The 41,855-nt window shown below is 61.0% G+C and carries 39 protein-coding genes and 1 pseudogene; 18 read left to right on the top strand and 22 right to left on the bottom strand.

Features of this window, described 5'->3' with window-relative positions:
• The coding region (locus AD659_RS29730) for a calcium-binding protein (RefSeq protein ID WP_167352858.1) at positions 1-867 on the bottom strand (867 nt) is incomplete at its 3' end.
• A gap of 482 nt (positions 868-1,349) precedes the next feature.
• A complete protein-coding gene (locus tag AD659_RS06080) occupies positions 1,350-1,823 on the bottom strand; it encodes an Lrp/AsnC family transcriptional regulator (protein ID WP_053119293.1) in 474 nt (157 codons plus the stop codon).
• 145 nt (positions 1,824-1,968) lie between these two features.
• On the opposite strand from AD659_RS06080, the gene AD659_RS06075 reads away from it, so the two are divergent.
• From AD659_RS06075 to AD659_RS06065, 3 genes and pseudogenes are all read left to right on the top strand, one after another.
• On the top strand, positions 1,969-2,598 hold the full coding sequence (locus AD659_RS06075) for a LysE family translocator (RefSeq protein ID WP_053119291.1): 630 nt from the start codon (positions 1,969-1,971) through the stop codon (positions 2,596-2,598).
• Positions 2,599-2,877: 279 nt separating this feature from the next.
• Positions 2,878-3,054 (top strand): annotated as a pseudogene (locus AD659_RS06070) (type II toxin-antitoxin system HicA family toxin); the annotation flags it as partial.
• Positions 3,055-3,094: 40 nt separating this feature from the next.
• Positions 3,095-3,505: a type II toxin-antitoxin system HicB family antitoxin gene (locus AD659_RS06065; RefSeq protein WP_053119286.1), complete on the top strand. Its 411-nt coding sequence runs from the start codon at positions 3,095-3,097 to the stop codon at positions 3,503-3,505.
• A gap of 136 nt (positions 3,506-3,641) precedes the next feature.
• Here the strand turns inward: AD659_RS06065 and AD659_RS29935 are convergent, their stop codons facing one another.
• Positions 3,642-3,788 (bottom strand): hypothetical protein, encoded by a 147-nt coding sequence (locus AD659_RS29935; protein WP_167352857.1) that lies wholly within the window; start codon positions 3,786-3,788, stop codon positions 3,642-3,644.
• A 175-nt stretch (positions 3,789-3,963) separates the two neighbouring features.
• Here AD659_RS29935 and AD659_RS06060 point away from each other — a divergent pair, with 175 nt between their 5' ends.
• Positions 3,964-4,368 (top strand): low affinity iron permease family protein, encoded by a 405-nt coding sequence (locus tag AD659_RS06060; protein WP_053119284.1) that lies wholly within the window; start codon positions 3,964-3,966, stop codon positions 4,366-4,368.
• Between the two features lie 45 nt (positions 4,369-4,413).
• Here the strand turns inward: AD659_RS06060 and AD659_RS06055 are convergent, their stop codons facing one another.
• From AD659_RS06055 to fos, 4 genes are all read right to left on the bottom strand, one after another.
• Positions 4,414-5,322, bottom strand: coding sequence for an SDR family oxidoreductase (locus AD659_RS06055; RefSeq protein ID WP_053119282.1), 909 nt, complete (start codon positions 5,320-5,322; stop codon positions 4,414-4,416).
• 79 nt (positions 5,323-5,401) lie between these two features.
• Positions 5,402-5,905 carry a DUF4142 domain-containing protein gene (locus tag AD659_RS06050; RefSeq protein WP_053119280.1) on the bottom strand — a complete coding sequence of 168 codons (504 nt, stop codon included), beginning with the start codon at positions 5,903-5,905 and terminating at the stop codon, positions 5,402-5,404.
• Between the two features lie 346 nt (positions 5,906-6,251).
• Complete coding sequence (locus AD659_RS06045; protein ID WP_053119278.1) at positions 6,252-7,601, bottom strand: sensor domain-containing protein; 1,350 nt, start codon at positions 7,599-7,601, stop codon at positions 6,252-6,254.
• A 176-nt stretch (positions 7,602-7,777) separates the two neighbouring features.
• A complete protein-coding gene (gene fos / locus AD659_RS06040) occupies positions 7,778-8,194 on the bottom strand; it encodes a fosfomycin resistance glutathione transferase (protein ID WP_053119276.1) in 417 nt (138 codons plus the stop codon).
• Between the two features lie 257 nt (positions 8,195-8,451).
• On the opposite strand from fos, the gene AD659_RS06035 reads away from it, so the two are divergent.
• On the top strand, positions 8,452-9,687 hold the full coding sequence (locus AD659_RS06035; protein WP_053119274.1) for an aminotransferase class I/II-fold pyridoxal phosphate-dependent enzyme: 1,236 nt from the start codon (positions 8,452-8,454) through the stop codon (positions 9,685-9,687).
• 13 nt (positions 9,688-9,700) lie between these two features.
• The gene (locus AD659_RS06030; RefSeq protein WP_053119272.1) at positions 9,701-10,864 is read left to right on the top strand and encodes an MFS transporter; all 1,164 of its coding nucleotides are present in this window, start codon (positions 9,701-9,703) and stop codon (positions 10,862-10,864) included.
• Between the two features lie 153 nt (positions 10,865-11,017).
• Here AD659_RS06030 and yiaY read toward each other — a convergent pair whose 3' ends face one another.
• Positions 11,018-12,166, bottom strand: coding sequence for an L-threonine dehydrogenase (yiaY, locus tag AD659_RS06025; protein WP_053119270.1), 1,149 nt, complete (start codon positions 12,164-12,166; stop codon positions 11,018-11,020).
• A gap of 142 nt (positions 12,167-12,308) precedes the next feature.
• On the opposite strand from yiaY, the gene AD659_RS06020 reads away from it, so the two are divergent.
• Positions 12,309-13,328 carry a DUF4917 family protein gene (locus tag AD659_RS06020; protein ID WP_053119267.1) on the top strand — a complete coding sequence of 340 codons (1,020 nt, stop codon included), beginning with the start codon at positions 12,309-12,311 and terminating at the stop codon, positions 13,326-13,328.
• A 213-nt stretch (positions 13,329-13,541) separates the two neighbouring features.
• On the opposite strand, the gene AD659_RS06015 is transcribed toward AD659_RS06020, so the two are convergent.
• The 6 genes from AD659_RS06015 to AD659_RS05990 all read right to left on the bottom strand — a co-directional run bounded on the left by AD659_RS06015 (position 13,542) and on the right by AD659_RS05990 (position 18,542).
• Positions 13,542-13,886 carry a YegP family protein gene (locus AD659_RS06015; protein WP_053119266.1) on the bottom strand — a complete coding sequence of 115 codons (345 nt, stop codon included), beginning with the start codon at positions 13,884-13,886 and terminating at the stop codon, positions 13,542-13,544.
• A gap of 71 nt (positions 13,887-13,957) precedes the next feature.
• Positions 13,958-14,539 carry a DJ-1/PfpI family protein gene (locus AD659_RS06010; RefSeq protein ID WP_053119264.1) on the bottom strand — a complete coding sequence of 194 codons (582 nt, stop codon included), beginning with the start codon at positions 14,537-14,539 and terminating at the stop codon, positions 13,958-13,960.
• Between the two features lie 240 nt (positions 14,540-14,779).
• Entirely contained in the window at positions 14,780-15,997 is a 1,218-nt protein-coding gene (locus AD659_RS06005) for a class I SAM-dependent methyltransferase (RefSeq protein ID WP_053119262.1), read from the bottom strand.
• A 413-nt stretch (positions 15,998-16,410) separates the two neighbouring features.
• Positions 16,411-17,028 carry a TPM domain-containing protein gene (locus tag AD659_RS06000; protein WP_053119260.1) on the bottom strand — a complete coding sequence of 206 codons (618 nt, stop codon included), beginning with the start codon at positions 17,026-17,028 and terminating at the stop codon, positions 16,411-16,413.
• Between the two features lie 25 nt (positions 17,029-17,053).
• Complete coding sequence (locus AD659_RS30335) at positions 17,054-17,797, bottom strand: TPM domain-containing protein (RefSeq protein WP_053119258.1); 744 nt, start codon at positions 17,795-17,797, stop codon at positions 17,054-17,056.
• A 136-nt stretch (positions 17,798-17,933) separates the two neighbouring features.
• The gene (locus AD659_RS05990; protein WP_053119256.1) at positions 17,934-18,542 is read right to left on the bottom strand and encodes a LemA family protein; all 609 of its coding nucleotides are present in this window, start codon (positions 18,540-18,542) and stop codon (positions 17,934-17,936) included.
• Between the two features lie 251 nt (positions 18,543-18,793).
• Here AD659_RS05990 and bglX point away from each other — a divergent pair, with 251 nt between their 5' ends.
• On the top strand, positions 18,794-21,085 hold the full coding sequence (bglX, locus tag AD659_RS05985) for a beta-glucosidase BglX (RefSeq protein ID WP_053119254.1): 2,292 nt from the start codon (positions 18,794-18,796) through the stop codon (positions 21,083-21,085).
• Positions 21,086-21,214: 129 nt separating this feature from the next.
• On the opposite strand, the gene AD659_RS05980 is transcribed toward bglX, so the two are convergent.
• From AD659_RS05980 to AD659_RS05960, 5 genes are all read right to left on the bottom strand, one after another.
• Positions 21,215-22,372, bottom strand: coding sequence for a phospholipase D-like domain-containing protein (locus AD659_RS05980; protein WP_053119252.1), 1,158 nt, complete (start codon positions 22,370-22,372; stop codon positions 21,215-21,217).
• A gap of 1 nt (position 22,373) precedes the next feature.
• Positions 22,374-22,964 carry a YceI family protein gene (locus AD659_RS05975; protein WP_053119250.1) on the bottom strand — a complete coding sequence of 197 codons (591 nt, stop codon included), beginning with the start codon at positions 22,962-22,964 and terminating at the stop codon, positions 22,374-22,376.
• A gap of 276 nt (positions 22,965-23,240) precedes the next feature.
• Entirely contained in the window at positions 23,241-23,552 is a 312-nt protein-coding gene (locus AD659_RS05970; protein ID WP_053119248.1) for a hypothetical protein, read from the bottom strand.
• On the bottom strand, positions 23,549-24,643 hold the full coding sequence (locus tag AD659_RS05965) for a serine hydrolase domain-containing protein (protein WP_053119246.1): 1,095 nt from the start codon (positions 24,641-24,643) through the stop codon (positions 23,549-23,551). Before AD659_RS05965 ends, AD659_RS05970 begins: the two co-directional genes overlap by 4 nt.
• 177 nt (positions 24,644-24,820) lie before the next feature.
• Complete coding sequence (locus tag AD659_RS05960; RefSeq protein WP_053119244.1) at positions 24,821-25,693, bottom strand: acyl-CoA dehydrogenase family protein; 873 nt, start codon at positions 25,691-25,693, stop codon at positions 24,821-24,823.
• A 147-nt stretch (positions 25,694-25,840) separates the two neighbouring features.
• Here AD659_RS05960 and olsB point away from each other — a divergent pair, with 147 nt between their 5' ends.
• On the top strand, positions 25,841-26,596 hold the full coding sequence (olsB, locus tag AD659_RS05955; protein WP_053119242.1) for an L-ornithine N(alpha)-acyltransferase: 756 nt from the start codon (positions 25,841-25,843) through the stop codon (positions 26,594-26,596).
• The gene (locus AD659_RS05950; protein WP_053119240.1) at positions 26,596-27,390 is read left to right on the top strand and encodes a lysophospholipid acyltransferase family protein; all 795 of its coding nucleotides are present in this window, start codon (positions 26,596-26,598) and stop codon (positions 27,388-27,390) included. The genes olsB and AD659_RS05950 overlap by 1 nt, the downstream gene beginning before the upstream one ends.
• Before the next feature lie 115 nt (positions 27,391-27,505).
• Here the strand turns inward: AD659_RS05950 and AD659_RS05945 are convergent, their stop codons facing one another.
• The gene (locus AD659_RS05945) at positions 27,506-28,090 is read right to left on the bottom strand and encodes an acyl carrier protein phosphodiesterase (protein ID WP_053119238.1); all 585 of its coding nucleotides are present in this window, start codon (positions 28,088-28,090) and stop codon (positions 27,506-27,508) included.
• A gap of 158 nt (positions 28,091-28,248) precedes the next feature.
• Between AD659_RS05945 and AD659_RS05940 the strand changes: the two genes are divergently transcribed.
• The 4 genes from AD659_RS05940 to AD659_RS05925 all read left to right on the top strand — a co-directional run bounded on the left by AD659_RS05940 (position 28,249) and on the right by AD659_RS05925 (position 31,617).
• On the top strand, positions 28,249-28,551 hold the full coding sequence (locus AD659_RS05940) for an ArsR/SmtB family transcription factor (protein ID WP_053119236.1): 303 nt from the start codon (positions 28,249-28,251) through the stop codon (positions 28,549-28,551).
• Between the two features lie 17 nt (positions 28,552-28,568).
• Positions 28,569-29,735, top strand: a complete 1,167-nt coding sequence (locus tag AD659_RS05935; RefSeq protein WP_053119234.1) for an MFS transporter — start codon at positions 28,569-28,571, stop codon at positions 29,733-29,735.
• 34 nt (positions 29,736-29,769) lie between these two features.
• Positions 29,770-30,819 (top strand): alkene reductase, encoded by a 1,050-nt coding sequence (locus AD659_RS05930; RefSeq protein WP_053119232.1) that lies wholly within the window; start codon positions 29,770-29,772, stop codon positions 30,817-30,819.
• A 171-nt stretch (positions 30,820-30,990) separates the two neighbouring features.
• A complete protein-coding gene (locus tag AD659_RS05925) occupies positions 30,991-31,617 on the top strand; it encodes a hypothetical protein (RefSeq protein ID WP_053119230.1) in 627 nt (208 codons plus the stop codon).
• Positions 31,618-32,221: 604 nt separating this feature from the next.
• Here the strand turns inward: AD659_RS05925 and AD659_RS05920 are convergent.
• Positions 32,222-32,854 (bottom strand): TetR family transcriptional regulator, encoded by a 633-nt coding sequence (locus AD659_RS05920; RefSeq protein ID WP_053119228.1) that lies wholly within the window; start codon positions 32,852-32,854, stop codon positions 32,222-32,224.
• Positions 32,855-33,143: 289 nt separating this feature from the next.
• Here AD659_RS05920 and AD659_RS05915 point away from each other — a divergent pair, with 289 nt between their 5' ends.
• From AD659_RS05915 to adeC, 3 genes are read left to right on the top strand one after another with little or no spacing between them, the layout of a single operon-like run.
• Positions 33,144-34,301 carry an efflux RND transporter periplasmic adaptor subunit gene (locus tag AD659_RS05915; RefSeq protein WP_053119226.1) on the top strand — a complete coding sequence of 386 codons (1,158 nt, stop codon included), beginning with the start codon at positions 33,144-33,146 and terminating at the stop codon, positions 34,299-34,301.
• 3 nt (positions 34,302-34,304) lie between these two features.
• On the top strand, positions 34,305-37,469 hold the full coding sequence (gene emhB, locus AD659_RS05910; protein ID WP_053119224.1) for an efflux RND transporter permease subunit EmhB: 3,165 nt from the start codon (positions 34,305-34,307) through the stop codon (positions 37,467-37,469).
• Positions 37,466-38,923 carry an AdeC/AdeK/OprM family multidrug efflux complex outer membrane factor gene (gene adeC / locus AD659_RS05905; RefSeq protein ID WP_053119222.1) on the top strand — a complete coding sequence of 486 codons (1,458 nt, stop codon included), beginning with the start codon at positions 37,466-37,468 and terminating at the stop codon, positions 38,921-38,923. Before emhB ends, adeC begins: the two co-directional genes overlap by 4 nt.
• Before the next feature lie 76 nt (positions 38,924-38,999).
• Here the strand turns inward: adeC and AD659_RS05900 are convergent, their stop codons facing one another.
• Positions 39,000-39,350: a DUF6124 family protein gene (locus AD659_RS05900; protein WP_053119220.1), complete on the bottom strand. Its 351-nt coding sequence runs from the start codon at positions 39,348-39,350 to the stop codon at positions 39,000-39,002.
• 1,390 nt (positions 39,351-40,740) lie between these two features.
• Here AD659_RS05900 and AD659_RS05895 point away from each other — a divergent pair.
• The coding region (locus AD659_RS05895) for an OprD family porin (RefSeq protein ID WP_053119218.1) at positions 40,741-41,855 on the top strand (1,115 nt) is incomplete at its 3' end.

Below are 41,855 nucleotides of genomic sequence, written 5' to 3'. Positions count from 1 at the left end.
GGCATCTCCGCCCGTTCCTGCGGTTCCCGTCCCGAGACGGACATTGACGTTTACCCCGGCAGTCGAGCCCGAGTAGTCGACCGTGTCGACCCCGGCACCGCCGTCGAAATCGATACCGCTACCATCGCCAATAAAGGTGTCGTTGAAATTCGATCCTCTGATCGCCTCGATGTCGGTGTAGGTGTCACCTGCAGCGATCCCGGAATGCACGCCCGTCTTGAGGTTGATGGTCACCGCTTCTTTGCTGTCGGTATAACCCGCGATGTCAGAGCCGGCACCGCCGATGAACTGATCCGCGCCCGCGCCACCGAACAGTGTGTCGTTACCCGAACCGCCGGTAATGACGTTGTCGCTGTCGTTGCCGTAACCGGTGAATGCGCCAGTGCCGACGTAGGTCAGGCGCTCGACGTTGGTCGCCAGGACCGTGCCGCTGGCATTGATCACCGACACGCGGACTTCATCGTTGCCGCCATCGGCCTGTTCGATGATGGTGGGGGTCTGCCCCATATTGATGTTGTAGATGTCGTCGCCGGCGCCCCCTTCCAGCCGTATCGCTGTGGCTATGGTGTATGGGCCAGCGGAGAGCACGTCGTTGAAGGCAGAGCCTATGACGGTTTCGATCCCAATGAGAGTATCCCCCTCTGCGTCGCCACCCCGTCCAACAAGTCCAGTTACCTGGCGCAAATCTATACTGATACCTTCAGTAGATGCCGAGTAGTCAACAATATCTGAACCAGCACCGCCATCAATTTTGTCTGCGCCAGCAGTGCCCTTGATGACATCGTTCCCACCCAGAGCGTTGATCTCATCATCGCCTGCGGTGCCAATTAGTGCATCTGCGCCAGCTGTTCCATTAATAACTGCCATTTTTCTTCCTTGCTTTAAGGATGGTAGAGGAGGTCTCGTAAAATCATGTTTGTTTAGAAGTCTGCAGCATGAATTTCGGCTGTGGCCAGTAAAGCTTGAGCGGAGATTTCGTCTAGAAAATGGGCATTTTAAGTATCATTTATTAAATTTCAGGCACGACAAAACCGCCCGATGTGACAAGACGGGACATGTTTGATTTTTTACGATCAATTGCGTGTAGGCGCAGCCGATCCATGCTGAGCTCCATCCAAAGCCCGTCCCCCTATTGGGAAGTTAACTGGGCACTGAGCGTCTCTGCGTGATAGCACGACAACATCCCTTCGCACAAGAGATCTGCCTAAGGAAGGGTAGCGTGCTGACCGCTATCGCGAGACGCTACGCAAACCCGACAATAGGATCTTTACAGGGAAGATAGATAATACGACCGGAGAATAAATGAGCCCTGTGGCGAGGGAGCTTGCTCCCGCTTGAGTGCGAAGCGCTCAACCTGGCAAATGCCCCAACGGCAACGCCCCCGGCGTTTTCACCGTATTAATCGCAAAGTTACTCCGGATATCGCTGATCCCGGGCAATTTCAACAACTGCCCCGTGACAAAACGGTCATAAGCCCGCAGGTCCGGCACTACGACTTGCAGTAGAAAATCCGACTCACCCGATACCAGGAATGCCGAGATCACTTCGGGCAATGCCGTCACGGCTTGGCGAAACGCTTCGGCTCGCTCGTCATTGTGCCGTTCGACCTTGACGCCGACGAAGATCGTCAGCCCGAGGCCCACTTCGTCGCGGTCCAGGACGGCCTGGTAACCACGAATCACCCCCGCCTCTTCGAGCATCCGCACGCGGCGCAGGCAGGGTGAGGGGGACAGGCCGATTTCTTCGGCCAGTTGCACGTTGCTCAGGCGACCGTCGCGTTGCAGCGCGACGAGAATTTTGCGGTCGAAGGCGTCCAGTTTCATGAGTTGGCATTTTCCGATTGGATGACGCAGATGTTTGGCAGGTTATGCCAATTCCCGATGCTTTAGAAGCTGTCTTCGCAACCACCTGCCCTGCCCGCCAGCCATAGACTTGGCACTTGCGAATCGTTGATCCAAGGGGTGTGGCATGGCAGGGCTCGGGTTGTTTTTGATGGCGTTGACGGTGGCGTATCTGTTGCCCGGGCCGGACATGATCCTGCTGCTGCAAACCGGTGCCCGTCAGGGCAAGGGGGCGGCGCTGGCGACGGCGGTAGGGTTGGGGGTTGCTCGCGGGTGTCATGTGGCATTGGCGGCGCTAGGGCTTTCGGCCTTGTTCAAGACCGCGCCGTGGACCTTCGATGTCGTGCGCCTGGCCGGTGCTGCCTACCTGTTATGGATTGGCTTTCAATGCCTGCGGACCACATTGCTACCGAGTTTTGAAGGCGCCACTGTCGAGGTTGGAAGACGGCATTATCACGAGGCCATTCGGCGTGGGCTGCTGACGAACCTGCTCAACCCCAAGGCCTTGCTGTTTTGCTCGGTGTTATTACCGCAGTTCATCGATCCACAGATCGGGCCGGTGCTGGGGCAGTTCGCGATCCTGGGCGTGGTGCTGGTGGGCGTCGGCCTGCTGTTCGACTGCGCCTACGCGTTGGTCGGCGTCGCACTCGGTCGCTGGCTTCAGCGCTCGCCTTCGGCCCAGCGCGTACAGCAGTGGTTGTTTGGGAGTCTTTTGATTGGGTTTGCGGTGCGGCTGACGTTTGTGCAGCAGTCATAGCGACCGCAATTTCGCAAAGCGGCTTGTTATTTTAAGCTGTAAATCCAGGGCCGCTTCGCGCCCCAGCGGGAGCAAGCTTCCTCGCCACACAAGCATTTTCGCCCGGTTTCACATCCCGAAATAAACCCACCCTCGCCTCTGCCACCCTTGCGCTCCGCCGCTTCTAGACTTCATTGCAGCGACTGCGCATGCCTGTCGAAGTCACCTTCGGTGGTTATAGTGTTGATCATTCTTTTCCAGTAGGTATAGTACCCACCAAGCACACCACACGGAGGTGTTGTGAATAGCCGATTTTTGATAAGCCAGATCATTGCAGACGGTTGGTATCTGGTGCGGGTTCGGGGCAGTCACCATCACTTCAAGCACCCGACCAAACCGGGGTTGGTCACGGTTCCTCATCCGAAGAAGGACCTGCTCAAGAAAACGGCCATCAGTATTTTGCAACAGGCGCTGCTTCAGCCGGCCCGTTGCGCGACGTTCCCGGAGGACGATGAATATGCTTTACCCGATTGCGATTTCCATGGGCGATGACAAGCATGCCTGGGGTGTTGAAGTACCAGATATTCCCGGTTGTTTTTCCGCAGGCGACGACTTGGACGAGGCCATGGCGATGGCGCGGGAGGCCATTGAAGGGCATTTCGAGATTCTGGCGGAAGACGGCTCGCCGATTCCACCGGCCAACACCGTCACCTTGCATGCCGCCAATCCGCAATACGCCGGTTGCACCTGGGCACTGGTGGACATCGATGTGACCAAGTACCTGGGCAAGGCGCAGAAACTCAATATCACGTTGCCTGGCTACCTGCTCAATCGTATTGATGAATATGTGTTGCACCATCCTGAGGAGAAGAGCCGTTCGGGCTTCCTCGCTTCGGCAGCGCTGAAGGTGTTGCAACAAGGCCGATAAAAAACAGCCACACCTGTGGGAGCGAGCTTGCTCGCGATTGCGGTGTGTCAGGCGCCCGTAATATCGCTGACCCGACGTCATCGCGAGCAAGCTCGCTCCCACAGGTTTTTTACATAGCCATGCCTGGCTATGTCGTCTATTTATTTTCAGCCTTGGACTCCTGCATCTGCACCGAAGACTTGGTGCCGTCAGTGTTGTCCTTGGTCTCGTTATCCGAGTTGTCGAAGCAGCCTTGCAAGGCGAACAGGCAGCAGGCGAGGCAAAAAGTGCGGGCGAAATTCATGGTGTACTCCGATGCTGAGGGCTTTCAGGAGTGACCTGCAAGAGCGGCAATGGTTGCGACTTTCCTCGTGCCGGACGATGAACGTCGACGGATGTTCGCGACTGCAATGCAAGTAGAATTTTCACCGCCTCGTTGCTGTCACACCAGACAGGTGCATCCCATAAGGAACACGGCAATGACGTTCGCAAAAATCGCGCAAAAACTATCCCTTTGGGCGGGGAGCCCCAAAACCTTTCTAGGCGCCATCGTGTTGTTGGCGATCTGGGCTGCCAGCGGACCTTTGTTCGGCTTCAACGACACTTGGCAATTGATCATCAACACCTCGACCACCATCATCACCTTCCTGATGGTATTCCTGATCCAGAACACGCAGAACCGCGATACGGACATCCTGCATTTGAAAGTGGACGAATTGCTGCGGGCGACCAAGGACGCACAAAATGCGATGCTCGGCCTCGAGTCGCTGGACCTCAAGCAACTTGAAGCGCTGCGCAAGCGCTACCAGGACATGGGCAAAGACGAGGCCAAGAGCCTTGACGGCGTGGAGCAAAAGAACAAGATCGACCTGAATCAGTGCTGATGCCTATGCGCGAGTGGCATCAGCCACTCGCGCATCTGTCGAGCCTCAAGGCAACGGGTTGCCTCCCGTCACGCCAAATACTTCCCCGGTGATATAACTCGATTCCTGCGAGGCCAGCAGGACGTAGAGCGGCGCGCACTCGGCCGGTTGGCCCGGACGTTTCATCGGTACCTGGGAGCCAAAGGTGGGAATTTTTTCCCGGGGCTGACCGCCGCTCGGTTGCAGCACGGTCCAGATCGGTCCTGGTGCTACGGCATTGACCCGGATCCCCTTGCCGACCACCTGCCCGGCCAGCGCCTTGGTAAATGCCACGATCGCCGCTTTGGTGGTGGCGTAATCCAGCAGGGTCGCGGACGGGTCATAGGATTGGATCGAGGCGGTATTGATGATGGTCGCCCCGGCCGGCATCAGCGGCACCGCGGCCTTGCAGATCCAGAACATCGCATAGATGTTGGTCTTCATGGTGTCGTCAAATTGCGCGGTGGTGATGTCGGCGATATCTTTCTGCGCCTCCTGCTTACCGGCAACATTCACCAGGATATCCAGCCCGTCCAATTGCTGCTGCGCCATCTTGACCATTTGCACGCAGAACGCCTCGTCCTTGAGGTCGCCAGGAATCGCAATGGCCTTGCGGCCCTCGGCTTCGATCAGTTCGATGACTTGCCGGGCGTCGCGTTCTTCGCTGGGTAGATAATTGATCGCCACATCGGCGCCTTCCCGGGCGTAGGCGATGGCCGCGGCGCGACCAATCCCCGAGTCACCACCAGTGACCAATGCCTTGCGTCCCTCCAGGCGGCCGAAACCTTGGTAAGTTTTTTCGCCATGATCCGGTTGCGGCAGCATGTCCTGGTCGATGCCCGGCGGGGATTGCGGTTGGTCGGGAAATTCCGGGCGCGGATATTGCGTCAGTGGGTTCTGCATCGCGTATTGGTTGGGTTCTCGGCGTGTGGACATCGAGGTTCTCCTTTTCGGCGGGCAAAATCGGCCGGGACGCTGACGCCCCGGGCCTGAATGTAAAACCAGATGCAGCAGATCAACGGCTGGCCTGCAGCGCCCTGGCCATTTCGAGATGGGTCTGCAATTTGGGCAGGGTTTCGTCGGCGAACGCCTTGATTTCCGGCACTTCGGTGGTCTGGGCTTCCTCCTGGATCTGCGCGATGGCCTCCTCGGTCGCCTTGACCTGGCTGGCGGCATACGCGGCTTCGAACGACTCGCCTTCCTTGACCTGCGGCATCAAGGCCTTGGCCTTGTCGGCCACTTCCTCCCGAGGAGCGACAGGCAAGTCGAGCTTCTTGGCAATCTTCGCCAGGTGTTGATTGGCGGTGGTGCGGTCGTTGATCACCATGATGGTGTAGTCCTTGACCTCCCTAGATTCGGCTTTTCCGTGGGCCATACGACTGGTCTCGATGTCGGCCATGCCTTTGGCAGAAGCATCGTTGATGAATTCGGCAGGCGATTGGGCCCAGGCACTGTTGGCACCCAGGCCCATCAGCACGACGACACTGGTGGTGCGAAATAAACTGGCCATACGGCTCATGGTCGCGCCCTCCTCTGATAAAAGTTCTGGCGGTTTATCCACCGTTGAATCAGAACCAGCCATGAGTATTCAGCGAGACGTCCGACCCGGCTTCCGGCCAATTTCGGCTTTCGACGGGTTTCTATCGACGGTCGTGATGGTGGTTCTCCCACTTTTGCGACCTGCTTCGGACACCTTCGTTCGATCATGGGCAATGTTTGTCGGATAAATACTGCTTGAACCAGGCATGGTTCAACCCTCCTTATTCGTGGATGCCGGGCGCGTCGGCCCTCTTCTCATATTCGAATTGGATACGGGCTGAAGGTTTGAGAAAGGTGCGGGCGCCACGACGAACGGTGACGCGCGATCAGATGCCGAACGCCCGGTGATTGTGGCGTTTGGCGGCGTACATCGCCTCGTCCGCGTGGCGGAACAGGGCGATGTCTTCAGTGCCATGGTCAGGAAAGCAGGCCACGCCGATGCTCGGTTCGATGCTCAGGCAGTGCCCGTCCAGACGCAGCGGCTGGGCCAGTGCGTGGTGGATTTTTTCCTGCACGCGATGGGCATCCTCCAAGGCCTGGATGCTGTGCAGCAGGACCACGAACTCGTCGCCACCAATACGCGCCACGGTGTCGGTGTCGCGGATACACCCTTTCAGACGACTGGCCACCGCTTGCAGCAGCATGTCGCCCACTCCATGGCCATAGGTGTCGTTGACCTGCTTGAAACGGTCCAGGTCGATATACAGCAAGGCCATGCGCCCGGATGCAGCGCGAGCAGCCGCCACTGCGCACTTGAACCGTTCACGGAGCAACTCGCGGTTGGGCACCTGGGTCAACTGATCGTACTGAGCCATGTGCTGCAACCGGGCGTGCAACTGCTTGCGCTCGATGGCAAGGGTGATCTGTGCGCAGACGTATTGCAGCAGTTCCTTGTCCTGCTCGGTGTAGCGCTCGTTGTCGGGGGCACTCTTGACGATCAACGCGCCAATCGTGCCGCTCTGCGAGTTCAGCGGCACGCCCAGCCAGCACGGTGCGTCCGGCTGCGCCACCAAGTCGTCGAACCCCGGCGGCAACTGGCTGCAACCGGGCGTCAGGAGGATCGGCTGGCCGCTGCGAATCACTTCGGCGCACAAGCGCCCAGTGACTGTTCCCGGCAATTCGGGCTGCCCTTCCCGATCGTCGACGTGATAGGCGAAATTCAGCTGCGAACACTGTTCGTCGTACAGCGCCACCGAGAAATTCAGCGCCGGCAGCCACTCGCCGATAATCAGGTGGATGCGCTTGAACAGCGCCAGCAAGTCAGCCGCGGCATGGGCCGCTTCGGAAATCGCATACAACGCCGCCTGCCGGGACTCGGCCTGCTTGCGTTCAGTAATGTCCCGGGCCACGGCAATGCGCAGTTGGTCCACCGGCGACCAGCGCGCCGACCACAGGATGTGCACCACCCGCCCGTCCTTGCGCAGGTAGCGGTTCTCGAAATTGAGCTTGGGCTCGCCCCCCATGATCTCCCGCGCCGCCTCAAGGGTCCGCTGGCGGTCGGCGGGGTGCACCAGGTCGATCATTGGCCGGCCGATCAGCTCCTGCGGGGTGTAGCCGAAAATGCGCTCGCAGGCGGCACTGACAAACACGAAACGCCCTTGACCGTCGACGGCACACACGGCGTCCAGCAGAAGGTCGATGTAGCTGGCCAGCGGCGCGGAACTTGAAGTGTCCATGGGGGCTGGAGGTCATCCGGGTAATACAGCGGTGAGCGAAGCGGGTGATGGTCAGTTCGTGACGCCGATACAACGAGCGAGGCCGACGCGCCCAATACCGATGAGGATAGCGCAGGCAGTCAACCGTAGTGGATGAAACGCCCAGTAGGTCGGCCACGCGATTCGACACAGCCCCGTCAGGACCCCGTAAAAAACACCATGCCGGCATACGGTGCCTGCCGACAGGCCTGCAACCGCGACGCCAGGTCGCCCACATGGACTTCCAGCTTGTGCCCGTCCGGGTCGAGAAAGTAGAACGAATCCCCCTCGCTGCGATTGTCTCGCCACGATGACACCTGGGCCGCGTTCAGCCGCGTCACTAGCACAGGAAAATGTTCGGCATTGATGCTGAATGCGTAATGGGTGTAGTCCGCCGCTGGCTCAGGCCTGCGCAACGGGTCGTACGACAGACACAACCACAAACCCGGCAGCGACAAATACGCACCGTTGTTCCATTTGGCTTCAAGGCGCAGCTGCAACAGCTCGCCATAAAAAACCACGCTGCGATCCAGATCGGCGACCGCAAGGGTCAGATGATTGAGGCCTGAGAGCATCGGCAAGCAACCTTCAGAAAAAAGTGATGACCCAGCGGGCTTGGGGCAAATCCGTGGTGCTCCCAAGCTCCGACAGCGCCAACGGATTCCCCGGCCAGAGTCCTAGGCAAAGTCCTACGCAGAAATCTCCAGTGACACTCAAACACGCCGGAAACAGCCGATTCAAAGCCCTGCACAACAATCTGTAAAGTCTGGAAACACACCGCTACCGAAACACCCCACGGACAGCACCATCAACCAAGGAATGTCATCGCACCATGAACCAGACTGCTCAATCGCCCCATCATTTCACCAACTACCGCAAGGTCATTTCCCTCGCTGACACGGATTGGCAAAGCACCGAGGCCGGAAAAATCTCAGGGCTGAATGTCGAGGTCAAGACCCCCAATGTGCTGGTCGACCAATACGGTCGGACGTTTCATCACTTCTGTACCACGTCCTACCTCGGCTTGGATTATCACCCCGCACTGCTGGACGGCGCCATGACCGCCCTGTGGGAAACCGGAACCCTACGGGTCGCCAACTCAAAGAATCGCTGCAAGCTGGCGATCCTGGACCAGTACGAGACCCAATTGTCGGAGCTGTTTGGCGCCAGTTGCCTCAGTGCCCTGTCTTGCAGTGCGGCAAGCGCCGGAATCCTGCCATTGCTGGCCAGCGGCGCGTTCACCCAGAATCGCTCGCCGGTCATGGTGTTCGACAAACATGCCCACTATTCAATGAACCACAGCAAGGCCGCCTGCGCCGATGAAACCCAGGTCATCACCTGCCCGCACAACGACATGGATTTCATCGAGGACTTGTGCAAACGCCAGCGCGACGTGGCGTATGTGGCCGACGGCGCCTACAGCATGGGTGGGATGGCGGACCTGGATAGCCTGATGTATCTCAAGCAACGCTATGGCCTGTTTCTTTATCTGGACGATTCCCACGCACTGTCTGCGGTCGGCGAATCCGGCGCCGGCCTGGTCCGTTCGCGTATCCCGGCCGTGGACGAGCGCACCCTGATCGTGGCCTCGCTGGCCAAGTCGTTCGGTGCCAGTGGCGGGCTGGTCATGTTTGGCTGTGAACGGCACAAGGCGCTGGTGCAGCGCTACGGTGGCCCGAGCAATTGGTCCCAAAGCCTGAATGCTGCGGCCATCGGTGCCGGCATGGCCTCTATCCGCCTGCACCGCAGCCATGAATTCACCGCCTTGCAGGAGCGTTTGCAGGTTAATATCCGCTTCTTCGACAGCCTCGTGCGTACCGAACAGCACGGCACTCCCATGGCGATCCGCATGGTGCCCTGCGGCGAAGCAGCGCTGGCCAACAGCCTGGCAGTTGAACTGGCCGAACTGGGGTATTTCACCTCGGCGGTGTTTTTCCCCGTGGTGCCGCAAGGCAAGGCTGCCATTCGCATTACCCTGCGCGCCGACATGGAGCCGGACGTGATTCGCTCGTTTTGCGAAAAAATCACCGAACTGCTACTGACCCACGGGCGTGACATCCGCCCCTGAGACAGGTCGCTCGATGAATAACCGTACAACCCTGGTCGTCACCTGTACCACCGTTTTCCTGGCACAACTGGGCATGAGCATCTATTTGCCGGCGCTGCCCGCTATCGCCCGGGATCTCGGCGCCGATGCGTCCCGGGTTTCCTGGGGCCTGTCGGTGTACCTGATCGGCATGGCGCTGCCCATGTTGCTGTGGGGCAGCCTGAGCCAGCGCCTGGGGCGCAAGCCGGTCCTGCTGGCGGCATTGGGGTTGTACGGCCTGGCAAACCTGGCCCTGCCGCTGGGCACAACCATCGAGGCGTTCCTGGCGCTCCGGTTGATCCAGGGCATCGGCGCCAGCGGCATCTCGGTGATGGCGCGGGTCTTGATTCGTGACAGTTTCAGCGGCGACCTGCTGGCCAAGGCGCTGTCCTGGATCTCGATCGCCTTTGTGATTGCCCTCGGTATCGGCCAGTACCTGGGCTCATTGATCCAGGCCGCTTTCGGCTGGGAGGCGATTTTTTACGGTTTGGGCGCCGTCAGCCTGGCCATGGCCGCCGCGGTGTCGCGGGCCAGGTTCCCGATGCTGGTGCAGGCGGGCACCGAGCAATCGGCATCGGTCATCTATGGGCAGATACTCCGGCAACGAACTTTTTTGCTGCCGGCCTTGGCCGGTGGGCTGGGTTACGGTGTGATCGTCGCGTTCAATACCGCTGCGCCGCTGATCCTGCAGGAGAGCTTCCACTGGTCGGCCATTGAATACGGCCTGCTGGGTTGGCCAATCAGTGCCGCGTATCTGCTCGGCGCACTGGCGGTGAACGCTTTTGTGCTGCGCACCGGCCAACGGCGAATGATGAACTGGGGCATTGCGCTGGTGCTCGGCGGCAGCGTGACCATGCTGCTGGGTAGCCTCACCCTGAGCAGCATAGCGTTGCTCTTCTGGCTGCCATATTGCTTTGCGGTATTTGGCCAGTCGTTGATCTACCCCATCAGCCTGTCCCTGGCCAATGAAGGCTCGCCGGTGGCCGGCGCTTATGCCATGGCGTTGAGCGGGTTCCTGCATCAACTGATGGCCTCGGTGATCGGTGCCATGGCCAGCCTGTTGTTGAGTCAACAGGCCTGGCCGCTGGCGGCGTTGTGCGCACTGCTGGGAGCGGCGGCGATGCTCTGTGTGAGGTTCGTGCCACCCCGGGTCGCTTAGGCTTTGTACGAAAAGTGCCCGCGCGACGATCATGCTGCGTTGAAAACAGGCTCGGAATGCTCATTGACAACCGTCAAGTCGAACGCGACCCCGGCCGTTCCACGCCTGTTTTCGCCTTGCCTGATCGCCGCTCGGCGACTTTTCATACAAAGCCTAGAATGCGCTGCGGAAAATCTCTTCGATCTGCCGCTGGTCCGCCGCCCGTGGGTTGGTCAGGCCACAGGCGTCTTTCAGGGCGTTGGCGGCCAGCACCGGTACGTCGTTGAGGCGCACGCCCAAGTCACGCAAACCGGCCGGAATGTCCACGTCCTGGGCCAGGCTGCGAATCGCCGCTATCGCATTGCGAGCCCCCTCTTCCGGGCTGAAGCCACGTGTATCGGCTCCCATGGCATGGGCCACATCGGTCAGGCGAGCGGCGCACACCGAGGCGTTGAAACTCTGTACATGGGGCAACAGCACGGCATTGCACACGCCGTGAGGCAAGTCGTAAAAACCACCCAGTTGATGCGCCATGGCATGCACGAAACCCAACGACGCATTGTTGAATGCCATCCCCGCGAGAAACTGCGCGTAGGCCATGTTTTCCCGCGCCGCCAGATCGTTGCCGTCGCGCACGGCCAAGCGCAGGTTATTGCTGATCAGGGTGATGGCCTTCAGGGCGCAGGCATCGGTAATCGGGGTGGCGGCGGTGGAAACATAAGCCTCGACCGCATGGGTCAGCGCGTCCATGCCGGTGGCGGCCGTCAGGCCCTTGGGCATCGCCACCATCAACGCCGGGTCGTTCACCGACATCAGCGGGGTCACGTTGCGATCGACAATCGCCATTTTCACATGACGTGTCTCGTCGGTGATGATGCAGAAACGGGTCATTTCGCTGGCGGTGCCGGCGGTGGTATTGATAGCAATCAGCGGCAGTTGCGGCTTGCTTGAACGGTCGACACCTTCATAGTCACGGATCTGCCCGCCGTTGGTGGCGCACAAGGCGATGCCCTTGGCACAGTCATGAGGCGAACCACCGCCCAGGGACACCACGAAATCGCACTGGCTTTCCTTGAGCAAACCCAGACCGAGTTCGACATTGGCAATGCTCGGGTTGGGCTTGGCGCCGTCGAAAATCACCGAGTCGACGTCCTGCAGCGCCAGCAGGCCGGCGACCTTGCTGGCGACGCCGGCCTTGGCCAGCCCCGCGTCCGTGACGATCAGCGCCTTGCGAAAGCCGTAGTTGCGGATGGCGGTCATGGCCTCGTCGAGGCAACCCAGACCCATGATGTTCACGGCGGGGATGAAAAAAGTGCTGCTCATGGGGTCACGCTCCTGGAAGAGGCCGGATCGGCAGGGGCGTACAGGATTGACCGAGTAGTCACGATGTATCTTGATCTGGCTCAAGACTGGGTCGTGATAAAGTCGCGACCTGCCTTTGCCACGTTTTGAGATGATCCTTGCGATGACCGATTTCCAGGAATACGACACCCGGCTCGAAGACTGGGAGGCCTTGCGCGCCGACACCGCCTTCAGCGGGTTGCTGCTGGGCAATGGCGCCAGCCGTGCGGTGTGGGACGATTTCGGCTATGACTCGCTGTTCGAAAATGCCCGCACCGTCGAAGAAAAACCCCTGAGCCCGTCGGAACTGAGCGTGTTCGACGCGATGCAGACCCGCAGCTTCGAACAGGTGCTCGGTGCACTGAAAACCACCAGTCGGGTCAACAAGGCCCTGGCCGTCAGCTCCGCCGCCCCGCGTAACCGCTATTACGCGATCAAGGAAGCGCTGATCAACACCGTGCACGCGGTGCACATCCCGTGGCGGCTGGTGCAGCCGTCGACCCTGGCGACGCTCAACCGGGAGCTGAGCCGCTACCGCACGGTGTTCACCACCAATTACGACTTGCTCAACTACTGGGCGATCCAGCATGAAGCCGAGACCATCACCGACCTGTTTTTCGGCAATGACCACAGTTTCGACCTGAGCCAGGCGAACACGGACAAACCACGCCTGCTGTACCTGCACGGCGGCCTGCACCTGGTGCGCAACCAGGACGGCACGGCGCGCAAGCTCACGTCCACCGAAGGCACCTTGCTGGGCAGTTTCGCCATCAATAACACGATCAAGACCCTCGACGACGTGCCGCTGTTCGTCAATGAAGGCCCCAGCACCGACAAGCTCAAGACCATCCGCAGCAGTGATTACCTGTCGTTCTGCTACGACCAGTTGCTGCACCATGGCGACAACCTGTGCCTGTTCGGCCACGCCCTCGGCGAGCAGGACCGGCACATTGTCCATGCCCTGCGCCTGGCCGCCCCGAAAACCGTGGCGATTTCGATCTATCCCCGTAGCCAGGCGTTCATCCAGCATCAGAAGCGGCATTTCGCCAAGGTGTTCCAGGGGCTGGACGTGCAATTGCGCTTCTTCGATGCCAAGAGCCATCCGTTGGGCGACCCGAAATTGTCGGTGCCGGTGGAGGTTTAGCCTCGGACTACATGACCTGGAAACTCAATGCCAGGTCAGCGCATGACTGTGGCGAGGGAGCTTGCTCCCGCTCGGCTGCGCAGCAGTCGTCATTTTGTGAGCCTGCTGCCTGTTCTTGGAACCGATGGGGACCGCTTCGCGGTCCAGCGGGAGCAAGCTCCCTCGCCACAAAAGCCCACTCGTTACAGCAGGCTCGCTCCCATAGGGATGGGTTCAGAGTGCAGCCACGGTCTTGTCCTTGATGACTGTCGTCGGTCCGTTGGACTTGACGCTGGCGATGCCTTTGTCCCGGGCTGCGTCCGATGAATACGCCTCACTGCTGCCAATCACTTCGTGGTTGCCGGCCTTGAGGTTGAAGTACGGATGGCCGTCCTTGGTATTCTTGAGCTCATAGCGCTCGGCCAGCGGACTGTTTTTCTGCACCGCAGCAATGCCGCCGTCGGCGCCGCTGCGGGTGGTATACAGCTCGCTGGTCAAGAGGGTCTCGGCGTTGGCCGCCTTGAGCACAAACCGAAACTGGCCACTGCTGCTTTTGCTGATTTCGTACCATCCGGACATGATTGTTCTCCAGGCAATGAGGGCATGCCCCGAGAGTAAAGACCCGCTGCGCTTGTCCCGCCAGTGCCTTACTACAAAGTGATGGCCGTGCCCAGCAGGGTCAGGAACCCCGCCAGCCAGCTTGGGTGCGCAGGCCAGGCCGGTGCGGTCGCCAGGTTGCCCTGGACATGGCCTTCGGTCACGGGAATGTCCATATAGGTCCCGCCCGCCAGCCGGACTTCCGGGGCACACGCTGGGTAGGCGCTGCATTCACGCCCTTCGAGGATGCCCGCCGCTGCCAGCAATTGCGCACCGTGGCACACCGCGGCAATCGGCTTGCCCGCCAGATCGAAATCACGCACCAATTGCAGGACCGCTTCATTCAGGCGCAGGTATTCCGGCGCACGCCCACCCGGCACCAGCAGCGCGTCGTAGTCGGCGGCCTGGACACTGGCGAAATCATGATTGAGGGCGAACAAGTGCCCCGGTTTTTCACTGTAGGTCTGGTCGCCTTCGAAATCATGGATCGCCGTGCGCACCGTCTGCCCGGCCTTTTTATCCGGGCAGACCGCGTGCACGGTGTGACCGACCATCTGCAAGGCCTGGAACGGCACCATGACTTCATAATCTTCGACGTAATCGCCGACCAGCATCAGGATTTTCTTGGCGGCCATGGAAAGGGGCTCCTTTGGGAATGCGTGAGGGTTAACGCATTAAAGGTAGCCCGGAGTGTCAGCTGGCGAGCGGTAACCGGGTCATGACCTGACGGGCTGCACTCCGTTGGATGCAGGCTGCTGGATGCAACCTGTGGGAGCGAGCCTGCTCGCGATTCAGGCGACGCGTTTTATCAGGCATACCGCGTCATCGTTCAATCGCGAGCAGGCTCGCTCCCACAGGGGTAATGCGCCAGTAGGTCAGGCAAGGTAACCATCAGCCCGCAGCAGCGTTTCGAGGCAGTGCTCGGTGATGTGGTAGAAAGCCTTGAGCTCTTCGATTTTCGCCAGCAGCTCGGCAGGGTCCGCAGGTTCTGCGCGTTTAACGGCCAGGATCATCTTGTTCTTATTGGTGTGGTCCAGGGAGATGAACTCGAACACCTTGGTCTCGTAGCCACAGGCTTCGAGGAACAGCGCCCGCAAACTGTCGGTGACCATTTCCGCCTGCTGGCCCAGGTGCAGGCCGTATTGCAGCATCGGTTTGAGCAACGCCGGGCTCTGGATCTGCAGGCGGATCTGCTTGTGGCAGCACGGCGAGCACATGATGATCGAGGCGCCCGAGCGAATGCCCATGTGGATCGCGTAGTCGGTGGCGATGTCACAGGCATGCAAGGCGATCATCACATCCACCGCACTCGGCGCCACGCTGCGCACGTCACCGTGCTGGAAGCTCAGGCCCGGATGCTCCAGGCGTGCGGCGGCTTCGTTGCAGAGCTTGACCATGTCTTCACGCAGCTCGACGCCCGTCACCACGCCTTCGGCCTGCAAGGTGTTGCGCAGGTAATCATGGATGGCGAAGGTCAGGTAGCCCTTGCCCGAACCGAAATCCGAGACCCGCACCGGTTTGTCCAGGGCCAACGGCGAAGACGTCAGCGCATGGCTGAAGACCTCGATGAACTTGTTGATCTGCTTCCACTTGCGCGACATCGCCGGAATCAGCTCGTGCTTGTGGTTGGTCACGCCCAGATCGGCCAGAAATGGCCGGTTCAGGTCAAGGAAGCGGTTTTTCTCGCGGTTGTGCTCGGCAGACGGCACTTCCCGCAGTTGCTGGGGCTTGCTCCTGAACAGCGAGCTCTTGCCCTTCTTGCTGTATTCCAGCTGAGCCTCGTCGGTGACCGCCAGCAAATGGGCGTTCTTGAACGACGCTGGCAACAGCGCGGCAATGGTGTCCACGCCTTCGGCCAGCGGGAAATTCTTGGTGATGTCGCGGGTCTTGTAGCGGTAGACGAAGGACAGGCACGGCTGGTCCTTGACCGTCAGTTGCTTGATGTTCAGCCGCTGGAGGTCCGCTTCGTCCCCCACGTACTTGGCCAGCACCAGTTTGATGAACGCGTTTTGTTCAAGGCTGGTGTGCAGCAGCTCGATGAACTGGGCGTGGTGATCCGGCGCGGGACGGACGGGCGTTGCGGTGGCGGACATGGACAAGCGGCCTCGGGGCGGGCGGATCGGGAATGACGGGTATTTTAGGGGGGATGGGCAGCGAGGGCACGGGGAATTTCCCCAGTGGTAGGAAATCCAGGTAGTCACTTTTTACGAGGGACCCGGCTTTTGCGGCTCACTGGACTTTTTGTGGCTCACTGGACTTTTGGCTCACTGGACTTTTGTGGCTCACTGGACTTTTGTGGCTCACTGGACTTTTGGCTCACTGGGCTTTTGGCTCACTGGGCTTTTGTGGCGAGGGAGCTTGCTCCCGCTCGGCTGCGAAGCAGTCGTCGATTTGCGAGCCCGGTGTCCGACCTTGGAACCGATGGGGACCGCTTCGCGGTCCAGCGGGAGCAAGCTCCCTCGCCACAAAAGCGCTCGCGCCATCTCGCCATAATGGCCCGCAGAGATCAGCTTAAAACCACCAACCGATTCGGCAGCTCATTGCGTTCGTGGGTCAGCGGCACGTGCTCCTTGAGCAATTCGCCGCAGGCTTCGATACAAGTCACGAAACCCTGCAAAGTCTGCCCCTGGCGAACCTGCTGGGTAAACGCCGCGACGATGGCGTCCCAGCATTTGTTGTCCAGGTGCTTGGAGATGCCTTCATCGACGAGGATTTCCACATACCGCTCGGCCTCGCAGACAAAGATCAGCACGCCCGTGCTGCCCACGGTGTGGTGCAGGTTCTGTTCAAGAAATTGCCGGCGCGCCAGATTCGAGGCCCGCCAGTGGCGCACGGAACGGGGAATCAGGTGCGTGGTGATTTTGGGAATGCGGAACACCAGGCACAACACGATGAAACTGACCCACTGCACCAGCAACAGGCTATGCAGGGCCAACCAGCCGCTGAGGTAATGGACCACGCCGGGCACCACCAGGGCCAGCAGGCTCGCCCACAGCAGCGGGATGTAAGCGTAGTCGTCGGCGCGGGCGGCCAGTACCGTGACCAGTTCGGCGTCGGTATGGCGCTCGACCCGGGCGATGGCCTCGGCGACCTTGCGTTGTTCGTGTTCAGTCAGTAATGCCATGGTTGAAAATGCCTGCTCATTATTATCACCAGCCGCCCGACGAACCGCCGCCCCCGAAACTGCCACCGCCACCGCTGAAGCCGCCCCCACCGCCTCCGCCGCCGAAGCCACCGCCACCGCCCGAACCGCTGGAGCCACCGCGTCCGGCCGGCAGGATACCAAGCGTCTGGCAGACCACTATCGTCAAGATAAACAGTATCACCAGGAAGATGAACAGCCCCGGGTGGCGCTCGACGAAATCACCCTGTTGCCCATCCGTATTGTAAGCAGGCGCTGGTTCATCCAACGGACTGCCGCCCAGCACCACCAACATCGCCGCGACGCCGTCGCTGATGCCTTTGTTGAAGTTGCCGGTCTTGAAGGCCGGCGTGATCACCTGGTTGATGATCACCGAGCTCTGGGCATCGGTCAGGCGATCCTCCAGGCCATAGCCCACTTCGATGCGCAGTTTACGGTCATCCCGGGCGACGATCAGCAGCGCGCCGTTGTTTTTATCCTTCTGCCCAATGCCCCAATGGCGCCCCAGTTGATAGCCGAAATCTTCGATGCTGCTGCCCTGCAGGTCCGCCAGGGTCACGACGACCACCTGTTCGCCGGTCGCCTGTTCATGTGCCTTGAGCTGCGCATCCAGTTGCGTGCGCACCGAGGGTTCGAGCATCTGGGCGGCGTCCACCACCCGTCCGGTCAGCGCCGGAAACTTCAATTCGGCCTGGGCCGTGAATGCCAACACCCAGAGCAACAGCACCAGGCCAACTTTCAACACGCGCATCGGAACTCCTGTGTGGGAGCGAGCGGGTGTGGGAGCTGAGCTTGCTCGCGATGAAGGCACCTCGGTCTTTCCAATGACCGCGTTATCGTTCATCGCGAGCAAGCTTTGCTTCCACTGGCTCGCTCCCACCGTTTTTTCAGAACTTCACTTCAGGGGCTTTTTCGGCATTGGGGCTGGTGGCCTCGAAGGTTTCGCGGATCGGCAGGTCGCTGTACATCACGCTGTGCCATAGGCGCCCCGGGAACGTGCGGATCTCGGTGTTGTACTTCTGCACCGCCAGGATGAAGTCGCGGCGGGCGACGGCGATGCGGTTCTCGGTGCCTTCGAGCTGGGATTGCAGCGCCAGGAAATTCTGGTTGGCCTTGAGGTCCGGATAACGCTCGACCACCACCATCAGCCGGCTCAATGCGCCGCTCAGCTGGTCCTGGGCCTGCTGGAATTGCTTGAGTTTGTCCGGGTTGTCCAAGGTGCTGGCGTCCACCTGGATCGACGTGGCCTTGGCCCGCGCCTCGATCACTGCGGTCAAGGTGTCCTGCTCGTGCTGGGCGTAGCCCTTGACGGTTTCCACCAGGTTGGGGATCAGGTCGGCGCGGCGCTGGTACTGGTTCTGTACCTGACCCCAGGCGGCCTTGGCTTGTTCGTCCAGGGTCGGGATGTTGTTGATGCCGCAGCCGGCCAACAGCGTGCTGAGCAACAGCAAAGCCAGTATCGGCAGGTGGCGAAGGTCGTTCAGTCGTGGATTCATTGGATGAAGCGCTCCCTGGCAAGACTTTGGAAAAACCCGGCCACCTATCTCAACGGCGTCTGGGGCATAATCTGCCGCCGCGCTGGATTGAAACGGGCTGATGGGCTAAAAGATGCGCAGTGCGAAACTAAGTTCAGCCCAATGGGTTCGAAAGTCTGCTGCATGTAACTGAACAACAATAGCCGCTCCTCACATTTTGGCTGACCGGCGTGTCCTGATCACCGCCCTTTAGGCTTGCGAGAAAATTATTCATGAAGAAGCTGTGTTTGCTGGGCCTGTTTGTCAGTCTGGCCAGTCACTCCGTATTAGCCGACAACCTGCCAGCCCCCATAGAGAACAAGGATGCGTTCATCAGTAACCTGATGAAGCAGATGACCCTCGAAGAGAAGATCGGCCAATTGCGCCTGATCAGCATCGGCCCGGAAATGCCCCGGGAGATGATTCGCAAGGAAATCGCCGCCGGCAACATCGGCGGCACGTTCAACTCCATCACCCGCGATGAGAACCGTCCGATGCAGGACGCGGCCATGCGCAGCCGGTTGAAGATCCCGATGTTCTTCGCCTATGACGTGATCCACGGCCACCGCACGATTTTCCCGATTCCCCTGGCCCTGGCCTCGAGTTGGGACATGGACGCCATCTACCATTCTGGCCGCATCGCTGCCAAGGAAGCCGCGGCCGACAGCCTGGACATCACTTTCGCCCCCATGGTCGACATTTCCCGCGACCCACGTTGGGGCCGGACGTCCGAAGGTTTCGGCGAGGACACCTACCTGGTGTCGCGCATCGCCGGGGTGATGGTCAAGGCGTTCCAGGGCAGCGGCGCCAACGCGGCCGACAGCATCATGGCCAGCGTCAAGCACTTCGCCCTGTACGGCGCGGTGGAAGGCGGCCGGGACTACAACACGGTGGACATGAGTCCGCTGAAAATGTACCAGGACTACCTGCCCCCCTACCGCGCCGCCATCGACGCCGGAGCCGGCGGGGTGATGGTCGCGCTGAACTCCATCAACGGCGTACCGGCCACGGCCAACACCTGGCTGATGAGCGACCTGCTGCGCAAGGAGTGGGGCTTCAAGGGCCTGGCGGTCAGTGACCACGGCGCCATCTTCGAACTGATCAAGCACGGCGTCGCCAAGGACGGTCGCGAAGCGGCGAAGCTGGCGATCAAGGCCGGCATCGACATGAGCATGAACGACTCGCTCTACGGCAAGGAACTGCCTGGGCTGCTCAAGGCCGGTGAGATCGAGCAGAGCGACATCGACAACGCCGTGCGCGAAGTGCTCGCGGCGAAATACGACATGGGCCTGTTCAAGGATCCGTACCTGCGCATCGGCAAGGCCGAGGACGACCCGGCCGATACTTACGCCGAAAGCCGCCTGCACCGCACCGATGCCCGTGACGTGGCGCGTCGCAGCCTGGTCCTGCTGGAAAACCGCAACCAGACCCTGCCCCTTAAGAAAACCGCGAAAATCGCCTTGGTCGGTCCCCTAGCCAAGGCACCAATCGACATGATGGGCAGCTGGGCCGCGGCCGGGCGCCCTGCGCAATCGGTCACCCTGTTCGATGGCATGACCCGCGCCCTGGGCGCCGAGTCGAAGCTGATCTACGCCCGTGGCGCCAATATCACCGGCGACAAGAAGGTCCTCGACTACCTGAACTTCCTCAACTTCGACGCCCCGGAAGTGGTGGATGACCCACGCCCGGCCCAGGTGTTGATCGACGAAGCGGTGAAAGCCGCCAAGGATGCCGATGTGGTGGTGGCCGCCGTGGGCGAGTCCCGTGGCATGTCCCATGAATCGTCGAGCCGTACCGAACTGAACATCCCGGCCAGCCAACGCGAACTGATCAGGGCCCTGAAGGCCACCGGCAAGCCGCTGGTGCTGGTGTTGATGAATGGCCGTCCGCTGTCGTTGCTGGAAGAAAAGCAGCAGGCCGATGCGATCCTGGAAACCTGGTTCAGCGGCACCGAAGGCGGCAACGCCATCGCCGATGTGCTGTTCGGCGACTACAACCCATCGGGCAAACTGCCGATCACCTTCCCACGCTCGGTGGGGCAGATTCCGACTTACTACAACCACCTGAGCATCGGCCGGCCGTTCACGCCGGGCAAGCCAGGCAACTACACCTCGCAGTACTTCGACGACACCACCGGCCCGCTCTACCCATTCGGCTACGGCCTGAGCTACACCGAGTTCAGCCTGTCGGACATGGCCCTGTCGTCGACCACGCTGAACAAGACCGGCAAGCTCGATGCCAGCGTGACGCTGGAAAACACCGGCAAGCGTGACGGCGAAACCGTGGTGCAGTTGTACATCCAGGACGTGACCGGCTCGATCATCCGCCCGGTGAAAGAGCTGAAGAACTTCCGCAAGGTGATGCTCAAGGCCGGCGAGAAGAAAGTCATCCACTTCACCATCACCGAAGACGACCTGAAGTTCTTCAATGCCCAGCTCAAGTACGCCGCGGAACCGGGCAAATTCAACGTGCAGATCGGCCTGGATTCCCAAGAGGTGAAGCAGCAGAGTTTTGAGTTGCTCTGATCCAGCAACACTGCAATAACCTTGTGGGAGCGAGCCTGCTCGCGATGAGGGCCTATCAGTCACTGCATCATCGACTGTGAGGCCGCCTTCGCGAGCAGGCTCGCTCCTACAGTGGTTTTCGGTAGGGATTTAGCCCCGCCGATCCAGCAAGTTCACCACCACCCGATCCACCAATCCCCACACCCGCTGCTTGAACCGCTTCCACAGCGGCCGGCGCTGCCAGGCGTCGAGGCTGACTTGCAGGCTCTGGGCGAAATCCCGCTCGAAACTGGCGGCCACGGCGCTGCTGAGCCTGGAATCCAGGGCTTCGAGGTTGGCTTCCAGGTTGAAGCGCAGGTTCCAGTGATCGAAATTGCATGAACCGATGCTGACCCAATCATCCACCAACACCATTTTCAGGTGCAGGAAACACGGCTGGTACTCGTAGATCTGCACGCCGGCCCTGAGCAATCGCGGGTAATAACGGTGCCCGGCGTAGCGCACGGACGGATGGTCGGTGCGTGGGCCGGTCAGCAGCAGGCGCACGTCGATGCCGCGGGCGGCGGCCTTGCGCAAGGAACGGCGCACGTTCCAGGTCGGCAGGAAATACGGCGTCGCCATCCAGATGCGTTTCTGGCCACTGTTCAATGCCCGGGACAACGATTGCAAAATGTCGCGATGCTGTCGGGCGTCGGCATACGCCACCCGGCCCATGCCCTCACCCACCGGCGGGACGCGAGGCAAGCGCGGCAAGCCGAAGTTGGACGCTGGCTTCCAGGCGCGCCGATGGCGGTTGGCAAGCCACTGGCGGTCGAACAGCAGTTGCCAGTCGAGCACCAGCGGGCCGACGATTTCCACCATCACTTCGTGCCATTCACTGCGGTCGTCGAGGGGGTTCCAGAATTCATCGGTCACCCCGGTGCCACCGACCACGGCCAGGCGTTGGTCCACCAACAGCAGCTTGCGGTGGTCCCGATAGAGGTTGCGCACCCAGCGGCGCCAGCTCAGGCGATTGTAGAAACGCAACTCTACCCCGGCCTCGGTCAGGCGCTTGCGCAGGGCCAGGGTAAACGCCAGGCTGCCGTAGTCATCGAACAAGCAGCGCACACGAACGCCTCGCTCGGCGGCCTGGACCAGCGCCTGGACCATCGCCTCGGCGCAAGTCCCCGCTTCCACCAGGTACAGCTCCAGCTCGACCTGCTCCTGGGCACGGGCGATTTCCACCAGCATGCGCGGAAAGAACTCCGGGCCGTCGACCAACAGCTCGAAGCGATTGCCTTCACGCCAGGGAAAGACCGGGCCGCTCACGTCAGCGCGCCGTGAAGATCAGCACCGCATTCACCGGCACCGACAGGCTGATGGCCGACAACCTGGCCAGGTTGCGCAGCTTTTCCAAACCCGGCGCCAGCTCGAAATCCGCCGCGTTGAGCACCACCGGCTCCAGGGTCACCACTTGGAACCGGCGTTCATCCAGGCGCGTCGCCAGCAGTTCGACGGGGTACTCATGCTGTTTGCCGTGCAGGTTCACCGTCAGCGGCAAGCGCAATTCCAACTGCGCGCCGTTGGCCAGGTCCTGGATCGGCGCCAGGTCAATCTTGGCGGTGACGGTGGCTTCGGCGAATTGCTTGACCTCGAACAGCTCGGCGCGCATGCGCTCGTCCCGCAGCGGGATGCCGCTGTTGATCGATTCCAGTTCCACTTCCAGGCGCGCCAAGCCATCGGGCTGGACTTGGCCGTGCAGCACCAGGAAACGCTGGACCTCGGAGACGTTGCCGTTTTTGCTGCTGATAAACGACAACCGCGACGACTCGCCGTCCAGGTACCAGTCGGCCTGGGCCGGCAGCGCTGCGCAGGCCAGCAGCAAGCTCGCGACCACGCGTGGGAAAAACCGCTTGAACATACACACTCGAAGGGCAGATAAACCTGTGGCGAACCTTAACCGGGCCGAGGGCGCTTGCAAACTGTCTGTTTCACAACATCCCTGTTGCGCACATAACCCTTGCTCCCGCTGGGCTCTCTAGGAGCTGGCGAAGCCTGCGATCTTTTGATCTTTCGCTTGAGAGTCAAGTGTCCTTGGAAGGATCGCAGCCTCGCTGCACTCGTCAGCTCCTACACAGCTCCTACGGCCCAGCGGGAGCAAGCTCCCTCGCCACAAAAGCAGCCTCCACATCAGCGGTCAGGGTTCCAACCGACACCCCTGCCGCTCGCCCAGCCATTGCGCACTGTTGCTGCGCCCCAACCCGCTGACGGTGACGCGCTTGGCTTCAGGGGTATCGAAAAAGTCACTGGTAGGCACCGACTGCTTCACATATCCCCGGCAATACTCGGCCGGTTGCTGCATCACATAGCGGCACGAGCAATACTCCTTGGCGGTGTAGGCGCTGATGATGTCGGGAAAGGCCCGCAACGCCACTCGCTCCAGCCACATCCAACTGAGCAGGGCGATGAGCAGCACCGACAGCAGGGTCAGCAGGACGTTGCGCTTCATGGCTGCACCGTCCCGGCGAACGCCGCCATGGCGCGCTTGAGCAGTTCGTTATGGCGATAACTGCCGTCGCGGTCGTCGCCGTAGCGCACGATCACCAGTTTGGCACTGGGGATGATGTACAGCGCCTGGCCCCAATGGCCCAGCGCGGCGAAGGTGTCCGGCGGCGCATCGGGCCAGGGGTGGATCGTTGGATCGGCGGCGCGGTTGAGCCACCAGTGCCCGCCCGGCACGGCTTCGTCCTGGCCGGCCTGGAAGTGCACGAAAGGCTCGCGACTGAACGCGACCCAATCCTTGGGGATCAATTGCCGGTCGCCCCAGCGGCCGTCCCGTTGCATCAACAACCCGACACGCGCCAGGTCCCGCGCCGTGAGGTAGGCATAGGACGATCCCACGAATGTGCCATTGGCGTCGGTTTCCCAGGTGGCGTGGCGGATGCCCAAGGGTTCGAACAGGGCCGTCCAGGGGTAATCGGGATAACGCGCCGCGCCGACGATGTTTTTCAGGGCCGCCGCCAACAGGTTGCTGTCACCGCTGGAATAACGGAACGCCTGTCCCGGGGGGCTGAAGACTTCATGCTGTGCGGTGAACGCCGCCATGTCATGGCGCCCGCGGGTATAGAGCATCGCCACTACCGATGACTTCAACGGCGCGTATTCGTAGTCTTCCTGCCAGTCCAGGCCTGAGGCCCAGTGGAAAAGATCGGCCAAGGTCAGGCCCGGATGCCGGCTCAGCGGTGGGTAGTACTTGGCGGTCGGATCATCCAGGGCAAAACGCTGTTCACCGTAAGCCACGCCGAACACCGTCGCCAGCAGGCTCTTGCTGATGGACCAGGTCAGGTGCGGGGTCTGCGCCGTGGTCGGCCCGGCGTAGCGTTCATAGACCAGCCGACCGTCCTGGATCACCAGCAGCGCGTCGGTGCGGATGCCCTCGCGACTCACATCGTCCCGGGGTGGGAAGGCGTATTGCGCCAAGGCTTCGATGGCCGGCCCGGTGGGAGTCGGACCGCTTGGCCATTGCTCGCCAGGCCAGTCTTCGGCGTGGACGCTCAGGTTGAGCAACAACAGCGGGATCAGGAACCAGCCTTTGGACATGCTTGGGGCTCGCGGGGTTGAACCTTCGGAGCCTATTCGGACTTGATGACAGTTTGAGTCTTGTCTGGCCCCCTGTGGGAGCGAGCTTGCTCGCGATGGCGGAGTGTCAGCCAAGAATATGTCGACTGACAAACCGCTATCGCGAGCAAGCTCACTCCCACAGGGGTTAGTGGTGGGCTATTCCAACGCCTTGGCCAACCGCTTGGCCCGCGCCCCCGCCGCAATGTCCATCACGCCTTTGTCCCGCGTCCACAGCTCACGCCACGTTGCAGGCCCGGCGGCCAGGGCAGCGTTGAGTTCGCCGTCGAGCCCGTGGAACTGGGCGAACAACCCGCCCAGCAGCACATGCCCGGCAGCGCTGGAAGGGTTATGCCGACTCACCTCCGCGCAACCGGCGAGCAACGCCAGCAGGCGCAGTTGCAACGTTTGAGGCCAGGCACACTCCTGCCCGACGCCATACAACCAGGCCGTCATCGCGCTGAGTACGTAAAGGTCTTCCAGGGTGCGGAACGGCTTGACGTAGGCGTCCCAACCGTCACCGGCCAGCAACTCGCACAACGCGCCGTCGAGCAGCACGCGACCATGGCTGATGTCGGGCATCAGGCCCATGGCGGGGAGTTTTTCCAGGGTTACGCCGGGCTCACCCGCGTAGGCCACCGCCAGGTTCAGCCGTGGCGCTTCACCGGGTGCTTCGCAGCGGGCGGCAATCAGCAACCACTCGGCGGCGTCCCCAGCGGTGACGAAATCCTTGCGTCCGCTCAGGCGCAGATCGTCGAGGCGAGTGTGCATGTCCGCCGGGCGCACGCTGCGCTGCTCAGTGGCACACAAGGCGCCGAGGCTCTGCGGCGCGCTCGGCCACAGCACTCGCAGCGCCGCCTGATACCCCACCAGGAACGCCAGCCCCGGCGTAGCCATCGACCGAGCCCCGAGCACGGCCAATTCGAACGGCGTCACCGGCCCCAGGCGTTGCAGCAACGCGGCATAACCTTCGGCCAGGTCCGGATGGGCGGGCAGGCGCTCGCCGTGTTCGATCAGGGTGTGCCAGGGCATGAAAGGGGACTCCTTGAGGGCTGTCATATAAGCATCACCAAAGCTTCATGGCGATGACACCGGGGCTACATAGCCTGACTTTGCACAACATGGCTGCATAAAGAAAGTCGACAGGCTGCAACTGAACAGCCCGCACGGAGATTCGCTATGACTCAGATCGCCCGCATCAGCGACACCGGCAATGAACGCCGCCTGCAAGCCGAACGCCTGATTGGCGCCCACGCCTTGCAAGAAGCCCAAGCCCTGCGCTTCAACGTCTTCAGCGGCGAGTTCAACGCCAAGCTCAAAGGCGCGGAAATGGGTCTGGACATGGATGACTATGATGTTCACTGCGCCCACATCGGCGTACGTGACCTGAACACCGGCCGTCTCGTGGCGACCACTCGCCTGCTCGACCACCAAGCCGCCAGCAGCCTGGGTCGGTTCTACAGCGAAGAAGAATTCAGCCTCCACGGCCTGGTCCACCTCAAGGGCCCGATCCTGGAAATCGGCCGTACCTGCGTCGACCCGGCCTACCGCAACGGCGGCACCATCGCGGTGCTCTGGGGCGAGCTGGCCGAAGTCCTGAACGAAGGCGGCTACAGCTACCTGATGGGCTGCGCGAGCATTCCGATGCAGGATGGCGGCATCCAGGCCCAGGCAATCATGCAACGCTTGCGCGAACGCTACCTGTGCACCGAACACCTGCAAGCCGTGCCAAAAAAACCACTGCCGACCCTGGACGTGCCGTCCAATGTCATCGCCGAGATGCCGCCGCTGCTCAAGGCCTACATGCGCCTGGGTGCGAAAATCTGCGGCGAGCCGTGCTGGGACGAGGACTTCCAGGTGGCCGACGTGTTCATCCTGCTCAAGCGCGACGAACTCTGCCCGCGTTATGCCCGCCACTTCAAGGCAGCGGTGTAATGAGCCGGCTGCGGATTTACGCGCGTATCGCGCGAGTCTTGCTGGTGGTGACGCTGGGCCTGAGCATGGCCAGCGTGTTCGGCCTGTTCGAACGCCTGGGGGTCGCCAACTCGATGGTCCGTCGCCAGCGCTGGTCGCGGTTTTTCATGGCTCGGCTGAGCCATGCCCTGCCCTTTTCCGTCACCGTCCACGGTCAACTGCCACAACGGCCGATGCTGTGGGTCAGTAACCATGTGTCCTGGACCGACATCCCGTTGCTGGGCATGCTCACGCCGATGTCATTCCTGTCCAAGGCTGAAGTGCGCACCTGGCCGGTCGCCGGATGGCTGGCCGCCAAGGCCGGTAGCCTGTTTATCCGACGCGGTTCGGGTGACAGCCAATTGATCCGCAAGCAAATGGGCCGCCATCTGGAGCAGGCCCATCCGCTGCTGATGTTCCCCGAAGGGACCACCACCGACGGCCGCTCCCTGCGCACCTTCCACGGTCGCTTGCTGTCGGCGGCCATCGACGCCGATGTCGCCTTGCAACCGGTGGCGATCCGTTACCTGCGCAACGGCGAACCGGATTCGCTGGCGCCGTTCATTGGCGATGATGATCTGCTGTCGCACCTGATGCGCCTGTTCGCCAATGATCGGGGTGAGGTGCACATTCATCTGCTGGAGCCGATTGCCTGCCACGGCCAGGAACGTGCGGCCCTGGCCTTCCAGGCACAGCAGGCGGTGCACAAGGCGTTGTTCGGCGCGATTCCCGAGAAACAGCAAGCGCCGGTGCGGCCTGCGGCGATTGCGGCCTGACCCGGATCCCTGCGCAGATCCCCTGTGGGAGCGAGCTTGCTCGCGATAGCGGTATAACATTCAGCAGATGTGCTGGCTGATACACCTTTATCGCGAGCAAGCTCGCTCCCACAATTTAGTTTTGTGGTGTGGTTTGGCTCAGCGCAAAATCCTGCAACTGCGGATAAAACAACCGAAAGTCTTCGCTCAACGGCTCATAGAGCCTGGCCAGCTCCGGCATCGCCCCGGCCAGTTCCTCAGGTCGGGACAGGCGACGGGAAATACCGCGCAGTACCTGCCCCAGCACCTCGAACTCCTGATAAGACCCCAGCCAATCATCCGCGGCCATGTACGGGGCGATGTGCGCCAGGCGTCCTGGCAACTGCGGTTCTGTGCCGAGCACCTGGTACACCCGTGACGTGAAATCCAGCAGCGGCTCTTCACCGTACAACGTCCAGTCCCGGGCCAGGCAGTGGTCGAAAAACACGTCGAGCACGATCCCGGCGTAACGCCGTCGCACCGTGGAAAAACGCGACAGGGCGATGTCCACCAGGGGATGACGGTCGGTGTACATGTCGATGCGTCGATGCAGGGCGATCGCCGCTTCGATCCGCGGGTCGTAGAGCCCTTGCAGCGGTCCCTTGACGAAGTCGCCGTAGAGGCTGCCGAGCAGTTGTTCCCGGCCAGAGCCGCCGAGGTGCAGGTGTGCGAGATAGTTCATGGCCCGCAGCTTAGCACCCCCACGTCAATATCGTTATAACCCGATATAGCGATTTGTTCGGCATTCAGATCAAATCCATATTGGTATATCGCGAAGTAACGATTTAAGGTTCGCTCCATCGCGATATAGCGTTTTACTCACCCCCGAGCTTGCTACCCATGACCCTCGACCTCGACGAAATAATAAAAGCCCTGGCGCACCCAGTACGGCGAGACATCCTCAACTGGCTCAAAGACCCCAAGGTCCAGTTCCCCGACCAACTGCACAACCACGAGTTCGGCATTTGCGCCGGGCAGATCGACCAGCGTTGCGGCCTGTCGCAATCCACGGTGTCTGCGCACTTGGCGGTGTTGCAACGGGCGGGGCTGATCACCAGCCAGAAGGTCGGTCAATGGCACTTCTTCAAACGCAACGAGGAAGTGATCCAGCAGTTCCTCAAGCAAATGAGCCAAGAGCTCTGACCCGACAAGGACCCATCATGCCCCTCTCACTCCTGATCCTGGCCCTGAGCGCCTTCGCCATCGGCACCACCGAGTTCGTCATCATGGGCCTTTTGCCCGACGTGGCGGCCGACCTGGGCGTGTCGATTCCCGGCGCCGGCTGGCTGGTGACCGGCTACGCCCTGGGCGTGGCCATCGGCGCTCCGTTCATGGCCCTGGCCACCGCCCGGCTGCCGCGCAAGGCCGCCCTGGTGGCGTTGATGGGGATTTTCATCGTCGGCAACCTGCTCTGCGCCATCGCCAGCGACTACAACGTGCTGATGTTTGCCCGGGTGGTCACGGCCCTGTGCCACGGCGCGTTCTTCGGTATCGGTTCGGTGGTGGCCGCCGGCCTGGTGGCGCCCAACAAGCGCGCCTCGGCCGTGGCCCTGATGTTCACCGGCCTGACCCTGGCCAACGTACTCGGCGTGCCGCTGGGTACCGCCCTGGGCCAGGAAGCCGGCTGGCGCTCGACCTTCTGGGCCGTGACCGTCATTGGCGTGGTGGCACTGATCGGCCTGATCCGCTTCCTGCCGGCCAAGCGCGATGAAGAAAAACTCGACATGCGTTCGGAACTGATAGCACTCAAAGGCGCCGGCCTGTGGCTGTCCCTGAGCATGACCGCGCTGTTCTCCGCGTCGGTGTTCACCCTGTTCACCTACGTCGCGCCGCTGTTGGGAGAAGTGACCGGCGTATCGCCCCGTGGCGTGACCTGGACCCTGGTGCTGATCGGCCTGGGCCTGACCCTGGGCAACATCATCGGAGGCAAGCTGGCGGACAAGAGCCTGGCAAACACGCTGATGGGCGTCTTCCTCACCATGGCCGTGGTGTCCACCGTACTGAGCTGGACCAGCGTGGCGCTGATCCCCAGTGAAATCACCCTGTTCCTCTGGGCCACCGCCTGCTTCGCCGCCGTGCCGGCCCTGCAAGTCAACGTGGTGACCTTCGGCAAAGAGGCCCCCAACCTGGTGTCCACCCTGAACATCGGCGCCTTCAACGTCGGCAACGCCCTGGGCGCCTGGGTCGGCGGCAGTGTCATCGACCATGGCCTGGGCCTGACCTCCGTTCCCCTGGCCGCCGGCGCGCTGGCCGTGCTGGCGCTGTTGGTCACCCTCATCACTTTCCGCCAGGGCGGCAACGCCGACCTGGCCCCGGCAACTCATTAACTGTTAACCCTTCCACTTTCGAGGTTGTATTTTCATGGCGACTATTTTCGACCCCATCAAACTCGGCGACATCGAGCTGAAGAACCGCATCATCATGGCCCCGCTTACCCGCTGCCGTGCCGACGCCGGTCGCGTGCCCAACGCGTTGATGGCCGAGTACTACGTGCAACGCGCCTCCGCTGGCCTGATCCTCAGTGAAGCGACCTCCGTCACGCCGATGGGCGTCGGCTACCCGGACACCCCGGGCATCTGGTCCAACGACCAGGTCCGCGGCTGGGCCAACATCACCAAGGCGATCCACGGCGCCGGCGGCAAGATCTTCCTGCAACTGTGGCACGTGGGCCGGATCTCCCATCCGTCATACCTGAACGGCGAAACCCCGGTGGCGCCCAGCGCGATCCAGCCCAAGGGCCACGTGAGCCTGGTACGCCCACTGGCCGACTACCCAACCCCACGCGCTCTGGAAACCGCTGAAATCGCCGACATCATCGACGCTTACCGCGTCGGTGCCGAGAATGCCAAGGCCGCCGGTTTCGACGGCGTGGAAATCCACGGCGCCAACGGTTATCTGCTCGACCAGTTTCTGCAGAGCAGCACCAACCAGCGTACCGACCAATACGGCGGCTCCCTGGAAAACCGTGCCCGCCTGCTGCTGGAAGTGACCGACGCGGCCATCGAAGTCTGGGGCGCCGGTCGGGTTGGCGTGCACCTGGCTCCACGCGCCGACTCCCATGACATGGGTGACGAAAACCGCCTGGAAACCTTCAGCTACGTGGCTCGCGAACTGGGCAAGCGTGGCATCGCCTTCATCTGCTCCCGTGAGAAGGAAGGCGACGACAGCATCGGCCCACAACTCAAGCAGGCTTTCGGCGGCCCGTACATCGCCAACGAACGTTTTACCAAAGAGAGCGCCAACGCCTGGCTGGCCGAAGGCAAGGCCGATGCCGTGGCGTTTGGTGTGCCGTTCATTGCCAACCCGGACCTGCCGGCACGCTTGAAAGCCGATGCACCGTTGAACGAGGCGCATCCGGAAACCTTCTATGCTAAAGGTCCGGTGGGTTATATCGATTATCCAGTGATGTAAGTCATAAAAAACAAAAGCCCTGCCTCAAAAGAGCCAGGGCTTTTTTAGGTGCGCTAAATATCCAGTCAAACATCCAAACTTCTAAACCCCCTCTAACTTTCCATACTATCGCCACCGACAAGACAAACCGTCTTGTCTGCTTGCAGTCACTATTTTTGAAAAGGATTTCAAATGAACGCTACCCCTGAAAACAACCAACAGACCGGCGATCGCATTTATGAACTCATCGCCTCTCAATTCAGTTGGGCACCGTTGGCCGTGTTGTACCAGTTCCTCAAATCACTCGACACGCAAGAATATATGCCGATGCTCACGGCGCTGATAGAGAAAGCGAACCTGAATGACAAGGCCAACAAGCAGGTTAAAGCCTGGGAACAGGAGCGCATCAACCCAAGCCGCACCCGCGTCATCGTAAAGTTGATCAACCATACCGACTTGGATTTTGAAATCGGCGGACACTCGCTGCAGTTGAATGCCGACGAGCAACACGCCACACAGATTCTTCCCTGGGATATCCAGGCCTGGAAGTTCGACCTCGCTTATAGCCGGCGCCTGGGCAGTCGCAGTAAGGACATGTTCAAACACTCCATGGTGTTCGGCGATGAAGAGTTTGGCTTTCGCTTTGACTTCGGTTTGCGCGTCAATACATCCTTCGGTGTTATTTCACCGACGCTGACACCCGTCCGGACCCACACACTGACCTCTATTGGAACGAACCCGATCCAATGCACGACACGAATCACTCGCACAGCCAGTGAAGAGCCCTATGGTTTTACCGTGGAACTCACGCTGAGCTGAACTAATTCGGTCTCGCCCGTAATGCTGTTCACTTAAGGCTTGTCTGAATCCTTGTGGCGAGGGAGCTTGCTCCCGCTGGGCTGCGTAGCAGCCCTTTCTTCTGAGCGCTTCGCACTCAAGCGGGAGCAAGCTCTCATGGAACAAATTGCAACCATGTGATTTTTAAGGCTGAAAATACCTATTGATCGTTCCCACGCTCCTGCGTGGGAATGTCGCCAGGGACGCTCCGCGTTCCGCTTCTGGAAGGTGACGCAGAGCGTCACGGGATGCATTCCCACGCAGAGCGTGGGAACGATCAAAAACAGATATCTCGTGGATGTCGCTCTAGTTCCCTGCGCGACAGCGCAGCGTCGAAGACGCGGCGGCCACTCCCTCGCCACAGGTTCATAGTTTTCTTAAGAACAGTATTACAGCTTCGCCTGGGCCGCCTGGCCGCCCGTTCGGAAGACCTTGTCGACCGGGCTCTTCCCGCGCATTCACCCGCGCGAAACAAATTTCCTACAAAATTCGCCGCCGATTGCCTATCAACCGCGCCAGTGTCGGTTTATAAAAGCACCCTTACGCGCTCGTATTGACACAAAGCGACGCAATTACGCATTTTGTTTCATTTGCGCAGGCTAGGGCTCAGGTGCAGCATGTCCAGCCCGATCTCCACCCAGCGTGCGGCCTCATCCGCCAGGGCGAAGCTGTCGGGGGCCAGCAACCACTGGTACAAAATGCCATCGATGTAGGCATGAATGGCAACTGCCGCCCTTTCGGGGTCCAGATCATCCGGCAACTGGCCGCGTTTCATCGCATTGCGCAACGACAGGGCGATGCGCACATTGCAGTCGAGGCTGACCTCGCGTCGCTGCTGGCGCAAATCGCACATTTCATCGGTGAATTCGCACTTATGGAACAGGATCTCATTAATGCGTCGGGTTTTCGGGTCCAGGGCCACTTGCTGGAACAATCGGACCAACAGCTTGCGAATACAGCCCAACGGGTCAAGCTCCTCTTCACTCTCACTGGCACGGGCCAACTCATCGAGCGGCTCGTGCAAGGTATCGAGCATGGCCTGGAGCAGGTCCGCCTTGTTGCTGAAATGCCAATAGATGGCACCGCGCGTTACACCGGCCAGTGTCGCGATGTCGGCCAGGGTCGTACGCGCCACGCCACGCTCGAAAAAGGCCTTTTCGGCCGCTTCGAGGATCTGGCTGCGAGTCTCCTGGGCTTCCTCTTTGGTACGACGGACCATGGCAGTAAACACCTCAATCAGGATGCGGTCAGCAATGCGTCAGCAATGCGTCAGCAATGCGTAAGAATCAGCGGAACAAAATATGAGGCGACGTCTCTTGGAACGCGTCCCCGATCTACGCTGGCCTTTGTCAGGCTTTTGTAAATCCGGATATTACGCAATTTGGCTGTTTACAAACAACCATGTACGTAAGTATATTTCTTAGCATCCTACTAATTGAATTAATGCTGCTTTCTCACCCTTCCACTTTTCGAGTGCGCCCGTTGCGCGCCTGGACCCGAGGATTTCCATGCAATTCAAGCCAGCTGTTACTGCTCTGGTTACCGCCATCGCCCTGGCATCGCTGCTTAGCGGATGCAAAAAGGAAGAGGCTGCACCTGCTCCTCCCCCTCCTCAGGTCGGCGTTGTAACCCTCAAGACCCAGCCCTTTACCCTGACCTCGGAATTGCCGGGGCGTACCAGCGCGTTCCGCGTCGCAGAAGTACGGCCACAGGTCAACGGCATCATTCTCAAGCGTTTGTTCAAGGAAGGCGCCGACGTCAAGGCCGGCCAGCAGTTGTATCAGATCGATCCGGCTGTCTATGAAGCGACCCTCAAGAGCGCCGAGGCGAACCTGCGTTCCACCAAGTCGATTGCCGACCGCTACAAGCAATTGGTGGACGAACAGGCGGTAAGCCGTCAGGAATACGACACCGCCGTGGCCAATCGCCTGGAGTCGGAAGCCAACCTGCAGACCGCCCAGATCAATGTGCGCTACACCAAGGTCTATGCGCCGATTTCCGGTCGTATCGGTCGCTCCTCGGTGACCGAGGGTGCGCTGGTGAGCAACGGCCAGGCCGATGCCCTGGCAACCATCCAGCAACTGGACCCGATCTATGTCGACGTAACGCAGAGTTCGGTCGAGCTGCTGCAACTGCGCCGCGAACTGGAAAGCGGCCGCCTGCAGAAGGCCGGCGACAACGCCGCCATGGTCAAGCTGACCCTGGAAGACGGCAGCCAGTATCCGCACGAAGGCAAACTGGAATTCTCTGAAGTGTCGGTCGACCAGACCACCGGTTCCGTGACCCTGCGCGCCGTGTTCCCCAACCCTGACCACACTCTGCTGCCGGGCATGTTCGTCCACGCGCAATTGCAGGCCGGTGTGAACAGCGCCGCGATCCTGGCACCGCAACAAGGCGTGACCCGCGACCTCAAGGGCGCACCGACCGCACTGGTGGTTGGCCCGGACAACAAGGTCGAACTGCGTCAGCTCAAGGCCAGCCGCACTGTCGGTAACCAGTGGTTGATCGAAGACGGGCTCAAGGCCGGCGATCGCGTGATCACCGAAGGGTTGCAGTTCGTACGCCCTGGCGTGGAAGTCAAAGCCACCGAAGCCACCAACGTTGGTACCAAGAACCCGGTCCCCGCACAGGCAACTGATAAAGCTGCCGGCGGCAAAGGGGAGTAAACCATGTCGAAATTTTTTATCGACCGTCCGATTTTCGCCTGGGTGATCGCCCTGGTGATCATGCTGGTCGGGGCTCTATCGATCCTCAAGTTGCCGATCAACCAGTACCCGAGCATTGCGCCGCCGGCCATTGCGATCCAGGTGACCTACCCGGGCGCGTCCGCGCAAACCGTGCAGGACACCGTGGTGCAGGTCATCGAGCAGCAGCTCAACGGCATCGACAACCTGCGTTATGTGTCCTCGGAAAGCAACTCCGATGGCAGCATGACCATCACCGCGACCTTCGAGCAAGGCACCAACTCCGACACCGCGCAGGTCCAGGTCCAGAACAAGCTGAACCTGGCCACCCCGCTGTTGCCGCAAGAAGTGCAGCAACAGGGCATCCGCGTGACCAAGTCAGTGAGAAACTTCCTGATGGTGATCGGCGTGGTGTCGCGCGACGGCAGCATGACCCGGGAAGACCTGTCCAACTACATCGTGTCCAACATGCAGGACCCGATCTCGCGCACCGCCGGTGTCGGTGACTTCCAGGTCTTCGGTGCCCAATACGCGATGCGGATCTGGCTCGACCCGGCCAAGCTGAACAACTTCAACCTGACTCCGGTGGATGTGAGCACGGCCATTTCCGCGCAAAACGTCCAGATCGCCTCCGGCCAGCTCGGCGGCCTGCCGGCCATGCCCGGCCAGCAACTGAACGCCACCATCATCGGCAAGACCCGCCTGCAGACCGCCGAGCAATTCAAGGCGATCCTGCTCAAGGTCAACCCGGACGGCTCGCAAGTGCGCGTCGGCGACGTGGCCGATGTGGCCCTGGGTGGTGAGAACTACAGCATCAACGCTCAGTTCAACGGTGCCCCGGCCTCCGGCCTTGCGGTACGACTGGCGACTGGCGCCAACGCCCTCGACACGGCCAAGGCCCTGCGCCAGACCGTGGAAAATCTCAAGCCGTTCTTCCCGCAAGGTCTGGAAGTGGTGTTCCCCTACGACACCACGCCGGTGGTGAGCGAATCGATCAAGGGTGTGGTTGAAACCCTGGTCGAGGCGGTCGTACTGGTATTCCTGGTGATGTTCCTGTTCTTGCAGAACTTCCGCGCCACCATCATCACCACAATGACGGTACCCGTGGTACTGCTCGGCACCTTCGGGATCCTCGCGGCGTTCGGCTTCAGCATCAACACCCTGACCATGTTCGGCATGGTGCTGGCCATCGGCTTGCTGGTTGACGACGCCATCGTCGTGGTGGAAAACGTCGAACGGGTGATGAGCGAAGAAGGCCTGTCGCCCAAGGAAGCCACCAAGAAATCCATGGGCCAGATCCAGGGCGCCCTGGTGGGTATCGCCCTGGTGCTCTCGGCGGTATTGCTGCCGATGGCGTTCTTCGGCGGCTCCACCGGTGTGATCTACAAGCAGTTCTCCATCACCATCGTCTCGGCCATGGCCCTGTCGGTCCTGGTGGCCCTGATTTTCACCCCGGCCCTGTGCGCCACCATGCTCAAGCCAATCCCCAAGGGTGAGCACGGCACACCGAAACGCGGCTTCTTCGGTTGGTTCAACCGCACCTTCGATCGTGGCGTCAGGAGCTACGAACGGGGCGTGGGCAACATGCTCAAACACAAGGCCCCGTACCTGCTGGCCTACATCATCATCGTGGTTGGCATGGTCTGGCTGTTCACCCGCATCCCGACGGCGTTCTTGCCGGAAGAAGACCAGGGCGTGCTGTTTGCCCAGGTACAGACACCGGCCGGTTCCAGCGCCGAGCGTACCCAGGTGGTGGTGGACAAGATGCGTGAGTTCCTGCTGCGTCCGAGCAAGGACGGCGGCGAAGGCGATGGCGTGGCCTCGGTGTTCACCGTGACCGGCTTCAACTTTGCCGGTCGCGGCCAGAGCTCCGGCCTGGCGTTCATCATGCTCAAGCCGTGGGAAGAGCGTAACGCTGATAACACCGTGTTCAAGATCGCTGGCCGCGCCCAACAACACTTCTTCAGCTTCCGCGACGCGATGGTGTTCGCCTTCGCACCGCCAGCGGTGATGGAACTGGGTAACGCCACCGGCTTCGACGTGTTCCTGCAGGACCGCGCCGGCATCGGCCACGACAAGTTGATGGAAGCCCGTAACCAGTTCCTGGGCATGGCGGCCCAAAGCAAGATACTGGCTCAGGTGCGTCCGAACGGCCTGAACGATGAACCGCAATACCAGTTGGAAATCGATGACGAGAAGGCCAGTGCCCTGGGTATTACCCTCTCGGACATCAACAGCACCCTGTCGATTGCGCTGGGCAGTAGCTATGTGAACGACTTCATCGACCGTGGTCGGGTGAAACGGGTGTACGTCCAGGGCCAGCCGAACGCGCGCATGAGCCCCGAAGACCTGCAGAAGTGGTACGTGCGCAACAGCGCCGGAACCATGGTGCCGTTCACGGCGTTCGCCAAAGGTGAGTGGGTCTACGGCTCGCCGAAACTGGCGCGTTACAACGGCGTGGAAGCGATGGAAATCCTTGGCACCCCGGCCCCGGGTTATTCCACCGGTGAAGCCATGGCCGAAGTCGAAGCCATCGCCAAGAAGCTGCCGGCCGGCGTGGGTATTTCCTGGACGGGCCTGTCCTACGAGGAACGTCTATCGGGTTCCCAGGCGCCAGCGCTGTACGCCTTGTCGCTGCTGATGGTGTTCCTGTGCCTGGCGGCGCTGTATGAAAGTTGGTCGATTCCGATCGCGGTCATGCTCGTGGTGCCCCTGGGGATCATCGGGGCCCTGATGGCGACCAGCCTGCGCGGCCTGTCCAACGACGTGTACTTCCAGGTGGGCTTGCTGACCACCATCGGCCTGGCGGCGAAAAACGCCATTCTGATCGTGGAATTCGCCAAGGAACTCCACGAACAGGGTCGAACCCTGGTGGAAGCCGCCATCGAAGCCTGTAGGATGCGTCTGCGGCCGATCATCATGACGTCCCTGGCGTTCGTCCTCGGTGTGGTTCCGTTGGCAATTTCCACGGGTGCCGGTTCGGGCAGCCAGCACGCCATCGGTACCGGTGTGATCGGCGGTATGTTGACCGCGACCATCCTGGCGATCTTCTGGGTGCCATTGTTCTTCGTGACTGTGTCGTCGATGGGTCGTCGCAAAAATATCGACCAGGACAACACTCCTGAAACTTCCAAAGAGGCTGGCCAATGAGCAAGTCGCTACTCTCCCTGACCATCGCCGCCGTCGTGCTCAGCGGTTGCTCGCTGATCCCCGACTATCAGCGGCCCGAAGCACCGGTCGCGGCGCAATACCCACAAGGGCCGGCCTACGAGGCGGCCAATGCACCCGGCCAGGCGGCCGCCGAGCAAGGCTGGAAGCAGTTTTTCCATGACCCGGCGTTGCAACAGCTGATCCAGGTCGCCCTGGAAAACAACCGCGACCTGCGCGTCGCGGCGCTGAACATCGATGCCTATGCCGCGCAATACCGCATCCAGCGCGCGGACCTGTTCCCGGCGGTCTCGGCCACCGGCTCCGGCAGCCGCCAGCGGGTACCGGCACGGGCTTCGCAAACCGGTGAAGCGGCGATCAGCAGCTCCTACTCGGCGACCTTGGGCATCAGCGCCTATGAACTGGACCTGTTCGGTCGGGTTCGCAGCCTGAGCGAGCAAGCGCTGCAAAGCTACTTCGCCACTGAAGAAGCCCGGCGCAGCACCCAGATCAGCCTGGTTGCCAACGTCGCCAATGCCTACCTGACTTGGCAGGCCGACAAGGAACTGCTCAAGCTGACCCAGGAAACCCTCGGCGCCTACGAGCAAAGCTTCAAGCTGACCTCGCGCAGTGCCGAAGTCGGCGTGGCCTCGGCCCTGGACCTGAGCCAGGCCCGCACCGCCGTGGAAAACGCCCGTGTGCAACTGGCCCGCTACACCCGCCAGGTCGCCCAGGACGAAAACAGCCTGACCCTGCTGCTGGGCACCGGCCTGCCGGCCAACCTGAACTCGCAGCCGTTGAGCGATGATCTGCTCAGCGAAGTGCCGGCCGGGCTGCCGTCAGACCTGCTGCAACGTCGTCCGGACATCCTCCAGGCCGAACGCAACCTGCTGGCCGCCAACGCCAACATCGGCGCCGCGCGGGCCGCGTTCTTCCCGAGCATCAGCCTGACGGCCAACGCCGGCACCTTGAGCCCGGACCTGTCCGGCCTGTTCAAGGGCGGTTCGGGCACCTGGACCTTCGCGCCGCAAATCAACCTGCCGATCTTCAACGCCGGCAGCCTGCGGGCAAGTCTTGACTACGCGAAGATTCAGAAAGACATCAATGTCGCGCAGTATGAGAAGTCGATTCAGACCGCGTTCCAGGAAGTCTCCGATGGCCTGGCCGCGCGTCAGACCTACAACGAACAGTTGCAGGCCCAGACTGACTTCGTTGCCGCCAACCAGGACTACTACCGCCTGGCCGAGCGTCGCTACCGCATCGGCGTCGACAGCAACCTGACCTTCCTCGATGCCCAACGCCAGTTGTTCAGCGCGCAACAATCGCTGATCACCGACCGCCTTGCGCAACTGACCAGTGAGGTCAATCTGTACAAGGCACTGGGCGGTGGTTGGAATGCCGAGACGGGCAAGAACGAACCGGTGAAAGAAGAAGCACCGAAGATGAAATTGTTCTGATTTGATGCCTGAAGACTGAAACACGAAGCCCACCGAAAGGTGGGCTTTTTTTGTGTGCGCTTTAACAACGACTGGGTTAACGCGGGTCGACGATATCCAGCGCTCGATTGGCCAACAACTCACTCAAGTCAATCATCTGCGCCACGCCGAGCGCGACATGCCGCCGCGAGCCTTCCAGATCGAACGCCAGGTCGTTGACCATGGCACGGGCCGAGGCCAGGGTTTCGCTGAGATTTGCTAGCAGGCACTCGATGTCGAGGGTATCGATGACGGTGAAAACTTGAGTTGAGGTTTTTGGCTTGGGATCAGCGTGGGTGCCTGGATGGTAATCGAGTGCTCGGTCTGCGGCCTCTTGGAGCTTTTCTGAATCGGGGTCGTTGTAGGGGAAGGTGCTCTCTGATGGCGAAGATGGATGATGTTTTTTCATAACGGCGCTCCTGCATCAATTGGAGCCCGAGACATTGGGTCCGGGCGCTGGCGCCTAACGAATTCGGCGGGCTTGCAGTCCCGGTCGCTGAGTTGACAGCGACCTGAACAGGCTAGATTTACCGCTTCCGAGCAGCAACCTTAAAACCTCGTCGGAAAAGTCGGCGCGTCTGTCAGACCGGCCACAAATCTTGTGGGAGCGAGCTTGCTCGCGATGGCGGCCTGTCAGCTGGCTTTGCTCTTGTTGACTGGGTACATATCCGTTTTCGTGGTAACGGCTACTTAGGGTTTCGCCCTGACGGCGAGTCACTTTCGAAAAGCGCGAAAGTAACCAAAGCGCTTCTGCCCCACCACTCGGTGCCTCGCCTAGGCTCGGCATGCCCGCACTCCGGCATTGCTCCGTGGGCCGCCGCGAAGGGCCATCGTGGTTAACGGGGCGCCCGAGATCAACGTCCACCGCGAGGCGGCCTAGTAGCCGACCTGGTTCTTGATGGGTACTGCGTTCCTCCTGTGGGAGCGAGCTTGCTCGCGAAGAGGCCGGCAAATTCAACATCTCCACCGACTGTGATACCGCCTTCGCGAGCAAGCTCGCTCCCACACTTGGATTGAAGTACAGCCGCAAGCGCTAGGTCGGTTGTCAGGCCGCCTTCGCGAGCAGGCTCGCTCCCACAGTTGGGTCGAAGTACAGCTGCCAGAACCCGGTCGACTGTCAGGCCGCCTTCGCGAGCAAGCCGGCTCCCACACAATTGGATCGGAGTACGACCGGGAGAGCCAGGTCGGCTACCAGGCCGCCTCGGAGCGGACGTTGATCTCGGCGCCCCGTTAACCACGATGGCCGAACGCAGGCATTGTGCAGTGGGCAACCCGGCATGGATGCCGGGTTAGCCGCGCTGGGCCATGGATGGCCCTTCGCGGCGGCCCACGGAGCAATGCCGGAGTGAGGGCATGCCGAGCCTAGGCGAGGCACCAAGTGGTGGGGCAGAAGCGTTTTGGTTACTTTTGCGCTTCTCAAAAGTGACCCGCCGTCAGGGCGGAACCCTAAGCAGCCGTTACCGCAGCAATGGATATGTACTCAGTCAACAACATCCCGGCCGGCTGTCAGGCCGCCATCGCGAGCAAGCTCGCTCCCACAGTGGAATGCGTCCATCCAATCAGTCGTTTTGCCGTTCGATAATCGCCCAAAACCCGCAAACGGCAATTGAACCGATCCCGGGCCGCCCTTCACCATCGCTGGCACAAAACCAATAACAACAGGTTCGACGCCATGCCCCGACGCCCCGCCCCACCCGGCTGATTCCGATCGCCCTGACGCCCCTGGCTACCCCGTACCGCCAGCACCTCAAAAGTGCGGCAGCAACTCGCTTCGTCCACAAAAAATAGAGACAACGCCCATGAAGCCCAAACAGCACCTGTTCCCCAGCCTCATCGCCGTCGCCCTGACCAGCACCGCCCTACCCGTCCTGGCCGCGGAATCGGGCTTTGTCGAAGACGCCAAGGCCACGCTGAACCTGCGCAATTTCTACATCAACCGCAACTTCACCAACCCGAACAACGCCCAAGGCAAAGCCGAAGAATGGACCCAGAGTTTCATCCTCGACGCCAAGTCCGGTTTCACCCAGGGCACAGTCGGTTTCGGCGTGGATGTGCTGGGGATCTACTCGGTCAAGCTCGACGGCGGCCGTGGCACTGCGAACACCTCCCTATTGCCGGTGCATGACGACGGTCGCCCCGCAGATGACTTCGGTCGCCTCGGCGTGGCCCTCAAGGCCAAGGTCTCGAAGACTGAACTGAAGGTCGGCGAATGGATGCCGGTGCTGCCGATCCTGCGTTCCGACGACGGTCGCTCCCTGCCGCAAACCTTCCGTGGCGGCCAGGTGACGTCCACCGAAATCAACGGCCTGAGCCTCTACGGCGGCCAGTTCCGTGGCAACAGCCCGCGTAACGACGCGAGCATGGAAGACATGTCGATGAACGGCCGCGGTGCGTTCACCTCCGACCGTTTCAACTTCGGCGGCGGCGAATACGCCTTCAACGAGAAACGCACTCAGGTCGGCGTCTGGTACGCGGAACTGTCCGACATCTACCAACAGCAGTACTTCAACCTGACCCACAGCCAGCCCATGGGCGACTGGACCCTGGGTGCCAACCTCGGTTACTTCACCGGCAAGGAAAATGGCAGCGCGTTGGCCGGAGACCTGGACAACAAAACCGCGTTCGCCATGCTCTCGGCCAAATACGGCGGCAACACCTTCTACGTTGGCCTACAGAAAGTCGGCGGCGACGACGCCTGGATGCGCGTCAACGGCACCAGCGGCGGCACCCTGGCGAACGACAGCTACAACTCCAGCTACGACAACGCCAAGGAAAAATCCTGGCAAGTGCGCCATGACTTCAACTTCGCCGCCGTCGGCGTGCCGGGCCTGACCCTGATGAACCGCTACATCAGCGGCGACAATGTGCACACCGCCACGGTCGATGACGGCAAGGAATGGGGCCGTGAAAGTGA

This window comes from Pseudomonas thivervalensis (genome assembly GCF_001269655.1).
Classification (GTDB): Bacteria; Pseudomonadota; Gammaproteobacteria; order Pseudomonadales; family Pseudomonadaceae; genus Aquipseudomonas; species Aquipseudomonas thivervalensis.
The sequence above is the reverse complement of the archived record's forward strand: the minus strand, read 5'-3'. Positions and strand labels throughout refer to the sequence as shown.

Bases quoted from the DNA above. Each gene is read 5' to 3' on its own strand.
- AD659_RS06080 (WP_053119293.1), bottom strand. From the start codon at position 1,823: ATGAAACTGGACGCCTTCGACCGCAAAATTCTCGTCGCGCTGCAACGC.
- AD659_RS06075 (WP_053119291.1), top strand. From the start codon at position 1,969: ATGGCAGGGCTCGGGTTGTTTTTGATGGCGTTGACGGTGGCGTATCTG.
- AD659_RS06065 (WP_053119286.1), top strand. From the start codon at position 3,095: ATGCTTTACCCGATTGCGATTTCCATGGGCGATGACAAGCATGCCTGG.
- AD659_RS29935 (WP_167352857.1), bottom strand. From the start codon at position 3,788: ATGAATTTCGCCCGCACTTTTTGCCTCGCCTGCTGCCTGTTCGCCTTG.
- AD659_RS06060 (WP_053119284.1), top strand. From the start codon at position 3,964: ATGACGTTCGCAAAAATCGCGCAAAAACTATCCCTTTGGGCGGGGAGC.
- AD659_RS06055 (WP_053119282.1), bottom strand. From the start codon at position 5,322: ATGTCCACACGCCGAGAACCCAACCAATACGCGATGCAGAACCCACTG.
- AD659_RS06050 (WP_053119280.1), bottom strand. From the start codon at position 5,905: ATGAGCCGTATGGCCAGTTTATTTCGCACCACCAGTGTCGTCGTGCTG.
- AD659_RS06045 (WP_053119278.1), bottom strand. From the start codon at position 7,601: ATGGACACTTCAAGTTCCGCGCCGCTGGCCAGCTACATCGACCTTCTG.
- fos (WP_053119276.1), bottom strand. From the start codon at position 8,194: ATGCTCTCAGGCCTCAATCATCTGACCCTTGCGGTCGCCGATCTGGAT.
- AD659_RS06035 (WP_053119274.1), top strand. From the start codon at position 8,452: ATGAACCAGACTGCTCAATCGCCCCATCATTTCACCAACTACCGCAAG.
- AD659_RS06030 (WP_053119272.1), top strand. From the start codon at position 9,701: ATGAATAACCGTACAACCCTGGTCGTCACCTGTACCACCGTTTTCCTG.
- yiaY (WP_053119270.1), bottom strand. From the start codon at position 12,166: ATGAGCAGCACTTTTTTCATCCCCGCCGTGAACATCATGGGTCTGGGT.
- AD659_RS06020 (WP_053119267.1), top strand. From the start codon at position 12,309: ATGACCGATTTCCAGGAATACGACACCCGGCTCGAAGACTGGGAGGCC.
- AD659_RS06015 (WP_053119266.1), bottom strand. From the start codon at position 13,886: ATGTCCGGATGGTACGAAATCAGCAAAAGCAGCAGTGGCCAGTTTCGG.
- AD659_RS06010 (WP_053119264.1), bottom strand. From the start codon at position 14,539: ATGGCCGCCAAGAAAATCCTGATGCTGGTCGGCGATTACGTCGAAGAT.
- AD659_RS06005 (WP_053119262.1), bottom strand. From the start codon at position 15,997: ATGTCCGCCACCGCAACGCCCGTCCGTCCCGCGCCGGATCACCACGCC.
- AD659_RS06000 (WP_053119260.1), bottom strand. From the start codon at position 17,028: ATGGCATTACTGACTGAACACGAACAACGCAAGGTCGCCGAGGCCATC.
- AD659_RS30335 (WP_053119258.1), bottom strand. From the start codon at position 17,797: ATGCGCGTGTTGAAAGTTGGCCTGGTGCTGTTGCTCTGGGTGTTGGCA.
- AD659_RS05990 (WP_053119256.1), bottom strand. From the start codon at position 18,542: ATGAATCCACGACTGAACGACCTTCGCCACCTGCCGATACTGGCTTTG.
- bglX (WP_053119254.1), top strand. From the start codon at position 18,794: ATGAAGAAGCTGTGTTTGCTGGGCCTGTTTGTCAGTCTGGCCAGTCAC.
- AD659_RS05975 (WP_053119250.1), bottom strand. From the start codon at position 22,964: ATGTTCAAGCGGTTTTTCCCACGCGTGGTCGCGAGCTTGCTGCTGGCC.
- AD659_RS05970 (WP_053119248.1), bottom strand. From the start codon at position 23,552: ATGAAGCGCAACGTCCTGCTGACCCTGCTGTCGGTGCTGCTCATCGCC.
- AD659_RS05965 (WP_053119246.1), bottom strand. From the start codon at position 24,643: ATGTCCAAAGGCTGGTTCCTGATCCCGCTGTTGTTGCTCAACCTGAGC.
- AD659_RS05960 (WP_053119244.1), bottom strand. From the start codon at position 25,693: ATGCCCTGGCACACCCTGATCGAACACGGCGAGCGCCTGCCCGCCCAT.
- olsB (WP_053119242.1), top strand. From the start codon at position 25,841: ATGACTCAGATCGCCCGCATCAGCGACACCGGCAATGAACGCCGCCTG.
- AD659_RS05950 (WP_053119240.1), top strand. From the start codon at position 26,596: ATGAGCCGGCTGCGGATTTACGCGCGTATCGCGCGAGTCTTGCTGGTG.
- AD659_RS05945 (WP_053119238.1), bottom strand. From the start codon at position 28,090: ATGAACTATCTCGCACACCTGCACCTCGGCGGCTCTGGCCGGGAACAA.
- AD659_RS05940 (WP_053119236.1), top strand. From the start codon at position 28,249: ATGACCCTCGACCTCGACGAAATAATAAAAGCCCTGGCGCACCCAGTA.
- AD659_RS05935 (WP_053119234.1), top strand. From the start codon at position 28,569: ATGCCCCTCTCACTCCTGATCCTGGCCCTGAGCGCCTTCGCCATCGGC.
- AD659_RS05930 (WP_053119232.1), top strand. From the start codon at position 29,770: ATGGCGACTATTTTCGACCCCATCAAACTCGGCGACATCGAGCTGAAG.
- AD659_RS05925 (WP_053119230.1), top strand. From the start codon at position 30,991: ATGAACGCTACCCCTGAAAACAACCAACAGACCGGCGATCGCATTTAT.
- AD659_RS05920 (WP_053119228.1), bottom strand. From the start codon at position 32,854: ATGGTCCGTCGTACCAAAGAGGAAGCCCAGGAGACTCGCAGCCAGATC.
- AD659_RS05915 (WP_053119226.1), top strand. From the start codon at position 33,144: ATGCAATTCAAGCCAGCTGTTACTGCTCTGGTTACCGCCATCGCCCTG.
- emhB (WP_053119224.1), top strand. From the start codon at position 34,305: ATGTCGAAATTTTTTATCGACCGTCCGATTTTCGCCTGGGTGATCGCC.
- adeC (WP_053119222.1), top strand. From the start codon at position 37,466: ATGAGCAAGTCGCTACTCTCCCTGACCATCGCCGCCGTCGTGCTCAGC.
- AD659_RS05900 (WP_053119220.1), bottom strand. From the start codon at position 39,350: ATGAAAAAACATCATCCATCTTCGCCATCAGAGAGCACCTTCCCCTAC.